The sequence below is a fragment of the Micromonospora sp. NPDC049114 genome, from assembly GCF_040648635.1.
Lineage (GTDB): Bacteria > Actinomycetota > Actinomycetes > Mycobacteriales > Micromonosporaceae > Micromonospora.
In genome coordinates this window covers 398,756-445,365 of sequence record NZ_JBEZEA010000003.1, presented here as the reverse complement: position 1 = coordinate 445,365, position 46,610 = coordinate 398,756, and the positions used below count along the sequence as shown (strand labels likewise).

The 46,610-nt window shown below is 70.5% G+C and carries 33 protein-coding genes (1 of these 33 cut by a window edge); 21 read left to right on the top strand and 12 right to left on the bottom strand.

Translation table 11 applies throughout. The features are described from left to right. Window positions 1-131 precede the first annotated feature (131 nt). Window positions 132-311, bottom strand: coding sequence for a DUF4236 domain-containing protein (locus tag AB0B39_RS14880; RefSeq protein WP_030333600.1), 180 nt, complete (start codon window positions 309-311; stop codon window positions 132-134). 249 nt (window positions 312-560) lie between these two features. Here AB0B39_RS14880 and AB0B39_RS14875 point away from each other — a divergent pair, with 249 nt between their 5' ends. From AB0B39_RS14875 to AB0B39_RS14865, 3 genes are read left to right on the top strand one after another with little or no spacing between them, the layout of a single operon-like run. Beyond that, window positions 561-944, top strand: coding sequence for a hypothetical protein (locus AB0B39_RS14875; RefSeq protein ID WP_357495575.1), 384 nt, complete (start codon window positions 561-563; stop codon window positions 942-944). Then, complete coding sequence (locus AB0B39_RS14870; protein ID WP_357574565.1) at window positions 941-1,501, top strand: flavin reductase family protein; 561 nt, start codon at window positions 941-943, stop codon at window positions 1,499-1,501. The genes AB0B39_RS14875 and AB0B39_RS14870 overlap by 4 nt, the downstream gene beginning before the upstream one ends. Next, window positions 1,498-2,115 (top strand): malonic semialdehyde reductase, encoded by a 618-nt coding sequence (locus AB0B39_RS14865; RefSeq protein ID WP_357574564.1) that lies wholly within the window; start codon window positions 1,498-1,500, stop codon window positions 2,113-2,115. Before AB0B39_RS14870 ends, AB0B39_RS14865 begins: the two co-directional genes overlap by 4 nt. Before the next feature lie 64 nt (window positions 2,116-2,179). Here AB0B39_RS14865 and AB0B39_RS14860 read toward each other — a convergent pair whose 3' ends face one another. Next, complete coding sequence (locus AB0B39_RS14860) at window positions 2,180-3,904, bottom strand: exo-alpha-sialidase (RefSeq protein WP_357495569.1); 1,725 nt, start codon at window positions 3,902-3,904, stop codon at window positions 2,180-2,182. Between the two features lie 337 nt (window positions 3,905-4,241). Between AB0B39_RS14860 and AB0B39_RS14855 the strand changes: the two genes are divergently transcribed. From AB0B39_RS14855 to AB0B39_RS14845, 3 genes are all read left to right on the top strand, one after another. Continuing rightward, the gene (locus tag AB0B39_RS14855; protein WP_357574563.1) at window positions 4,242-6,584 is read left to right on the top strand and encodes a beta-galactosidase; all 2,343 of its coding nucleotides are present in this window, start codon (window positions 4,242-4,244) and stop codon (window positions 6,582-6,584) included. 214 nt (window positions 6,585-6,798) lie between these two features. After that, window positions 6,799-7,578 (top strand): DeoR/GlpR family DNA-binding transcription regulator, encoded by a 780-nt coding sequence (locus AB0B39_RS14850; protein ID WP_234581657.1) that lies wholly within the window; start codon window positions 6,799-6,801, stop codon window positions 7,576-7,578. A 184-nt stretch (window positions 7,579-7,762) separates the two neighbouring features. Beyond that, on the top strand, window positions 7,763-10,543 hold the full coding sequence (locus tag AB0B39_RS14845) for a discoidin domain-containing protein (RefSeq protein WP_357574562.1): 2,781 nt from the start codon (window positions 7,763-7,765) through the stop codon (window positions 10,541-10,543). Window positions 10,544-10,611: 68 nt separating this feature from the next. Here AB0B39_RS14845 and AB0B39_RS14840 read toward each other — a convergent pair whose 3' ends face one another. From AB0B39_RS14840 to AB0B39_RS14830, 3 genes are all read right to left on the bottom strand, one after another. Beyond that, window positions 10,612-12,804 (bottom strand): RICIN domain-containing protein, encoded by a 2,193-nt coding sequence (locus AB0B39_RS14840; RefSeq protein WP_357574561.1) that lies wholly within the window; start codon window positions 12,802-12,804, stop codon window positions 10,612-10,614. Further along, entirely contained in the window at window positions 12,801-15,098 is a 2,298-nt protein-coding gene (locus AB0B39_RS14835) for a family 20 glycosylhydrolase (RefSeq protein WP_357574560.1), read from the bottom strand. Before AB0B39_RS14835 ends, AB0B39_RS14840 begins: the two co-directional genes overlap by 4 nt. Window positions 15,099-15,174: 76 nt before the next feature. After that, window positions 15,175-16,248 carry a right-handed parallel beta-helix repeat-containing protein gene (locus AB0B39_RS14830; RefSeq protein ID WP_357495558.1) on the bottom strand — a complete coding sequence of 358 codons (1,074 nt, stop codon included), beginning with the start codon at window positions 16,246-16,248 and terminating at the stop codon, window positions 15,175-15,177. Between the two features lie 384 nt (window positions 16,249-16,632). On the opposite strand from AB0B39_RS14830, the gene AB0B39_RS14825 reads away from it, so the two are divergent. The 3 genes from AB0B39_RS14825 to AB0B39_RS14815 are packed head-to-tail and all read left to right on the top strand — an operon-like array spanning window position 16,633 to window position 19,388. Then, complete coding sequence (locus AB0B39_RS14825; RefSeq protein ID WP_357495556.1) at window positions 16,633-17,661, top strand: 1-phosphofructokinase family hexose kinase; 1,029 nt, start codon at window positions 16,633-16,635, stop codon at window positions 17,659-17,661. After that, the gene (locus AB0B39_RS14820) at window positions 17,637-18,533 is read left to right on the top strand and encodes an SIS domain-containing protein (RefSeq protein ID WP_357574559.1); all 897 of its coding nucleotides are present in this window, start codon (window positions 17,637-17,639) and stop codon (window positions 18,531-18,533) included. The genes AB0B39_RS14825 and AB0B39_RS14820 overlap by 25 nt, the downstream gene beginning before the upstream one ends. 9 nt (window positions 18,534-18,542) lie before the next feature. Beyond that, window positions 18,543-19,388 (top strand): class II fructose-bisphosphate aldolase, encoded by an 846-nt coding sequence (locus tag AB0B39_RS14815; protein WP_357574558.1) that lies wholly within the window; start codon window positions 18,543-18,545, stop codon window positions 19,386-19,388. Here the strand turns inward: AB0B39_RS14815 and AB0B39_RS14810 are convergent. Continuing rightward, the gene (locus tag AB0B39_RS14810) at window positions 19,385-20,572 is read right to left on the bottom strand and encodes an ROK family transcriptional regulator (RefSeq protein WP_357574557.1); all 1,188 of its coding nucleotides are present in this window, start codon (window positions 20,570-20,572) and stop codon (window positions 19,385-19,387) included. The genes AB0B39_RS14815 and AB0B39_RS14810 overlap by 4 nt on opposite strands. A gap of 101 nt (window positions 20,573-20,673) precedes the next feature. Next, window positions 20,674-23,100: a family 20 glycosylhydrolase gene (locus AB0B39_RS14805; protein ID WP_357574556.1), complete on the bottom strand. Its 2,427-nt coding sequence runs from the start codon at window positions 23,098-23,100 to the stop codon at window positions 20,674-20,676. Window positions 23,101-23,414: 314 nt separating this feature from the next. Between AB0B39_RS14805 and AB0B39_RS14800 the strand changes: the two genes are divergently transcribed. From AB0B39_RS14800 to AB0B39_RS14775, 6 genes are read left to right on the top strand one after another with little or no spacing between them, the layout of a single operon-like run. Beyond that, window positions 23,415-24,227 (top strand): ABC transporter permease, encoded by an 813-nt coding sequence (locus AB0B39_RS14800; RefSeq protein WP_234581667.1) that lies wholly within the window; start codon window positions 23,415-23,417, stop codon window positions 24,225-24,227. After that, window positions 24,224-25,006: an ABC transporter ATP-binding protein gene (locus tag AB0B39_RS14795; protein ID WP_357495546.1), complete on the top strand. Its 783-nt coding sequence runs from the start codon at window positions 24,224-24,226 to the stop codon at window positions 25,004-25,006. Before AB0B39_RS14800 ends, AB0B39_RS14795 begins: the two co-directional genes overlap by 4 nt. Continuing rightward, window positions 25,003-26,004: an aliphatic sulfonate ABC transporter substrate-binding protein gene (locus AB0B39_RS14790; RefSeq protein ID WP_357574555.1), complete on the top strand. Its 1,002-nt coding sequence runs from the start codon at window positions 25,003-25,005 to the stop codon at window positions 26,002-26,004. The genes AB0B39_RS14795 and AB0B39_RS14790 overlap by 4 nt, the downstream gene beginning before the upstream one ends. 23 nt (window positions 26,005-26,027) lie before the next feature. Beyond that, window positions 26,028-27,440 carry a sulfatase gene (locus tag AB0B39_RS14785; RefSeq protein WP_357574554.1) on the top strand — a complete coding sequence of 471 codons (1,413 nt, stop codon included), beginning with the start codon at window positions 26,028-26,030 and terminating at the stop codon, window positions 27,438-27,440. Further along, on the top strand, window positions 27,437-27,805 hold the full coding sequence (locus AB0B39_RS14780) for a DUF202 domain-containing protein (protein WP_357574553.1): 369 nt from the start codon (window positions 27,437-27,439) through the stop codon (window positions 27,803-27,805). Before AB0B39_RS14785 ends, AB0B39_RS14780 begins: the two co-directional genes overlap by 4 nt. Window positions 27,806-27,820: 15 nt before the next feature. After that, window positions 27,821-28,144, top strand: coding sequence for a DUF202 domain-containing protein (locus AB0B39_RS14775; protein ID WP_357574552.1), 324 nt, complete (start codon window positions 27,821-27,823; stop codon window positions 28,142-28,144). Window positions 28,145-28,205: 61 nt separating this feature from the next. Here AB0B39_RS14775 and AB0B39_RS14770 read toward each other — a convergent pair whose 3' ends face one another. The 4 genes from AB0B39_RS14770 to AB0B39_RS14755 form a co-directional block, all read right to left on the bottom strand. After that, window positions 28,206-30,839, bottom strand: a complete 2,634-nt coding sequence (locus tag AB0B39_RS14770) for a discoidin domain-containing protein (protein ID WP_357574551.1) — start codon at window positions 30,837-30,839, stop codon at window positions 28,206-28,208. Between the two features lie 74 nt (window positions 30,840-30,913). Beyond that, a complete protein-coding gene (locus AB0B39_RS14765; protein WP_357574550.1) occupies window positions 30,914-33,184 on the bottom strand; it encodes a family 20 glycosylhydrolase in 2,271 nt (756 codons plus the stop codon). Between the two features lie 31 nt (window positions 33,185-33,215). Further along, on the bottom strand, window positions 33,216-36,002 hold the full coding sequence (locus AB0B39_RS14760) for an alpha-L-fucosidase (RefSeq protein ID WP_357574549.1): 2,787 nt from the start codon (window positions 36,000-36,002) through the stop codon (window positions 33,216-33,218). A 56-nt stretch (window positions 36,003-36,058) separates the two neighbouring features. Continuing rightward, window positions 36,059-38,848, bottom strand: a complete 2,790-nt coding sequence (locus AB0B39_RS14755) for a glycoside hydrolase N-terminal domain-containing protein (protein WP_357574548.1) — start codon at window positions 38,846-38,848, stop codon at window positions 36,059-36,061. A gap of 304 nt (window positions 38,849-39,152) precedes the next feature. Here AB0B39_RS14755 and AB0B39_RS14750 point away from each other — a divergent pair, with 304 nt between their 5' ends. Beyond that, entirely contained in the window at window positions 39,153-39,824 is a 672-nt protein-coding gene (locus AB0B39_RS14750; protein WP_357495528.1) for a FadR/GntR family transcriptional regulator, read from the top strand. A gap of 123 nt (window positions 39,825-39,947) precedes the next feature. Here AB0B39_RS14750 and AB0B39_RS14745 read toward each other — a convergent pair whose 3' ends face one another. Next, a complete protein-coding gene (locus tag AB0B39_RS14745; protein WP_357574547.1) occupies window positions 39,948-40,679 on the bottom strand; it encodes a FadR/GntR family transcriptional regulator in 732 nt (243 codons plus the stop codon). Window positions 40,680-40,816: 137 nt separating this feature from the next. On the opposite strand from AB0B39_RS14745, the gene AB0B39_RS14740 reads away from it, so the two are divergent. From AB0B39_RS14740 to AB0B39_RS14720, 5 genes are all read left to right on the top strand, one after another. Beyond that, on the top strand, window positions 40,817-42,445 hold the full coding sequence (locus AB0B39_RS14740) for an ABC transporter substrate-binding protein (protein ID WP_357574546.1): 1,629 nt from the start codon (window positions 40,817-40,819) through the stop codon (window positions 42,443-42,445). Window positions 42,446-42,550: 105 nt separating this feature from the next. After that, on the top strand, window positions 42,551-43,507 hold the full coding sequence (locus AB0B39_RS14735) for an ABC transporter permease (protein ID WP_234581680.1): 957 nt from the start codon (window positions 42,551-42,553) through the stop codon (window positions 43,505-43,507). Next, window positions 43,507-45,465, top strand: coding sequence for a dipeptide/oligopeptide/nickel ABC transporter permease/ATP-binding protein (locus AB0B39_RS14730; RefSeq protein WP_357574545.1), 1,959 nt, complete (start codon window positions 43,507-43,509; stop codon window positions 45,463-45,465). Before AB0B39_RS14735 ends, AB0B39_RS14730 begins: the two co-directional genes overlap by 1 nt. After that, complete coding sequence (locus tag AB0B39_RS14725; protein ID WP_357495520.1) at window positions 45,462-46,535, top strand: ABC transporter ATP-binding protein; 1,074 nt, start codon at window positions 45,462-45,464, stop codon at window positions 46,533-46,535. The genes AB0B39_RS14730 and AB0B39_RS14725 overlap by 4 nt, the downstream gene beginning before the upstream one ends. Continuing rightward, window positions 46,532-46,610 carry the start of a dihydrodipicolinate synthase family protein gene (locus tag AB0B39_RS14720; RefSeq protein WP_234581683.1) on the top strand. Its footprint extends 860 nt past the window's final position, so 79 of the gene's 939 nt are visible here — the first part of the coding sequence; it begins with the start codon at window positions 46,532-46,534; its stop codon lies beyond the right edge, outside the window. The genes AB0B39_RS14725 and AB0B39_RS14720 overlap by 4 nt, the downstream gene beginning before the upstream one ends.

The window sequence follows — 46,610 nt, the reverse complement described above, 5'->3', positions numbered from 1 at the left end:
ATGGGATCTGACGGCGCGACCGCAGCGGTGGCCACCCGGGGACGGGTAGTCATGCTGGTGGACAACGGGGTCATCGGCGCGCCGAGCGGGGTGCCGGTGAATCACCGGCACCCCGCTCGACTCCCGGGACGCTACGACCGGGACTTGTCCTGCTTCCAGGACAGCGGACCCGGCAGGTCGACGCGGTGCGCCCGGGCCTTCGAGTTCCAGGACCAGCGCCCGATCTTGATGCTCCACGAGGAGAAGCCGTTCTCGGTGAAGTTCAGGATGATCGGACCGTACTTCTTGCGCTTGCGAAACATGAGGCCCATCGGAGGTCTCCCCTCGTCACCGTTCCCTGCCGTGTCGAGATCGAACATGCCCGAACGGACGAAATCCGAAACCCCCTCGTCGTCCCCGGTGGACGGTGCTGCGGCACGAGGCGGCAATCTCTATTCATCAGATAGGTGTTGCGCCGCGGTAAACGCTGCTAGAGGCGCTTCGTAACATCGCTGGCGATGAAAGTCTCACCTTCTGGAAGACCGTTGACCGGTCGCTGCGACCGGCGGCAGCATGAGGTCATGTCGCAGCGGGATGAGCTCCTCCTCATCGCTTGCGTGCACGTCGACCGGCTCTGGGACGGCTGGGATGACGACGCGCTGGTCTTCGACACCTCCGGCGGGATCTTCGCCGACACCGACCGGGTGCACGAGGTGGCCCACGCCGAGCTGCGCCGCCAGGTCACCGCCGCCGGCCGGGACCCCGACCTGGTGAAGGTGCTGCCCGGCATCGCGCCCGTAATCGGTGGCACCGAGGCCGAGGCACGGACGCTCGCCGCGGAGTTGGAGGAGCTGATCGTCCCCGAGTACGCCCTCGCGCAGCTCTCCGGGATGCTCGGCATCGACCTCACCGGCCTGCCCCGGCCGGCCAGCTCGTACGCCGCGCCGACCCTGGTGCCGGCGTGACCACCGTGGAGCGTCCGACGACGGACGCGACCGAGCTGCGACCGGTGGACCGGGACCTGTTCCGCGCGCTGCTGCGCCGGCAGGCCACCAGCGTCACGGTGGTCACCGCCGTGGCCCGGACCACCGACCCGGCCTGCCTGGGTGGGATCGGCGCACCCGTGCGGGCCGGGTTCACCGCCACCTCGTTCACCTCGGTCTCGTTGGATCCGCCGCTCGTCTCGTTCTGCCTCGGCACGGCGTCGTCGAGTTGGCCGGTGCTGGCCCGCGCCGAGCACGTCGCGGTGCATCTGCTGGCCGCGCAGCAGCGGGAAGCCGCGACGGTCTTCGCCACCAGCGGCATCGACCGGTTCGCCGCCTACCCGGACTGGACACCCGGCCCGTTCGGGGTGCCGCTGCTGAGCGGGGTGCTGGCCCGGCTGCTCTGCCGGGTGGTGCACCGCGTCCCGGCCGGCGACCACATGCTGGTGATCGCCGAACCGCTCGCCCTGAGCGACGGCGGCGACGGTGCCCCGCTGGTGCACCACCGGGGTGGGTACACCACGGCAGCGCCGGCATGACCGCACCGACCACGTCCGACCTGCTCGCGCTGGACCGGGCCGCCCAGGACCTGCTGTTCCGGGCGGCCCGAACGGCCGAGGTGTTCACCGACGAACCGGTCACCGACGCGCAGATAGCGGCGATCCACGAGCTGATCCGGTACGGGCCGACCGCGTACAACGGCCAGCCGCTGCGGGTGCTGCTGCTGCGCTCGCCGGAGTCCCGGGCCCGGCTGCTGCCGTACCTGTCCAGCGCCAACCGGGCCAAGACGGCCAGCGCGCCGCTGACCGCGATCCTCACCGCCGACGTCGACTTTCACGAGCGGCTGCCCGAGCTGTATCCGCACCGTCCACAGGCCCGGGAGTGGCTGACGGACCGGGCCGCGCGCGTCGAGCAGGCCCGGTTCAGCGCGACCCTGCAGATCGGCTACCTGATCGTCGGTGTCCGCGCCGCCGGTCTCGCCGCCGGCCCGATGGCCGGTTTCGACGTCGCGGGCGTCCAGCGGGAGTTCCTCCCCGACGGTCGGCACGAGGTGCTGCTCCTGCTGAACCTCGGGCACCCGGCCCCGTACACCGGGCCGGCACGTCTGCCCCGGCTGGACACCGGGGACGTGATCCGCACCCTCGACTGCTGACCGGGAAGACGGGACCGTCCCCGGTGCCGGAGGAACGCCGGCACCGGGGACGGAAGGTCGCGGGTCAGGCCCCCTTGACCCAGTCCACCGTGAAGCGGGCGAAGAAGATCCCGCCGGTGTCGCCCACCTCGTACAGGTTGCCGACCGTCCCGTCGTTCAGCACGGCCATCGTCGAGTAGCCCGCGCCGCCCGGCTTGACCAGCGCACGGGCCGGCCAGCTGGCGCCGTCGTCGGTGGAGAGCCGGACCGTGAGGTCGTTGCGCGCGGCCGGGGCGGCGTTGTTGCTGAACAGGGCGGTGCGGGTGCGCACCGGAGCGCCGTTCGTGCCCACCTCGGACGGGCGCAGGTAGGAGATCTCGTCGGCGTTGCACAGCGGGTCGGTCAGCACGGCGCTGGCCGTGGCCGGGCCGAACGTCACGCCACCGTCGGTGGACGTGGAGTAGAACCGGCTGCGGGTGCTGTTGTGCCGCATGTTCTGCACGATCGCGCCGGTGCCGCGCTCGATCGCCTTGCTCTCGTTGATGTTCCCGCCCGCCGGTCCGCCGCGCCGCCACGTCACGCCGTGGTCGTCGCTGTAGATGTTGCCGGTCTGGGTGAGGCCCGCCGCGTCCCGGTAGACGAACGGCTGGATGAGGCGTCCGGTGCTGCTCTGGATGCCGTGCCCGGAGGAGAAGAACGCCTGCTGCCAGGTCGCCACCTTGATGGTCGGGTTCAGCTCCACCGGGGCGCTCCAGGTGGCGCCGTTGTCCCGGCTGGTGATGTATTGCAGGTGCAGGCTGTTCGGGTCGTCGGCGGTGTTGAGACCCGAGGAGCCGGACCAGAAGCTGATGCCCGGCTTGGGGGAGCGGGTGTAGAAGCAGTAGACGACACCTGTGGTGCGGTCCACCAGCAGGCTCGGGTCGCCCGATCCCTCACTGATGGTGGCCGGCGCGTGGATGACGCGCGGCTGGTCGAAGGTACGTCCACCGTCGGTGCTGCGGGTCATGGCGATCTGGATGTTGTTGGTGCCGCCACCCAGGTCGTACGAGCCGTTGACCCGGGCGTCCGCGACGGCGATGACGGTGCCGTTGTTGGTGACGGCCATGCCCGGGATCCGAACCGAGGCCACCGTTCCGTCGTACCGGCCGTTGGCGCCGTTGAGGTTGCGGATGACGCTCTGGGTGGTCAGCACCGCCGTGCTGTTCATCTGCGGGGTGCCGGCGGCCAGGCCGCACCCGGCGGTGCCGCGCACCGTGGTGTCGAACCCGGAAGCGGTGACCCGCAGGGTGTACGCGGTGCCGGCGCCGACGGTCCAGTAGTGCAGGTAGTTGCCGCCGGCCGCGATGCTGCGCGTCCACGGGGATCCGGTGCGCCCGGGCCACGTGACGGTGAAGTCGCGGGCGGTGGTGGTGCGGTTCTCCAGGGCGAGCTGGAGCCGGCCGGCCGTGCAGTCGTAACTGGCGAGCGCGGACATGCCGGTGCCGCAGTGGAAGATGCCGGCGGAGGTGTCGTCCAGCCCGGTCGGGGTGGTCGTCCGCAGGGTGTACGGGGTGCCCGCGGGGAGGGTCCAGTACAGCTCGTTGCTGCTGCTGCCGGCTGCGACAGTCCGGGTCCAGGGCGAGTTGGTGCGGCCCGGCCAGGTGACGGTGAAGGTCTGCGCGGTGGTGCTGCCGTTGGTGAGCCGCAGGTTGAGCCGGCCGGTCGTGCAGTCGGCGCTGGCGGTGGCGCTCACGCCGGCGGGGGCGGCGTGAGCTGGCGTGGCGGGCAGGATCGCGGCCACACCGAGGACGGCGGCCACGACAGCTGTCACTCGGCGCGACAGTGCTCGGACAGGAGACACAAGATTCCTTCCGGGGGACGGGGGTGCGAACGGGGGAAGTAGGGCGTAAGACGTCGGATATCTGATGTCGGGACGCTAACCGGACGTCGGCCGGTCGTCAATAGATCGACGCGGGACGGTGCGCGGGGGCGTGGGCGTCCAGGGTGGACGGCCGCTCTGATCGAAGATGCCGGATAGGGCGTACATATTTACATCATGTTGCGTCGTCTGGCAGGCTCGACCGCATCGACCACCTTCGTCATCCCGGCGATCGGGCCCGTCCACGGCCCGCGACCGCCGCCGGCGACGCCTGTCCGAAGGAGACCCCATGGAACGGCGCCAACTCCTCACCCTCGGCGTGCTCAGTCCGTTCGCGGCGATGCTGACCTCGGGCGGCCCGGCCAACGCCGCGGCGGCGGCGCAGACCTTCGGGTTCTCCGCCGACGGCAGCAACTTCCTGCTCGACGGCCAGCCGTTCCAGATCCGCAGCGGCGAGATGCACCCGGCCCGCATCCCGGTGCAGTACTGGCGGCACCGGATCCAGATGGCCAAGGCGATGGGCATGAACACGATCGCCATCTACGTGATGTGGAACCACATCGAGGAACGACCTGGCGTCTTCGACTTCACCACCGATCGGCGGGACATCGCCGGCTTCATCCGCCTGTGCCAGGCCGAGGGCATGTACGTGCTGCTGCGTCCCGGCCCGTACGTCTGCGGCGAGTGGGACCTGGGTGGTCTACCGCCGTACCTGCTGCGCAACCCGAGCATCAGGCTGCGCGTCCGCACCGCCGCCGACCCCAACTACATGGCCGCCGTCACGCGCTACATCACCGCGCTCGCCGCGGTGGTCAAGCCGCTCATGGTGGCCAACGGCGGGCCGATCCTGATGGTCCAGATCGAGAACGAGTACGGCTCGTACGGCAACGACGCCGTCTACCTGGAGGAGTTGCGACAGCTGTGGCTGCGGGCCGGGATCACCGGACCGTTCTACACCGAGGACGGCCTCGGCCAGGTGCAGGGCAACCGGACTGTCGTCACCGGTGGCGCGATCGCGCTCAGCGGTGGTGACGCCGCCGCCATCGCCGCCGCGCGGCAGTCCTTCCCGACCGTCCCGGCCATGTCCGGCGAGCTCTATCCGGGCTGGTTGACCCACTGGGGCGACGGTGGCTTCGCCGGCTCGAACACCGACATCTCCAGCCAGCTGCGGGGCCTGATGGCCGGCCGGCTGTCGTTCAACATCTACATGATCCACGGTGGAACGAACTTCGGTTACTCCGCGGGTGCGAACGCCGCCGACAATGGCTCCGGCTACCAGGCGGACATCACCACCTACGACTACGGTGCGCCGATCACCGAGCAGGGCGCCCCCTCACGGCTGTATCCGACCTACCGCGAGATCATCGGCACGGCCCTCGGGGTGACGCTGCCGGCCGTGCCGGCGCCGATCCCCACCATCGTGCGTACCGGCGGGCAGGCGGTGCTGCCCACGCCGTACGCCTCGCTGTGGGACAACCTGCCGGCGGCGCTGCCGACCCAGACGAATCCGCAACCGATGGAGATGTACGGCCAGAACTCCGGCTTCATGCTCTACCGCCGGGTCCTGCCCGGCTACACCCGGGCGACGCTGGACATCAGGTCGGTACGCGACTACGCGACGGTGTTCCTCGACGGCGTCTACCAGGGCGGAATGTCCCGGAGCAACCTCCCGGCGGCCTACACCACGCCGCTCGGCGTGACGGTGCAGGACGCGCCGCTGGCGTTGAAGACCTCGGCGAGCGGCAGCCCCACGCTCGACATCCTGGTCGAGGGCATGGGCCGCAACAACTACGGTCAGGCGCTCGTCGACCGCAAGGGCATCACCGAACGCGTGTCCCTCATCGACGCAGGCACCCTGACCGGCACGTTGACCAACTGGCAGACGCACCTGCTGCCGGTCGACGAGGCGTTCGTGGCCGGCCTCCGTCCGGTGCTCACCAACAGCTCGCGGCCCGGCATCTTCTTCAAGGCCACCGTGAACCTCACCCAGACCGGCGACACGTACCTCGACATGTCCCGCTGGACCAAGGGCGTGGTCTGGGTCAACGGTCGCAACCTGGGCCGCTACTGGAAGGTGGGGCCCCAGCAGCGGCTCTACTGCCCGGCGCCGTGGCTGCGCGTCGGCGCGAACGAGATCGTCGTCTTCGACCTGCACCAGGTGCAGGCCCAGCCGATCTCCTTCGAAGCCACCCTGAGCGGCCAGTCGGGCGCCGTCCGCCACACGGTGGTCAACCGGGCCAGCGGCAGGGCCCTCGACGTGCCGGACCTGTCCCGGGTCACCGGCGTGCAGCTGATCCAGTGGACCCCCAACGGCGGCGCCAACCAGGCGTGGCTGATGGCCGGCGCGGTGGGTGCCGTCACCACGATGACCAGCGTCAGCTCGGGTCTGCTCGCGGATGTCGAGGCGAGCTCCACGGCCGACGGGGCGCGGGTCATCCAGTGGACCGCTACCGGCGGCGGCAACCAGCAGTGGCGGGTCGTGACGGCGTCCGGCGAGTTCGTGAAGCTCGTCAACGTGCAGACCGGCAAGGTCCTGGCCGTGGCCGGCGGCGCGACCACCAACGGGGCCACGATCGTGCAGCAGACCGACACCGGCAGCGCCTCCCAGCACTGGCGGCTCACGCCGTCCTGACGCCGCCCGGGCGGCCGGACCCCGGCGGCGACCACCGGTCGGCCCGGGGTGGTGGGGGTCGGTGTGCGACCTGTTGCGGTGCGGCGGCCGCGCAGGTCGCCCACCGGCCCCGCGTCGTTCCCGGGAACTGCCCACGCAGTCGTTCCCGTGAACTGCCCACGCACCGGAGATGCGAAGATGGCCGCATGGGCAGGCGGAGCGACCGGAGTGGGACGTGAACCAGCGCGAGCGGTGGCACCGGCTCCTGGAGATGGTCGCGGTCGAGGGCCAGCTCGACATCGAGTCCACCGCCCGTGAGCTGGGCGTGAGCACGGCGACCATCCGTCGTGACTTCGACGAGCTGGCCACCCAGCAGTTGGTGACGCGCACCCGGGGCGGCGTGGTCGTCACCAACGTCTCCTACGACCTGCCGCTGCGTTACAAGGCGGTACGGCAGGCATCGGAGAAGCAGCGGATCGCCGCTGCCGCCCTCGCGTTGATCCCGCCGGGCAGCACGGTCGGGCTCAACGGCGGCACCACGACGACCGAGGTCGCCCGGGCGCTCGCGCTGCGCACCGACCCCGACGGGCAGTTGTCGGCGGCCACGGTGGTGACCAACGCGCTGAACATCGCCCACGAACTCATCGTGCGTCCGCACATCCGGGTGGTGCTCACCGGCGGGACGGCCCGAACCCAGTCGTACGAGCTGGTCGGCCGGATCGCGGAGACGATGCTCGCGTCCGTGGCGCTGGACGTCGTCGTGCTCGGGGTGGACGCGATCGACCACCAGCACGGCGCGAGCGCCCACAACGACGGCGAGGCGGCGGTCAACCACGTCATGGTGACCAGCGCGGCGCGGACGATAGTCGTCGCGGACGCCTCGAAGCTGGGCCGCCGGAGCTTCAACCGGATCTGCCCGTTGGGCGACATCGACACCCTGATCACCGACCGGTCGGCCGACCCGCGGCAGGTGAGCCTCGTCGAGCAGGCCGGGGTCACCGTCCTCCAGGTCTGACGGCCAGGTCGCCGGCCGGCGTCTCGATCTTCTACCGGTGCAGTCGTGTCGATGACGGGCACCCGGCAAAGATGTAACTCGATGCAAAATCGCGGGCTACTTATTGCATCTTGAGTCAAGCGGGTGCAGCATTCCATTTCATCGGTCCCTGTGAATGTCGTCCTCACCACACCGGGAGAAAACGATGATCTGGTCATCGCTGCCCGCGCCCACCCGCCGTACGTCCGCCCGGGCCGCCGTCGTGGTCCTCATCCTGCTCGCCGCGATGCTGCACGCCGTACCCGCACGGGCGAGCACACCGGGCAGCGCCACAGGCCTCACCCGGGCCGGGAACACGTACACCATCACCACCAGCACGGCCGCCCGCATCCGGCTCACCCTGGCCCGCGCGGACATCTTCCGCGTCTGGGTCGCGCCCAACGGCACCTTCACCGAACCGGCGGCGAACGAGATCACCGTACGGACCGACTTCGGTACGGTCGCCAGCACGGCGACCGACGAGGGCACCGCCTTCCGCATCGCCACCGCGGCGGTGGTCATCCGGATCACCAAGAGCCCCCTGACAATGCAGGTCCAGCGCCCGGACGGGAGGCTGATCTGGCGGGAGTCGCAGCCCCTCGACTGGGGCTCGGGCCGCACCACGCAGCGGCTGGCCCGCGCCGCGGACGAGCAGTTCTACGGCACCGGCCTGCGCCTGGGGGAGTGGGCGCTGCGCGACAAGACGGTGCCGATCGCCGTGGACAACCAGTGGCGGGAGAACACCAACGCCAGTCCGGCGCCCTTCTACCTGTCCACCAACGGCTACGGCGTCCTGCGCAACACGTGGGCGTCCGGCTCGTACGGCTTCACCGCGCCGGTGACCACCACCCACAACGAGGAACGGTTCGACGCGTACTACTTCGTGGGTGACTCGCTCAAGGGCGTGCTCGGCGCGTACACCGACGTGACCGGCAAACCGTTCCTGAGCCCGATGTGGGGCCTCGAACTCGGCAACGCCGACTGCTTCAACGCGTCCAACCCGGCCTACCAGGGCGACCACGACCGGGCCGGGCACCAGCGGACACCCGACGTGCTGTCGTACGCGCGGGACGCCCGTGCCAAGGACATGCCGTCGGGCTGGTTCCTGCCCAACGACGGGTACGGCTGCGGCTACACCGACCTGCCCGCGACCGTCGCCAGCGCCAAGGCGCTCGGTTTCCAGACCGGCCTGTGGACCTCCAGCGGCCTGTCGTCCATCGACTACGAGGTGGGCACCGCCGGTACGCGTGGCGTCAAGACCGACGTCGCGTGGGTGGGTGGCGGCTACCAGAACGCCTTCCGTGGCGTTCAGCAGGCGGTCGACGGCATCGAGCGCAACTCCGACGCGCGTCGCTACGTGTGGACCGTCGACGGGTGGGCCGGCACCCAGCGCAACGCCGTGGTCTGGACCGGTGACACGTACGGGCGGTGGGACGACATGCGGTGGACCGTGCCGGCCGTGGCCGGCGCCGGGCTGTCCGGCCTCAACTACGCCACCGGCGACGTCGACGGGATCTTCGGGGGCAGCCCGAACACCTACGTGCGGGACCTGCAGTGGAAGTCGTTCACGCCGGCGTTCATGACGATGTCCGGCTGGGGTGCTACCAACCCGGCGGCCGGCTACCAGGACAAGCAGCCCTGGCGGTACGCCGAGCCGTACCTGTCGATCAACCGCCGGTACCTCCAGCTCAAGATGCGGCTGATGCCGTACCACTACACGATGAGCCGCGTGGCCAGCGTGACAGGCGTGCCGGCGACCCGGGCCCTGGTGCTGGAGTATCCCAACGACCCGGTAGCCCGGGGCAACGCCACGTCGGGCGAGTTCATGGCGGGCGACGCGTTCCTGGTCGCGCCGGTGGTCTCCGACACCGAGCTGCGCGACGGCATCTACCTGCCGGCCGGCACCTGGACCGACTACTGGACCGGGCGGGTGTACCAGGGCCCGCTCACCCTGAACGGGTACGCGGCACCGCTCGACCGGCTGCCGCTGTTCGTCAAGGGCGGCTCGATCGTGCCGATGTGGCCGCAGATGAACCACACCGGCGAGAAGCCGGTCTCCACGCTCACCTACGACCTGTATCCGCGCGGCTCGTCGAGCTTCACGCTCTACGAGGACGACGGCGTCACCCGCGCCTACCAGGGCGGGGCGTACGCCACCCAGCAGGTCGGCATGACGGCACCGACGTCCGGCACCGGGACGGTCACCGTGGACGTGGGCGCCTCCACCGGCACGTACGCGGGCAAGCCGTCGTCACGCTCCTACGAGTTCACCGCGCACCTGGCGGCAGCTCCCCGCGCGGTGACGGTCGCCGGGCAGACCCTGCCGTCGCTCGCCACCCGGGCCGCCTACGACTCGGCGGGCATTGGTTGGTTCTACGCGGACGGCGTGCTGCGGATCAAGGCCGGGTCGCGGAGCGCCGCGTTCCAGACCCGGATCGACGGCGCGGTGCTGCCCGTTGCTGGCACCAGCACGACGCCGCCGCCGATCCCGCGCGACAACTGGCGACTCGTGTACGCCGACAGCGAGGAGACCAGCGCGGAGAACGGCGCGGCCACCAACGCCTTCGACGGGAGTACGGCCACCTTCTGGCACACCGCCTGGTCGTCCACCGCCGCGCCCCTGCCGCACGAGATCCAGCTCGATCTGGGTGCCACGTACCAGGTCGACGGGCTGCGGTACCTGCCCCGGCAGGACGGGGGAGTGAACGGCCGGATCGGCGGTTACGAGGTGTACGTCTCCGACAGCCCGAGCAACTGGGGCACGCCGGTGGCGTCGGGAACCTTCGCCGACACGTCGACGCAGAAGGTGGTGCCGTTCACCGCCGCCCGCAGCGGCCGGTACGTGCGCCTGCGGGCACTGAGCGAGGCCGGCGGCCGGGGGCCGTGGACCACGGTGGCCGACCTGACGGTCACCGGCAGAGCTGTGGCGTCAGCGTCGGGGAGCTGACTCCGTACCCCTGTGCAAGCGACGCCGCGGGCTGCTGGAGCAGCCCGCGGCGTCCTGCGACGACGGTCCTAGGAGAGTGACCACTGCTGGCGGGTCGCGCCGGTGGCGGTGCGCTGGACGACGTCCGCGCCGTTGTCGGTGATCGTCCCGTCGAGGTCGAGCACCCGGCCGCTGTTGCGGTTCGTGATGGTGACGTGGGTGCCGACGCGCGTGATCCGCCACTGCTGGTTGGCCGCACCCGAGTACGTCCACTGGATCACGTCCGCGCCGTCCGCCGTCGAGCTGCCGGCCACGTCGAGGGCGCGTCCGCTACGGCGGTTGACGATGCGGTGGTAGCCGTTGCCGAGGGGAACTACCGACCACTTCTGGTGCAGACCACCGTTGTCGGCCCACTGGACGGCGTCGCCGCCGTCAGCCGGTGCGGCGACCGCGACCTCCATGACCTTCCCGCTGGCCCGGTTCGTGAGCGTGTAGCTCGCGTTCGGGTCGAACGAGCCGTTCAGGGCGTCGAGTTCCTTGAGGCTGAACCGGACGGTCATGATGTACGGGTAGCTCGTGTCCGCCGGGTCGAAGTACCCGTACGACGTCAGCACGAACGTCCCGTCGGGGAGCACCACATTGCCGGCGTAGCCGGTGTCGCCGCTCTTGACCGAGGGCGTGAAGTCCTCCAGCAGCCGCACCCGGTACTGGCCCTCGCGGAAGTTGACCAGGTCGTCGTACGTGCCGACCCAGGCCACCCAGTCGCCGGCCACCCACGCGCCGGTGTTGCTCACGCTGTTGCGGATGATGTCGCGGAAGGTGATGACGAGTCGACCGGTGGCCGGGTCGTACGTGGCGGCGTGCCGCTCGCCCATCAGCGCGCCCTGCATCTCGCGCGGCTCGGTCCAGGTGTTGCCCTCGTCGTTGGAGAACGCGACCATGGCGTTCGTGCGCTTGTGCTGTGCGCGGGCGAGCAGCGCGAGCTGGCGACCGTCCGGCGACCGGATGATCTCGATCTCGCAGAGGCCGGCGTACTTCTCGATGGCGTTGTGCGCGGCGAGCAGCCGGGTGGGGGTGCTCCAGACGGCGTTGCCGGCGGCGTCGAAGCTCAGGTAGGTCTTCCAGTTGTTGTAGCCGCCGTCGTGGAAGACGCCCAGGTACCGGAAGTCCCAGGACCCGTCGGCCTTCTCGAGGCGCACCAGTGTGGCGTGGGCGACGAACCCGGCGAAGCCGGCATCGGCGAAGTGGTGGGTGAACTCCGACCAGAACCGGCCGCTGTCGTCGGAGTACGCGGTCTTGAAGCCGCCCGGGCTCGCCGGGAGGCCGCTGACCAGCAGCAGCCGGGTCGTCCCGTTCGGCTTCACCACCTTGTAGAGGGTCGGCGTCTCCTTGCTGGTGGCCCAGCTCGCCGGCGTGGGGAGCCGGCCGGTCCAGGTGCGGCCACCGTCGTCGCTGCGCTTCAGGATGATCTGGCCGGTGCCGTGGCCCATGGGGTAGACGGCGAACATCGTGCGCCCGTCGTCGAGCAGGACGGTGTCGGGGTGCCCGAGGTACTGGCCGGCCTGACGGTCGGTGAGCACCTGGCGGCGCGTGTCGTCCTTCAGGTCCAGGAACGGGATCGTGTAGTCGATGCGCATGCTGAGGTCGCTGATCTCACCCGCCGTCAACGGTGTGCCGTAGACGCGCACGTAGTCGAGGTCGCCGCTGTAGTGCCACTGCGGTCCCTGGGCATCGACGTTGCGGCCGACCCACATGCCGGTGAGGTCCCGGACGTTCGAAAAGAACCGGGTGGAGGGGTTGGTGGCGCGTACCGTCCCGTCGACGTAGAGGCGGGTGCCCTCGCTGCCGACGGTCAGGATCGCCGTGTGCCAGACCCCGTCGTTGTAGGGGCCGCCGGTGGACGTCACCTGCGTGGCGTACGCCCCGTTCTCCCGGTTCTCGAAGTACACCGCGCCGCCGTTGAGGGAGAACGACAGGTTGCTGGAGTCGTCGGCGGTGTGCGAGGCGCTGAAGAAGCTCTTCGCGACGGCGGTGCTCGTGGACCGGAACCGGACCGCGATCGCTCCCTGGGTCAGGTTCGCGACGGCGGGCAGGTCCGCCGACCTGTCGAGGAAGGTACTGCTGCCGTTGAAGGTCTGGTTGACCGCGTAGTTCAGCGTCGCCGTGGCCGCCTGAGCGGCGGACACCGGCATCAGCAGGCTCAGCAGGAGGGCGAGCGCGGCGGTGGCGGCGGTACCGGTCCGGGCCAGCGCGCCCCGTGGCGCCCTCGATCGGCAGTTCATCGGGTGATGGTCCATTGCTGTTCGGTACCTCCGCGGTAGGTCGACTGGACGACGGCCGCGCCGTCGGTGGTCGCGGCGTTGGCGACGGTGAGCGCCTTGCCGGAACCTCTGTTGATGATCTTGAAGTACGTGCCGACCGGGATGACGCTCCACAGTTGGTTCGCGCCGCCGTGGTAGGTCCACTGCACGACGCTCGCCCCGTCGGCGGTGGACGAGCCCGAGACGTCCAGCACCTTGCCGCTGCTGCGGTTGACGATGCGGTGGTAGCCGCCGCCGGCCTCGACGAGCGTCCAGCGTTGGTGCGCCCCGCCGTTGCCCGACCACTGGACGGCACCGCCGCCGTCCCCGCTGCCCGCCGGCACCTCGAGCACCTTGGCGCTGTTGCGGTTGACCACGCGGTACTCGGTCGACGGGTCGAAGGCGGCCACCGGGATCGCCGCCGTGGACACCTCGACCTTGTCCGCCGTGACCGCCGTACCGGATGAGTTCGCGTTCTTGCTGTTCAGCACCCGCACCTTCAGGACGTGCGAGCCCTGCGCGAGCGGTCCGCTGGTGAAGACCATCGACTGGTCCACCCGGGTGGGGGAGTACAGGTCGACGACAGTCTCCGGACCGCCGTCGATCGAGACGCCCGCCCGGCCGTGGTTCGGCGCCCGGGCCACGAAGAGCTTGATCTTGTTGCCGGTGAACCGCACCTGGTAGGCGCTGTCGAGCGTGCTGCTGTAGTGGTCGTCGCGCTGGAACTGCTGGGTGCCGCCGGCCCCGTAGGACCACGTGCCCGAGTAGCTGAACTGGTTGTCGCCGGTCCCCACGGTGTTGTCGTTGACCTGGACCACGCTCGGCACGCCCGGGGCGTCCCCGATCGTGTCCACGCGGGCGAAGAACGCCTCCACGGTGCTCGACCGTGGCCCGCCCCACAGGCGCTCGGCCAGGACCTCGGCCGGCCGCTTGGCGTACTGGTCGAACCACTCGTCGCTCTGGTACTCCACGGCGTCCGACCAGCGGGCCATCTGGTAGCCGTTGACCTTGGCGTTGGTGTCCGGCGTCCAGCTCTCGTAGACGTTCTTCGTGTTGACGTAGAGGTTCAGGCCGGGCGTCACGTACAGGGTGCTCTCCGGCACGCCGACCACCGTGTAGCCCAGGTTGTAGAAGTAGTTGAGCGACCCGGTGTACGGGGTGAGGACGATGCTGGTCGACGGCTTGATGCTGGTCTGCTGGCCGTTCGTCTCCCACCAGTTCCACAGCTGGGCCGTCTTGCCGTACGAGCGCACCTTGTCGTTCATCAGGTTCATGAACTCGGTGAAGACGTCACCGGGGTACGCGAAGCCCCGCGCCTGCGCGTAGCTGACCAGCTCGGGGCATGCGTTCTTGGCGCTGTCGGTCTGGTACTCGTCGCCGCCGATGTGGAAGTACGGACCGTCGAACAGCGGCACGAACTCCGACAGCAGGTTCATGACGAACGTGCGGGCGTTCTCCTTGGTCAGGTTCAGCGTCCAGCCGCCGTTCGACCCGCCCGGCCAGGGCGCGTAGTCCATCGACGCGCAGCTGAACCGCATCGTCGGGTCGTACCTCGTCATCGCGGTCGCGTGACCCGGCAGGTCGATCTCGGGAACGATGGTGATGTGGTAGCGCTTGGCGACGTCCTGCAACCGGCGCAGGTCGGCCTTGCTGTAGGACTGGGCCGACGCCAGACCCGGGTACCTGTCGCTGCGCAGCCGGAAGCCGTTCCACTCGGTGAGGTGCAGGCGCAACGTGTTCAGGCGTAGCCACGCCATCCGGCGGAGCAGGTTCTCCAGGTAGTCCATCTCGTAGAAGTGCCGGCCGACGTCGAGCATCACCCCCCGGTCCCGGTACTGCGGATAGTCCCGGATCGTTCCCGCCGGCACCGTCGTCCTCGTCGCGCTCTGTTTGATCATTTGCAGCAGGGTCTGGGTGCCGTAGTACACGCCGGCCGCCGCGTTCGCGCGGACCACGACTGTCGGGCCGGCGGTCAGCAGGTAGCCCTGGTCGCCGATGCCGGTGTCGGTGCTCGCCAGGGTGAGCAGGATGTCGCCGGTCCCGGGCGTCGCCGACGAGACGACAGGTACGTCCACGCCGCTGATCGCGCCGAGGTCGACGCGCAGCGACGTCGCGGCCGACGACAACTGGGCGGCGGACGCGGGGTCCACCAGGATCCGGGAAGACGGGGTCAACGTGTACGTGCCGGTGCCGCCGGTCCACTCCCGGACGCTCGGCGCGACCTGGGGTGCCGGGTTGGCTGCCGCCTGCGCCGGCGTCGGGACTCCGAGCCCCACGCCGGCCAGCACTGAGGCGAGTACGAGAGAAGGAAGCCGCTTGCGGGATGAGATCACTGTCGCGTACCCCGATCGGTCAGAGCGGTAGGAGGTCCTTGACGTTGCCCTGCAACAGGGGCGCGGTGCCGCTGTTGGACTGCGTGCCGACCAGGTGCACCGGCGCGGTGCCGGCGCAGGTGACGGCGAGGTTGGAGAGCGTGCACCCGGACAGCAGCCAGCGGGTGCCGAGCAGGTTCGTGGCACGGACGTCGCTGTACCAGAGGGTGTTGCCGGTGAAGGTCGGTGGCAGGACACCGTCGACGACCACACCGGTGCCCGGGTCGCGGACTGTCGCGCCGATCGGAAACGACAGGGCGGTGCTCCAGCGCACGGGGACGCCGCCGTTGCAGTGGTTGAAGGTGTTGCCGGTCAGGCTGCCGTGCCCCCAGTTGTCACCGGCGAGCGCACCGTACGGGCTGGTCTGGGCGAACGAGTAGTAGGCGCCGTAGCAGCCGACGGTGATGTTGCCGTTGATCGTCCAGTTCCCCGACGAGTTCCAGATGGCGAGTCGGCACGAGGTGAAGCTGTTCGCGGTCAACTGCGAGTACTCACTGCGGTCGGCCAGCGAGACGCCGAAGTAGCAGCGGTGAAAGGCGTTGCCGCTGACCTTGAGCCGGTAGCCGAAGTAGTCGTCGGCGGTCGAGCCGGTGATCGCCAGGCCGGCGCCGCGCCAGTTCGTGAAGTCGCAGTCCAGGATGCGTACGCCGGTGCTGCGGCTGATCCGGACGGCGACGTGCGCGAACTGTGGCGCGGTGCCGACCGGGCTGGCCTGGCGGCCGAGGAAGTGGACGCCGCTGATGGTGACACCGCTGCGGCCCATGATGGACAGTGCGCCGGTCTGGTCGTTGGCAACGGTCACCGTCGCGCCGTTGCCGACGATGAGACAGCGGTCGGGCAGGGCGACCGGCGCGGTGAGGGTGTACGTGGCGCCGGGTGCGAGCTGCACCTGAGGCGTACGGGCGAGGACGGCGTTCCAGTCGTCGGAGACGCCGAGCACCGGGAGGGACGTCGAGGCGATCGCGGCATCGGCGCGGCCGGGCGGAACGACTGCGGCGAGGGCACCGGCGGCGCCCGCCAGTGCGACCGCGCGGCGGGGGAGTCGTGTGGTCATGGGTGGTCCTTCGGACAGCGGGGGGATTGTCCTACGTCTGATGTCGGACGAACTTACGAGGGATATCGACGCCCGTCAAGGGAGGGGTTCCCGGCTCTCGGCCGCCGTTACCGGCGGCGCTCCGGCCGCCGGTCTCGCGGGGCCGTGCAAGTTGGTGCAACTTTTAACTGGGGTTCGAGCGTGGCACGCGGACCTGCCAGCACGCTGTGGCTTCCTGGATGTTGGTGCCAACGGAGGCCGTGAGCGCGTGTGAGCGCTCGGGACCGACCTTGACGCCGCCGATGCCAGATCCTAGTGTCTGCAACATCGTGAGTGATTCTGGCGCTTGGACGTCATGACAGATCATGCGCGCTCGTGTTGCCGGCATCGTCGGAAGAGGCGGACATGAAACGAGACCTGGACGGCGGTCCGCCGGAGTCCGGGATGCCCGGCGAGCTGATCATCTCGGTGGCGCTCAATCCGGCCCTGGACGTCACCTACACCGTGCCCGACCTGGTGCCGGACGCCTCCCACCGGGTGACGGACGTGGTCTCCCGCGCCGGCGGCAAGGGCCTGAACGTGGCCCGGGTGCTGCGGCAGTTGGGCGCCGAGACGATGGTCCTCGGCCTGGCCGGCGGCGCCGCCGGCGAGCAGATCGAGGCCGAGTTGGCGACCGCCGGCGTACCGGCTCAGTTCACCCGCCTCGACGCGGAGACCCGCCGCACGGTCACCGTCCTCGGGCGGGATACGGCGACAGTCCTCAACGAACCAGGTCCGTACGTCACCGCCGCCCAGTGGGTGGCGTTCCGGGACGTGTTCGCCCAGCGGGTCCGGGCGGCCCGGGTGGTGGTGCTGTCCGGCAGCCGGCCACCCGGCGTCCCCGAGACCGCGTACCGCGATCTCGTCACCATCGCGCGGGCCGGCGGTGCCGAGACCATCGTGGACACCGAGGGTGCCGCGCTCCGCCACGCGCTCACCGCCACCCCGACGCTGGTGAAACCCAACGCCCACGAGGCTGCGGATCTGCTCGGCCGCCCGGTGCGCACCCGCGACGACGCCGTCGAGGTGGCGCACCGGCTCGTCCGGCTCGGCGCCGACGCCGGCGTCGTGTCCCGTGGCGCGGACGGGTTCGTGGCGGTCAACGGCGGGACCGCCTACGACGCCCGCGCGCCCGAACGGGTGGCCGGCAACCCGACCGGCGCCGGCGACGCCCTCGCGGCAGTGCTCGCGCACGGGCTCCTCACCCGCGCGCCCTGGCGGGACGTCCTCGCCCGAGGCGCGGCCGTCTCGGCGGCCGCCGTCGCCTGCCCGTGGGCAGGCGAGTACGACGACGCCGTGGCTTCCCGGCTGCTGCCCGGAACCACTGTCGACGAACTGCACGAGCACCACACCGACAGAGAGCAGGAACCGTGTCGCACGTCGCCTCCGAGATAACCTCCCAGCCCGAGACGTGGCGTCGCGCCGTGGATCTGGTCGCCCGACCGGCCGTGGCGCGGGCCCTGCCCCAACCGGGCGAACGGGTCGCCGTCGTGGGCTGCGGCACGTCGTACTTCATGGCGCAGAGTTTCGCGGCGCTGCGGGAGTCGGCCGGCCAGGGTGAGACCGACGCCTTCGCCGCGTCGGAGTTCCCCACCGGGCGACGGTACGACCGCGTGGTTGCCATCACCCGTTCCGGCACCACCACCGAGGTGATCCGGCTCCTTGAGCAGGTGCCGCCCGGCAGCCGCTCGACAGTGCTCACCACCGACGCCGACCGGCCGGTGACCCGGCTCGTGAGCGACTGCGTCGTCCTCGACTTCGCCGACGAGCAGTCGGTGGTGCAGACCCGCTTCGCCACTACCGCGCTCGCCCTCTGGCGTGCCGGTCTCGGCGAGGACCTCACCCAGGCCATCGACCAGGCGCGCACCCAGCTGGCCACACCACTCGACCCGGCAGTGGTCGGTAGGGACCAGTTCACCTTCCTCGGCACCGGCTGGACGGTGGGCGTGGCGCACGAGGCGGCCCTCAAGCTGCGGGAAGCGGCACAGATGTGGGCCGAGTCGTACCCGGCGATGGAGTTCCGGCACGGTCCGATCAGCGTGGTGGACCACCGGTCGGTGGTCTGGATCTTCGGGCCGGTGGTGCCGGGCCTCCTCGACGACCTGGCCGCCACCGGGGCGATCGTGGTGCACGAGGACATCGACGCCATGGCGCACCTCACGACCGCGCAGCGCGTCGCCGTGGAACTCGCCGTGCGTCGCGGCCTGCATCCGGACCAGCCCCGGCTGCTCACCCGGTCCGTCGTCCTGACCGCGCCGGTCGCCTGAGGACCCGAGATGACCCTCGTTCCCACCGCCGACCTGGTAGCGGCGGCCCGGGCCGCCGGTACCGGCGTGCTCGCGTTCAACGTGATCACGATCGAGTACGCCCAGGCGATCGCCGCCGCGGCGGAGCGTGCCGGTCGTCCCGCGATCCTGCAGATCAGTCAGAACGCCGCGCGCTACCACTCCGGCGTGTCCGCCATCGCGGCGGCGACGGCCGAGGTCGCCTGGCGTTCCAGCGCCACCCTGTCGCTGCACCTGGACCACGTCGAGGACACCACCCTGCTGGAGCAGGCGGCCGACGCCGGATTCAGCTCCGTGATGGTCGACGCGTCCACGCTGCCGTACGCCGCGAACGTGGCCGCCACCCGCAAGGCGACCGAGTGGGCGCACGACCACCGGCTGTGGGTGGAGGCGGAACTCGGCTACGTCGGCGGTAAACCGGACGCCCCGGCGAGCGCCCACACCGCCGGGGTCCGCACCGACCCGGCCGAGGCCGCCCGCTACGTCGCCGAGACCGGCGTCGACGCCCTCGCGGTCGCGGTGGGCAGCTCCCACGCGATGGCCGACCGGACCGCCTCGCTGGATCTCGACCTGGTGGCCGCGATCCGCGACGCCGTACCGGTGCCCCTGGTCCTGCACGGCTCCTCCGGGGTGCCGCTGGAGCAGATCCGCGCCGCGGTCACCCGTGGCATGGTGAAGATCAACGTCGGTACGGCCCTCAACGTGGCGTTCACCGACGCGGTCCGCGCCGCCGTGCCGCACTCCCGCGACCCGCGCCGATACCTCGCGGCCGGCCGGGACGCGGTGACCGACAACGTCGAGCGGCTGCTCACGCTCCTTCCCAGGGCCCGCTTCTAGGCGGGGAAGGCGGGTGCCGGCTCGGACAGGTTGAGCCGCAGGGCGGCCGCGACGGCGCCGAGGGCACCGCCCTCGTCGCCGAACTGGGCCGGCACGACGTCCGGGTGGCGGGTGTGTCGGGGCATCGCCAGTTCGGCGATCGCCGCGCGGACCGGCCCGAGCACCACCTCGCCGGCGTGGGCCAGGGTGCCGCCGATGGCCACCGTGCCCGGATCCACCTGCACCACCATGCCCGCCAGCACGCGACCGAGCAGCGTCGCGGCGTGCCGCACCACGTCCTCGACTGTCCGCTCGCCGGCGCGGGCCCGCGCCACCAGGTTGGCCGGGTCGCTGACGGTCACGCCCCGGGCGGCGCAGCGCTCGATGAGCGCCGACGGACGGATCAGCAGTTCCAGGCACCCGCGGCCACCGCACGGACACGGGTCCCCGTCGGGATCCACGCTGACGTGGCCGATCTCGCCGGCCGCGCCGTTCGCCCCGCGGGCGAGCCGGCCATCGACGATGAGGCCGCCACCGACGCCGTCACTCCACCGGACGTAGATGGCGTCCCGCACGTCGCGGGCCGCTCCCCAGGTGCCCTCGGCGAGCGCGGCCAGCCGCGAGTTGTTGTCGGTGACGACGGCGACGCCGTACCGGTCCTGGATCCGCGTGCGGACCTGCTTGGCGGCCGCCGACGGGCTGGCGCCGCCCGCCGGACGAGCCGGGCCGGCCACCAGGCCGGGCAGGCCGAGGCCGATCGCCTCCAGCGCCCGCAGGTCGATGTCGTGCTCCTGCACGAGGTCGTCGATCAGCTTGATCGCGGCGTTGGCCCGCCGGGCCGGCCCCGCCGCCAGCGCGACGGGGCGGCTGCCCCGGGCCAGGATGTCGTGCCCCAGTGTGGCGACGATGACGGTGATCGTCGCCCGGCCGAGGTCGATGCCGACGATGCGGCCGGCGGACGGGTTGAGGCTGACTGTCGTGGACGGCCGTCCCCGGCCCCGGTGGCCGGACAGCGCGGGTTCCCGCTCGACGACCACACCGCGGGCGATGAGGTCGGCGATGATGTCGAAGAGGGTGGTGCGCGACAGCCCGGTCAGCCGGATGAGGTCGGCCCGACTGAGCGGGCCGGCGCTGCGGAGCTGGGCCAGCAGGGCCTCCGTGTGCGCCAGCCGCACGCGTTGCATGGCATCCGGGCGTTCGATCACGGCACCATCATGACCGACGCCTGCCTCCGGGTGTCGTCGCGGCAACGTACGGCGCGGTGGCCGGCGCCGCCACGTGGTGAGGTGGCGGCGCCGGCCGGCGGTCAGCTGGCGCGGACGGTGACGCTCAGGGCCGCCTGGACCGGGGCCAGCCCGGCCGACCGCACGGACAACGTCCCGGTGTACGTCCCCGCCGCGCCGAACGTGCGCCGGGACACCACGGCGAACGCGCTGTTGATCTGCATCGCCGGGATGCTCGGCTCGCGCGTCGCGGTGGGCGTCAACGCCTCCACCCGGCCGTCGCTCCAGGTGATCGTGGCGGCCAGGTCGGTGCTGCGGAGCCCGGGGGCGGTGATCGTCCAGGTGGCGCCGGCCGGTGCGCCGACGACGACGGCGGTGGGCCGGCCGATCGCCTGGTGGCGCCACGGCACGTCGGAGGTGGGGAAGAAGTTGACGCCCTCGACGGTCAACCGTCCCCCGGCCACGGACAGGCGGGTGGTGAAGTCGGCGTAGTCGCGCTGCGCCTGCGGCGTCCACCCCACCTCGGCGGTGGCGATGAGGCGCGGGAAGCTGTAGTACTGCGCCTGGCCGACGCGGCGGATGAACTCGCCCCACAGGGCCGATTCGACCCCGAGCACGCTGGTCTCGGCGATGTTCGGGATGAAGGTGCCCGGGTCCCAGTTGTAGTGGCGGTCCAGCCCGCACGGTCCACCGCACGCCCAGGTGCCGCCGAGCGGCTGGCGGGAATCCTGCTTCTGCGGCACGTACGTGTGGGCGGCGGGGGAGAGGACGACCCGGGCGCCGCGGCCGTTCACCGCGTTGGCCACCGCCGTGCGGTCGCCGTTCCAGTACTGCACCACCGCGTTGCCCTGCGGCAGCGCCGTGCCGGCGTACTCGTTCCAGCCGACCACGGTCTTGCCGAGCGACGCGACAGTCGCGGTGAAGGCGTCGACCATCGTGGTGTAGTTCGCGTGGCTGGTCACGTGCGCCTCGTCGCCGCCGATGTGCAGGTAGGGCCCCGGCGTCATGGCGGCGATCTGGGTCAGGACCTGCGTGGCGAACTCGTACGTCGTCGCGCTGGCGGAGTCGAGCGTCGAGTAGCCGACGTTGCCGGTGCCGTTGGCCGGCGCGGTCTGCTGGCCGGACGCCGGCTTGGGCTGGGCGCCGGCGGTGTTCAGCTGGGGGATGGCGTGCAGCGCCGCGTTGGTGTGCCCCGGCATGTCGATCTCCGGGATGACCGTCATGCCGTTCAAACCGGCGTAGCGCACGATCTCGGCGTAGTCGGCCCGGGTGTAGAAGCCGGTGACACCCAGCTCGGTGCCCATCAGTTGACCGCTGTCGTTGTAGGTCATGGCGGTGCGTCCGCTGACCGAGGTGAGCCGGCCGTAGTCGATGCCCGCCGGGTTGCTCGCCGGGTTGTCGATGGCGATCCGCCAGCCCTGGTCGTCGGTCAGGTGCAGGTGCAGACGATTGATCTTGTATTGCGCGGCGCTGTCGATGTACGCCTTGATCTCGTTCATCGGGTAGAAGCTGCGGGCGACGTCGAGCATCATCGCGCGGTGGGCGAAGCGCGGGTAGTCGGTGATGGTCACCGCCGGCACCGTCCACGCGGTGCTCACGACGGTGTCGGACTCCACCCACTGGGGCAGGAGTTGCCGCAGCGTCTGCACCCCGTTGAGCGCGCCGTTCGCCGTGTCGGCGCTGATCCGGACCGTGCCGCTGGTGACGACCAACCGGTACCCCTCGGCGGTGTGGCCGGCCGGACCCTTGCCGGCCCCCACCTCCACGACGATGGGCGCGGGCGCGGTGCTCTGGGTGACCACCGGCAGGGCGTACCCGGTGGCGGGGCGGAGCAGCCCGGCGAGGTAGGTGGCAGGTGCTGTCGCCGGCGATCCGACCGCGACGATCGGTGTGCTCGGGTTCAGGGTGTACGGCGTGCCGCCGTTCTCCGCGAGCGACACCGGCTTGGGCAGCAGGCCCAGCGAGGGTGCCGGTGCCGGCTCGGTGCCGTCCCAGATCTCGAACTCGGAGATCGAGTAGCCGTAACCGGCCCATCGCTGGTGGCCCTGCATCCGTACGTAGGACACCGGCTGGGACGAGTTGACCGCGATGACGTCGGTGCGGGGGCAGGTGTCGCGCTGGAGGCGGGTCACTGTGGTCCACGCGACGCCGTCGGTCGACGTCTGCAGGGAGAAGTCGCGGGCGCACGCGTTGGGCCAGGTCAGCGTCACGTGGTCGACCCGGGCGGCGCTGGCCAGCCGTACCTGGACCCAGCTGTCGTCCTGGTACTTCGACGACCACCTGGTGCCGCGGTCGCCGTCGTTGACGTGTGCGGCGACGAAGTCGGCGCGGTCGAGTTCGACGCTCGACGCGGTGGCGGTGCCGGTGCGGGCCAGGTTCACCGGCGCGGCCACGGCCGGCGTGCCGGCCGGAAGCGGCGCGAGCAGCGACGCGGTGACCAGCACGGCGAGCTTCGCCGCGCTCAGGCGGCGTCGGGATCCAGGGGTGTGGCGGGAGCGCGGAATCGACATGGGACTCCTTCGTCCGTCGCCCGGCTCGCCGGGAGACTGGTGGCTCGGGTAGCCGCAGTCTGGTCAAGCCGTTCAATTTAGTCAATGGGCCGGACAATAAACGGGTATGCCGGCCGGGCGTTGTCACGTGGCGCGGCCAGCCCTAGGCTGCGGGCTAGAGGTCTGACATCTTATGAACCGCCGCAGCGCTCCCAGCTCGGGCTTTTTAGTCCGAAGGGTTGACATGATTCGTCGAGTCACCAAAGATTCGCTTACCTTCAGCGCCGCCGACCGGAAAGGGGCCCCATGTCCGAGCTGGGCTACGGAGCACCACCGTGGCGATAGACGTTCAACCGTCCCCACCCCGAGGGTCGGAGACCACCGCGGCGTCGCCGCAGCGCCGCGCCGTACCGCTGCTGGTGTGGAACGTGATCGCCGTCGTGCTGGGCATCGGCATCTGGACCGTGCTGGCACAGATCGGGGTCTCGGGCCTCCCGGGACCGCAGGAGGTCGCCGTCCGCGCCGGTGAGCTGGCGATGGACGGCACCCTCCTCGACGACAGCCTCGCCAGCCTGCGTCGGGTGCTTATCGGTTTCGCGCTCGGCAGTGCCCTTGCGATCCCGGTCGGCTTCCTCATGGGCTGGTACGGGACGGCACGCGGGCTGATCGAGCCCTACGTGCAGTTCTTCCGCACGATCCCGCCCCTGGCCGTCATCCCGCTGGCCATCCTGCTCATGGGCATCGGGGAGACCCCGAAGATCTTCGTCATCTTCCTCGCCGCGTTCCTGTCCTGCGTCGTGTCGACGTTCCAGGGCGTGGTGAACGTCGACAAAACCATGATCAACGCTGCCCGGGTGCTCGGCGCCAACGACGCGGTGGTGTTCCGCCGGGTGGTGGTCCCCGCGTCCACCCCGTTCATCCTGGTCGGCATGCGCGTCGGCCTCGGCGCGGCCTGGGCGACACTCGTCGCCGCCGAGTTGATCGCCGCGCAGGAGGGCCTCGGCTACCGGATGCAGCAGGCGCAGATCTACTACGACCTGCCGAGCATCTTCGTCGGCCTGATCACCATCGGTGTGCTCGGCCTGGTCATGGATCGGCTCCTGCTCGCCGCCGAGAAGCGCCTCACCGGATGGCAGGAACGCCGATGACCGAGAAGATCTCCTTCCGCTCCACCAGCCGCACGTTCGAGGTGGGCGGCAAGCCGTTCCACGCGTTGCGCGACGTCGACCTGGACATCGCCGACCGGGAGTTCGTCACAGTGGTCGGGCCGTCCGGCTGCGGCAAGTCGACGCTGATGAACATCGCCGCCGGCCTCGTCGAACCCACCGGCGGCGAGGTGCTCGTCGACGCACGACAGGTGCGGGGGCCCGGCCCGGAACGCGGCGTCATCTTCCAGCAGTACGCGCTGTTCCCCTGGCTCACCGTGCGCGAGAACGTCGAGTTCGGTCTCCGGATCGCCAAGGTGGGGCGGGCCGAACGGCGCCGACGGGCGCAGCACTTCATCGACCTCGTGGGGCTGACCGACTTCGCCGACGCGCTGCCCCGCATGCTGTCCGGTGGGATGCGGCAGCGGTGCGCCATCGCCCGCGCGTACGCCGTCGACCCGGGCGTCCTGCTCATGGACGAACCCTTCGGCGCCCTCGACGCCCTCACCCGGGTGCAGATGCAGGATCAGCTGCTGGCCACCTGGGGCTCCGAGCGACGGACCGTCCTGTTCATCACCCACGACGTCGACGAGGCCGTCTACCTCGCCAACCGGGTCGTCGTCATGGCGGCCCGGCCGGGCCGGGTGCACGAGGTCATCGACGTCGACCTGCCCTACCCGCGGACCGAAGCGGTCCGCCTCTCCCCGGAATTCTCCCGGATCCGCAATCGGGTCTGGCGCGCTGTCTACCACCAGACCCCTCAGGAAGGTGCATCCCGATGAGCACTCTCTCCCGTCGCGCCCTGCTCGCCGGCATCGCCGGCCTCGGCGCCACCGCGGCCCTCGCCGCCTGCGGCGACGACGACAAGTCCGGTTCGGGCGGCTCGGCCACCGAACCGGTGAAGCTGGGCTACATCGCCGACTTCACCGGCGCGAGCCTGATGGCGATCGCCGAGGACAAGAAGCTCTGGGCGCAGCACGGCCTGAAGCCGGACCTCAAGGTCTTCACCAACGGGCCGCTCCAGGTGCAGGCCCTCGGAGCGGGCGACCTCGACTTCGGCTACCTCGGTCCGGGCGCGCTGTGGCTGCCGGCGTCCGGCAAGGCCCGGGTCATCGCCATCAACTCGCTCGGCTTCGCCGACCGGGTCATCGCCCAGCCGGGCATCACCTCCATGGCCGCGCTCAAGGGCAAGAAGGTGGGCGTACCCGAGGGCACCTCCGGCGACATGATGGTGCGGCTGGCCCTGCGACGCGCCGGACTCTCCATCGACGACGTCAGGAAGGTCACGATGGATCCCAGCACCGTCGTCACCGCGTTCGGGTCCGGCCAGATCGACGCCGCCGGCATCTGGTACCCGCTCATCGGCACGATCAAGAAGCGGGTCCCGAACCTCGCCGAGCTGGCCAAGAACGACGACTTCTACCCGGACATCAGCTTCCCGTCCGCCTATGTCGGGCGCAACGACGTGGTGACCGGCAAGCCGGAGCTGGTCAGGAAGGTGCTCGCGGTGCTGCGCGCCGCCAACGACGAGCGGGCGGCCAACGTGGACCGCGCCGTCGAGGTCACCGCGAAGTTCCTCAAGTCGGCGCCGGTCGAGCAACTCCGCGCCGAGGCCAGCAACGCCCGGTTCCTGCCGTCGGCCGAACTCGCCGCCAAGTCCACCGACGGTACCGTCGCGGGCTGGCTCACCGGCCTCAACGGCCTGTTCAAGGACCTCGGCAAGCTGCCGGACGTCGTGGACCCGAGCACCTACTACGACGCCGCCGCGTACGCGTCCTGAGTCCGGTGAGAAGGGATCAACCCGTGCGGCCCAACATCGTCTTCATCATGGCCGACGACCACGCCGCGCACGCGGTGGGCGCCTACGGAAGCAAGATTAACGAGACGCCGCACATCGACCGCATCGCGACCGGTGGCGCCCTGCTGGAAAACTGCTTCTGCACCAACTCCCTGTGCGCGCCCAGCCGGGCCACCATCCTCACCGGCACCTACAACCACGTCAACGGCGTGCAGACGTTGTCGACCGAGTTCGACAACCGGCAGCTCGTCTTCCCGGAGCTGCTGCGCCGGGCCGGCTACCAGACCGCGCTGGTCGGCAAGTGGCACCTCGGGCACGGCGCGGAGCACGACCCCCGCGGTTTCGACTACTGGGAGGTCGTGCCCGGTCAGGGCCGCTACCGCGACCCCGTGTTCATCGGCATGGACGGCACCGAACAGGTCCGCACCGGCTACTGCACGAACATCATCACCGACCTGGCCGTCGACTGGCTCGATCAGCGCGACCAGCAGCGGCCCTTCTGCCTGCTGGTGCACCACAAGGCGCCGCACCGCAACTGGGAGCCCGACGACAAACACCGCGACATGTACGTCGACGACGTGGCCGTACCGGGCTCGTTCGACGACGACCACTCCGGGCACGCCGCTGCCGCCCGGGCCGCCCGGATGCGGGTGGACCGGGACCTGACCGCCAACGACATCAAGGAGATGCTGCCGCCGCACCTCGACCCGGACGAGGCGGCGCTCTGGACCTACCAGCGGTACATCAAGGACTACCTGCGCTGCGTCGCCAGCGTCGACGACAACGTGGGCCGCCTGCTCGACTACCTCGACGAGCACGGGCTGACCGACGACACGATCGTCGTCTACACGTCCGACCAGGGCTTCTTCCTCGGCGACCACGGCTGGTACGACAAGCGGTTCATGTACGAGGAATCGCTGCGCATGCCGTTCCTCATCCGCTACCCAGCGGAGATCCCGGCCGGCTCCACCACCGGCGCGCTCGCCATGAACGTCGACTTCGCCCAGACGTTCCTCGACTACGCCGGCGTCCCGGCCGACAGCCGCATGCAGGGGCGCTCACTGCGCCCGCTGCTGCGCGGCGAGGACGTGGACGACTGGCGGCAGTCGGTGTACTACCGCTACTGGGAGCACGACGACGACGAGCACCACGTGTGGGCGCACTACGGTGTCCGCACCCACGACCACAAGCTCGTCTACTACTACGCCGACGGGCTGGGTCTGCCCGGCACCTCCGCCACGGCGCAGGAGCCGGAGTGGGAGATGTTCGACCTGCGGGCCGATCCGTGGGAGATGCGCAGCGTCTACGACGACCCGGCGTACGCGCCGATCCGGGCGGCCCTCACCGCCGAGCTCGCCCGCGTCCAGCAGGAGTGTGGTGACACGCCCTGGCAGCCGCCGGCAGCGGTCACCGGGTGACTGACGAGTCGGCGGGACGAGCCGACCGCCGCTGGCCACGCCGGGTCTACGGGGTGGGCACCGAGCCGGACCCGAGGTTCACCCTCGCCAACGAGCGCACGTTCCTCGCGTGGCTGCGGACCGCGCTGGGTCTCATGGTGGCCGCCGCGGCGGTCAAGGCCTTCGGTACGGACGGCTCGCAGTGGGCGGCGGTCGTGCTCGCGGTGCTCGCCGTCGGGGTGGCCGCCGAGGCGTTCCCCCGCTGGAGCCGCAACGAACGGGCGTTGCGGCTCCAGATGCCGCTGCCGTCCACACCTGTCGTGGCCGTGTCGGCGGTGGGGGTGGTCGCGGCCGGCGTGACGATCGCCGTCGTGGTGCTGCTCTGATGTCGTGGTGCTGAGGTGACGGAGCCACCGCGTCCCGCCGACCGGGGGGCGCAGGCCGAACGCACCCTGCTGGCGTGGCTACGCACGGCGCTGGCGACGGCCGCCGTGCTGGTGGCCGTCGGCCGGGAGCTGCTGCCGACTCGTCCGTTCGCCGCGGGGATCGTGCTGGCCTGCGCGCCGCTGGCCGTCGCGGTGGTCACGGTGGCCCGACGCCGGTACCGCACCGTGCGGCTGCCCACCGGGCTCGGGCGTCCCGACGGCGCGGCACCGTTGGCTGCTGCCGGAGCGTTGGTGGCGGTCGGCGGCATGGCGATCCTCGCCCACGTCCTCGCCCGCTGAGGGCGACAGGTGCTGCCGTCCCGGGGCGTCGACAGGGGGCGCCCCGGGACGGCGAATTCGGTCAGGCCGTCGATCCGTACAGGTTGATCTCGGCGGCCGAGGCGTACCCGGCCCCGTTCGCGGCGCGGGTGGTGCGCAGGCGCACGTACCGGGTCGTGGTGGGGGCGAAGACCGCTGTCTTCAGGGTGCTGCCGGCGCCGAAGGTGCCGGCGGTGACCTGCGTCCAGGTGGTGCCGTCGACGCTGGTCAGGATCTGGTAGTCGGCGATGGTGCCGTTGGTGCCTCCGTCCTGACGGGGCAGGTAGTCGAGTTTGTCGACGCGGAAACTGCGGCCGAGGTCGATGGTGAGCTGGTGCGGCATGGGTGCGACCCCCCCGACGTAGCGGGTGTGCCAGATGGTGCCCGGGTTGCCGTCGATGGCGTTGGCGGCGACGCCGTTCTCGCCGACGGTCTCGACGCTGTCCGCCGTCGCGGTCCACCCGCTGCGGGGCAGCTGCGGGCTGTCCCCGCCACCGATCGGCTCGTCGGTCGGTGCGGCCTCAAAGACGGCCACCTCGAACGGTGCGAGGGTGATGTTCACCGGTGCGGCCGGACCCGACACGAAGCCGGTACGCCGCCCGTCGCGCTCGGTGAACCGGTACCGCTGGTGGGTCCCGCCGGGCAGCTCGAAGACCGTCTGCGGGTTGACGGTGAAACTCTGCGCGGACGCCGACGGGTTACGCAGCATGAGCATCCCCTTCGACGCGCCGGCCGAGGAGTTCCAGGCGGCGGTGCCGTAGACCGCTCCGGCGGCCGGGTCACCGCCGACCCAGTGCACGTCGCTGAGCAACCCCTGGTTGGCCCGCGCCCACCGGGCGTTGGCCGCCACGGTGTCCCAGAACCAGGCCGCGCCCGGCCGGCTCGCGTCGACGAGCGTGTTGCGGACGTACAGCTCCTGAAGGCTCAGCCCGAGCGCGAAGTAGGCACGGATGTCCTGCGACACCTCGGCCTGGACACTGGGCTTGGTCAGGTCGTAGTCGGCGGTGAACTGCGGGGTGCGGTCGGAGAAGATGATCCCGTGGTTCATCAGGCTCGGGATCGGGAACAGCGGGTTCTGCGTGGCGTTGTTGCGGAACGTCTCCGAGTCGCGGTAGTTGACGTAGCGCTGCTGCGCGCTGCCCGCGCCGACCAGGCTGGCGTCGTGCCCGTCGCGCCAGATCGAGTCGGTGAACCACAACCAGTACGGTGAGCCCCAGGTGCCGACCGTGGCGTTGACGAACACGTCCTTCTGGTGCGCGCGCAGGTCGCCGGTCAGCCCGAGCAGGGCCTCGTAGTCGGCGATGTAGTTCGCGTTCGGGCCGGACTGGTAGAGCCCGCCGCCGATGCCGTCGAGCTTGAAGCCGCGTACCCCCTGGTTGTCCATCATGTCGAAGGCGACCGACCGGAACCGGTCGTGGTAGCGGGCGCCGCCGAGTTTGAACTGGCCGCCGCTGTGCGTCTCCAACCGCTGGTCGGCGGGTTTGCTCGCGTTGATGGCCTGGCGGGTGGCGGCGCTGGTGCCGTACCCGCCGAACGGTGACATCCACACCGACATCGAGGCCCCGTACTGCGCGGCGGCGGCCTTCTGTGGGGCGAAGCCGGTGGGGAACTGGGTCGGGTCGAACGACCAGACGTTCAGGTTCGTCTCGTCGACCTGGGGGGTGCGCAGATAGTCCCAGCCGTCGTCCACCCAGAAGCTGTCGATGGTGGCGCCCCGGTCGCGCAGCTGGGTGCCGAACAGGTTGATCGCCCGGGTCAGCTCGGCGCTGTTGATCACCTCGCCGGGTGGCTTGAGGTCCAGCCAGCTCTGGTAGTGCAGGAACGTCCGGCGGTCGTGGGCCCGTTCGCGTTGCAGGTAGTACTGGAACGAGCGGCGCAGCTGCCCGGCGGGGGAGACGCCGGTGGAGGCGGTGTAGACCCACGACGCGCCGGTGGTGAGGGCACCGGCGCGGGGCACCGTGATGTCGACGGCGGACCCGTTCACTGTCGCCTTCGCCATCGGGTTCTCGATGCCGACGAACACCGTCTCGCTGCCGGCCGCGCCGTGCACCACCGGGCTGCCGTCGTCGCTGCCGAGGACCCGCGCGTTGGTGAGGCCGAGTTCCACCAGGCGCAGGGAGGTCACGTCGAACGTGCCGGCCACCGAACGCACGGTGAAGCTGTGCTGTACGGAGTTGGCCCCACCGCGCAGCCGCACCTGCCACTGCACGTCGAGTGTCCGGGTGCCGCCGCCGTACCGGAAGGTGGTGGTGACCGCCTTGCCGGCGAAGCGTTCCGCGAGCCGTGCCGACCCGGCGTTCGCCGCCAGGTCGCTGACCACCGGACCGGCCGAGACGCTCGTGTTCGCCGTCGTGATGGTGCTGCCGTCGGCCAGGGTGAGGGTGAAGAGCCCGCGCAGGCTCATCGGCACTGTCGCGTTCGCCGCCCGGTTGTCGAACCGGGTCAGCGACACCGTGCTGCCCTGCACGCTCCAGGTGGACGAGAGCGCCGCGTTGGCCATGGTGAAGCTGCCGCCGGAGAGCGACGCCGTCGCCGCGCCCGGTTGAACGCCGGGGAAGACCAGGCCGGCGGCGTCGGTGTAGGTCGGGTCCGCCGGGACCGCCGCGCCGGCCGGGGCCGGATGGCCCCCGACCGTCGCGACGGCACCGGCGATCAGACCCAGGACGATGGTGTGCACGACGAACCGCCGTGGCCGTGTTGTCGATGAGGATGGCAGGGGCATGGCGTGCTGCATCGTGCCTCCATCGGTGGTCAGACGGTGGGGGTGCTCCAGCGCTGGTTGGCGCCGTTGGTGCAGGGCCAGAGGATGAGGCGGGTGCCGTTGGCGGTCGCGCCGCCGTTGGCGTCGAGGCACTTGCCGCCGGTGCGGTAGCTGCCCGAGGTGGCGTCGTAGGTCCAGCGCTGGGTCGTGGCGCTGGTGCAGGCGTTGATCACGATCGTGGTGCCGTCGGCGACGCTTCCGCTCGCCGGTTCCATGCACTTGCCGAGGGCGGTGAGGGTGCCGTCGTTGCGGTGGGTCCACGTCTGGTTGGGTCCGCTGTTGCAGTCCCAGAGGTTGACCGCGGTGCCGTTCGTGGTGTTGCTGCCGGGGATGTCGACGCAGCGGCTGCTGGCGGCGCCGGTGATGATGCCCTTCTTCGGCCCGTAGACCTCGAACTCCCAGAGGGAGTAGCCGAAGGTGGTGGCCCGTGCGGTGCCCTGCATGCGCACGTACCGGGCGGTGGTGTTGAGGGCGTGCTCGTCGAGGCCGCCGTCCCCGGCGGTGACGGTCACCGCGGTCGTCCAGGTGGTGCCGTCGGTCGAGGTCTGAATCTGGTACGCCCTCGCGTAGGCGGCCTCCCAGCGCAGTGCGACGCGGGAGAGTTCCTGGCTGCTGCCGAGGTCGACCTGGATCCAGCTCGGGTCGGTGTAGGCCGACGACCAGCGGGTGCTGAGGTCACCGTCCACCGCCGCCGAGGCCGGGAAGCTGGGAGTCTCGGTCGACGACGCGGTCACCGGTCGGTTGAGCGACAGGCTGCCGGTCGTCGCCGCCGGGCCGCCGGGAGCCCGACCGATGCGGTCCATGATGGCGCTGAAGGCGGTGTACGTGGCGGCCGGCTTCGGCGACCCCCAGGTCTGCTGGGCCACCACCCGCAGGATCGTCCGGATGCCCGCGGTGACCTGCTCCTCGGTCTCGGCGTTCGGGTTGTCGCACCAGACGTGCACGACGGTGCCGAGGTTGCGCGAGGGGGTGTTGATGGTGTTGTTGCCCTGGAACAGATCCGGGTTCCAGGTCTCGTAGCCCCACGTCACGTTTGGTTTGCCGACGCCGAGGATGTAGTAGGTGGGGTTCCACGCCTGGTTGGAGATCGTGTGCCCGCGGTCCAGCAGGGCCTGCGGGGAGATGCCGTAGTTGTACCAGACCTCGACGTGGATGTTCGACGCCGGACGGATGGTGCCGTCGGTGCCGATTCCGTCGTTCCACATCCGGGTCGTCTTGCCACCGGCACGGACGATGTCGTTGGCCCAGTTGATGAAGCCGTAGTAGGCGTCCTTGGCGGTGGCGTTCGGCCCGTACGTCGCGCGGGCGTACGTCAACAGCTGCGGGTAGGCGGCGTAGTTGCCGATGTATTCGTCCGCGCCGATGTGCCAGTACCGGCCGGGGAACAGCGGCAGGAACTCGGTGATGAGGTCGCGGGCCAGGGTGTACGCGCCCGGCTTGGACAGGTCGAGGTAGTAGGGGTTGCGGTTGCCCGCCGTGTCGGCGAGTTGCAGGTCCGGGTGGTCTTCCAGGATGGCGTTCATGTGGCCCGGCATGTCGATCTCGGGCACGACCTCGATGTGGTACTGGGTGGCCAGGGCGATGAGGTCGCGGATCTGCTGCTTGGTGTAGTACTGCTCCGACATCGCCTCCGGGTGGGTGGTGCTCTCCAGCCGGAACCCCTGCGAGTCGGACAGGTGCAGGTGCAACCGGTTCATCTTCAGGTAGGCGAGCTCCTTGACGTGCCGGCGGAGCCAGTCGACGGTGAAGTACTTGCGGCCCACGTCGACCATCAGACCGCGTTCGGACTTGGTCGGGGAGTCGGTTGTCGTTCCCGCCGGGACCGTTGTCGACTGTTTGAGCAGTTGCAGCACCGTGCGGGTGCCGTAGAAGGCGCCCGCGTCGGTCGAGCCCTGGATGGCGATGCTCGACCCGACAGTCATGGTGTAGCCCTCGGCGGGCTGGCTGCCGCCCAGGGTCAGCCGGATGTCGCCGGTGGCGGCGGCTCCGGTGGCGACCGGCACGGTGCGTCCGGTCAGGTCCCGCAGGTCGGCGGCGAACGTTGCCGCGTCGTCGTTGAGTTGGGCGGTGTAGGCGGGGTCCACCACGATCCGGGTCGCGGCGCCGAAGGTGTAGCTGCCGGTGCCCGCCGTCCACTGCTTCAGCGCCGGGATCACCTGTAGGTCACCCGGTACGGCCGAGGCCGGCGTCGCCGGCACGGTCAGCAGTGCGGTGGCGAGGACCCCCACTGCTCCGGTGACGCTGATACGTCGAAGACGCATGAACCGTTCCTCTCGGGATAGGGCGGGGAAATCAGCAGGACGCCGGGTTGGCGGTGCTGTCGGTCGCGTACGCGGTGAGCGTCGCGACCTGCGGTACGCCGCGCGCGGCGGTGACCCGCAGCCGCAGCCGGTCGCTGGTCACGGCGGTGGACAGCGGCACGATCCGCTTGTAGCCGACCGTCCCGGCGGCGGCGACCTGCTGCCAGCCGCCGTTGATCCAGGCGTCCACGGCGAACGCCTCGATGCGCTGGCCGCTGCCGACCGATTCCTGCACCAGGAGCCGGTCGAACGTGCGGGTCCGGCAGGCGGTCAGCTCGACCGCGCCGGTGGTGGCACCCCCCGAAGGCGACCAGTACGTGTTCAGTGCCGTGTCGGTGAGGGCGGCGGGGGTGCCGGTCGCGCCCGCCCTGGCGAACAGCTCCCGGCCGTACCGGGCGCGCTGGGCGGTGCCGAACCCGTCGAGGGCTGTGACGTCCGGCGCGTCGATCACACCGGCCCGGTTCGGCGGGACGTTGAGCAGCAGGTTGGCGTTGCGGCCCACCGCGTTCTCGTAGAGCTGCATCAGCGCGGCCGGCTGCTTCACCGAGCCGTTCTGCCCGGAGTGCCAGAACCAGCCGGGCCGGATCGACACGTCCGCCTCGGCCGGATACCACGACAGGTACGTGACCGTCCCCAGGTTCCGGCCGATCAGCGCACTGGAACCCAGGTCGCTCGACGAGGCGCCGGCGAGCAGGTCGTCGTCGCGGTTCAGCGCGCCGGGATCGGTGCCCCGGAACGGCAGCGCGCTCCACTCGTCGGCCCGGAACGCCCCGGACTCCGAGCCGACCCAGCGCACGTCCGGGCCGTTGATCGCGATCGTGGCGTTCGGTTGCAGCGCCCGGATCAGTCGGTACCAGTCGCCGACCTGGTACGGCTGCGGGTACGCGGTGTACGGGTTGGCGCCGTCGAACCACACCTCGGCCATCGGCCCGTACTCGGTGAGCAGTTCGTAGAGCTGGTTGAGGAAGTAGGCGTTGTAGTCGTCGGCCTGGTAGGCGTACGTCTGCGTCGGGGTGCGGGTGTCGCCGGCGACGAGCGTCGGGATGCTCACCGCCCGCTTGGCGCTGCCGTTGCCGAACCGGTCGCCACCGCGTCGGCCGGGGATCTCCGCGCCGTCGGCGGGGGAGAGGTAGAAGCCCACGGCCAGACCGGCCGAGCGGGCGGCGTCGACTGTGGCCCGCAGGATGTCGCTCTGGCCGGTGCGGCCCCACCAGGGGCTGCTGCGCACCGAGTGGGTGCTGTACCGCGACGGGTAGAGCAGAAAGCCGTCGTGGTGCTTGACGGTGAGGATGACCTGCTTGAACCCGTTGCGTTTGAGGACGTCCATCCACTGTGCCGGGTCGACCGCCGTCGGGTTGAACAGGGCCGGATCCTCGTTGCCGCTGCCCCACTCGACGTCGGTGAAGGTGTTCATGCCGTAGTGCAGGAACGCCGTCAGCTCCCGTTGTTGCCAGGCCAGCTGGGCGGCCGACGGGACGACCTGGGCGGCCTTCTGCCGGATCCGGTCGAGCGTGTCGCACCTGTCGACGGTGATGACGGTGGCCGGGGTGACCGGACCGCTGCTGCCGGGATTGCCGGCGCAACCGGGTGGCGGCGGGGTGCCGCCGCAGACCTGCGCGTCGAGCTGGAAGTCGACCGGGCCGGCGGCGCCGGTCATCGTCGCCAGCGCGATGGCGTCCACGGTGCCGTGCCAGCCACGGTTACGGGTTCCGGCGTCGTTGCCGAAGGTCAGCAGGCCCTGCGACGCGTTGGCCGCGGCGACCGGAGTGGTGACGGTGCTGCCCACCTGGCAGCCGTTGACGTACGCGACGAGCCGGGCCGAGGTGTCGCTCACGTACTCGTAGGCCAACGCCACGTGGGTGTCCTGGGTGTCGGACAGGTTGGGCCCGCTCTGCCGGGTGTCGTGGTACGGCGAGTCCGGGCCGTACATGCCGAACTCCGTGGTGGTCTGCGAGCCGCTGGCGTACCGGAAGTAGCCGCCACCGGCGAGGCTGAGCACCGTGTCGAAGGTCAGGGTGGCGCCGCTCTGGCGGCGTACCACCGCCTCGGCCAACAGGCTCCGGTTGACGTACTTGGTGCTGGTCACCGGGATCCGTGGGGAGAACCCGATGCCGGTGCCCCCGCCGGTGAGCGTGACCGACGTCCCGCTGATCGCCTCACTGCCGGCCAGCCGGGTGAGCTGCCCGTCGACCAGCTCCCCGGTCGAGGGGGTGTAGCCGGTGGCGGAGGTGAAGGTGCCGCTGAAGCCCACGTCGAGCAGCGGCTGGTAGTCCGCGGCGGCCACCCGCCACTGCTGGTTGGTGGCTGTGGTGCAGGTCCAGAGGATGACTGCGGTGTTGTTGGTGGTGCCGCCGCCGTTGGCGTCGAGGCAGGTGCCGGTGGCCTGGTTGCGCAGGGTTTTCGCTGTGGTGTCGTACGTCCATCGTTGGTTGGTGGCGGTGCCGCAGGTGGTGATGGTGGCTGCGGCGCCGTTGGTGGTGCTCGCGGCGGTGAGGCACTTGCCGCGGTTGCGGATGGTGTTGTCGGCCTGTCGGGCCCAGGTCTGGTTGGCGGCGCCGGAGCAGTCCCAGAGGATGACTGCGGTGCCGTCGGCGGTGGCGCCGCCGGGCACGTCGACGCAGCGACCGCTGGCCACGCCCGTGATCGTGCCGTCCCCCGGGGCCGCGGCGGCCGGCGCTGCCGGTGGGGTGAGCTGGATCAGGCAGGTGGCGAGCAGGACCACGGCGGCCAGGACGGCCCCGCTCGCGTGCGGACGATGACGGCGCAGGGTACGGGTCATGGGGGCGTCCTTCCCGGGAACGGGCAGGCAGGGGCGGTACGGGTGGGTGGCGGGTGCTACATCAGCCACTGCTGGTTGGTGGCTGTGGTGCAGGTCCAGAGGATGACCGCGGTGTTGTTGGTGGTGCCGCCGCCGTTGGCGTCGAGGCAGGTGCCGGTGGCCTGGTTGCGCAGGGTTTTCGCTGTGGTGTCGTACGTCCATCGTTGGTTGGTGGCGGTGCCGCAGGTGGTGATGGTCGCCGCGGCGCCGTTGGTGGTGCTCGCGGCGGTGAGGCACTTGCCGCGGTTGCGGATGGTGTTGTCGGCCTGTCGGGTCCAGGTCTGGTTGGCGGCGCCGGAGCAGTCCCAGAGGATGAGTGCGGTGCCGTCGGCGGTGGCCGCACCCGGCACGTCGACGCAACGGCCACTCGCCACACCGGCGATCGTGCCGGTCGCGGCCGTGGAGACGGCCTGGTAGCGGTGTCCGGCCACGGCCGTGAACGTCACCCGGTCACCGTTGCGGGTCACCGGCACGGTCTGGTTGGTGTTCAGGTCCACCAGCGAGGCGGTGGCCAGCATCGGGTTGCGGACGGTGAGGGCGCCGCCGCTGCCGGCGGTGAGCGTGATCCGGCTGGCCAGGCGGTTGCGCCACTCGGCGTCCACTGTCACGTTGCCGCGTGCCCTGAGGCCGTTGACCGAGCCGGTGGGCCACGCCGCCGGCACGGCGGGCAGCACGTCGACCACGCCGTTCTGGCTCTGCAGCAGCATCTCCGCGATGCCGGCGGTGGCCCCGAAGTTGCCGTCGATCTGGAACGGCGGGTGGGTGTCGAACAGGTTGGCGAGCGTACTGCTCTTGAGCTGTTCGGCGAGCATCTTGTGGGCGTGGTCGCCGTCGAGCAGCCGAGCCCAGAAATTGATCTTCCACGCCTTGCTCCAGCCGGTGCCACCGTCGCCGCGCGCCGTGAGGGACACCCGGGCGGCGTCGGCGAGCGCCGGGGTGGTCAGCGGCGAGATCTGCCGGCCCGGGTGCAGGGCGAACAGGTGCGAGACGTGCCGGTGGTCGTTGGTCGGGCTGTCCCAGTCGGCCTTCCACTCCTGCAACTGGCCCCAGGAGCCGACCCGCAGGCCGGGGTCGAGCTTGCTCAGCGTGGTCTGCCACTGCGCGCGCAGGGTGGCGTCGACGCCGAGCGTGGTGCTCGCCTCGATGGTGTTGGTGAGCAGGTCCCACACGATCTGCTCGCTCATCGACGCGCCGGCCGAGAAGTCACCCTGCTCCGGCGAGTAGCTGGGCGTCACGACCAGCCTGCCGTCACGCGGGTCGACGCGCAGGTTGGCCCGCCAGAACTCGGCGGCCTCCTTCATCGCCGGGTACGCCTGGTCGCGCAGGAACGCGGTGTCGCGGGTGAAGCGGTAGTGCTCGTAGAGGTGCTGGCACAGCCAGGCCGCGGCCTCCGGGAACCAGAATGCGGTGGCCCAGTCCTGGACACCGGTGAAGCCGTACGGGTTGGTGCTGAGGTGGGTGACCCAGCCGGTCGTGCCGTAGATGGTCTGCGCGGTGGTCCGGCCCGGCGCCCGCAGGGCGTCGATGAAGTCGAACAGCGGTGCGGCGGTCTCGGTGAGGTTCGTGGTCTCCGCCGGCCAGTAGTTCATCTGCACGTTGATGTTCGTGTGGTAGTCGGCCTGCCAGGGCGGGTTGTTGGAGTTGTTCCAGATGCCCTGGAGGTTGGCCGGCAGGGAGCCGCCGCGCGACGACGCGATGAGCAGGTACCTGCCGAAGGAGAAGTACAGCGACTCCAGCGCCCGGTCCTGGGCCCGTCCGGCGGCGCCGGTGTAGGCCGACCGCAGCTCGTCGGTGGGAACGTTGGGCATCTGCCCGCCCACGTTGAGCCGGACGCGGTCGAAGAGCCGCTGGTAGTCGGCGAGATGAGCCGCGCGCAGCGCCGCCCACGTCGAGGTCGCCGCGGCGTCGACCGCCTGGGTGACCCGGGTGTGCGGGTCCGCGCCGCGATAGGTGGGGTACGTGTCGGCGTACGACGTGCCGGCCGACAGCACGACGAACGCCGAGTCCGCGCCGGTGACGGTGACCCGGTCGCCGCCGTCGGTCCGGGTGCCGCCGGTGGTCACGACCCGGTACTGCGTCTCGTGGATCAACCCGTTGCCGGGCAGGGTGCCCCGCACGGTGATCCGGCCGTTCGCCACCGTGACGGTGCTGCCGGGCTGGGCCGGGACGGTCCGCAGGACGAAGGAGACCTTCCCGGCCTGGCTCGCCGACAGCCGGGCGACGATCACGTTGCCGGGGTAACTGGCGACGTACTCGCGCTGGTAGGTGACCCCGCCGTGGGAGTACGCGACGCGGGCGGTCGCCTCGGCGAGGTCCAGCTCGCGCCGGTAGCCGCTCACAGTCGTCGGGGTGCCGGTCATGTCGAGGTACATGTCGGCGAGGTTCTGGTACGAGCCGAACGCGGTGGCCGGTTGCCCGAGCGCGGTCGCCACCGGGCCGGGCGCCATCCGTCCGTCCCGGTCGATCTGGGCCTGTACGCCGGCCAGGGCACCGGGCCGTGGTGACGCCCAGTTGCCGTGGTTGTAGCCAGTGGCGCCCGGTCCGCCCGTCCAGAGGCTCTTCTCGTTGAGTTGGAGGTGTTCGGTCTGGACGCCGCCGAAGACCATGGCGCCGAGCGCGCCGTTGCCCAGCGGCAGCGCGTTGCTCTCCCAGGCGGCGGCGGGCTCGTCGTACCAGAGCGCCAGGCTCGGGTCGGCTGCGGCACGGGCGGGAGGCGTGCCGACGGACACGGAGGTCAGGCACGCGGCGACGAGAAGGGGCGCGGCTGACGCCCGCAGGATCCTCCGGAGACTGCTGTTCCCGAACATAGGACCTCCTCTATGTAGAGGAGAGTTAACGTGGGATGTTTATTATTGTCAATGGACCGGATCCTTAAGTTCTACTGTGGCCTTCGAGGAGGAAGATCGCGGGCTTGGTGGCCAATCATCAGCTCATCGGCCTGTCGCCGAAGGGGCAGTCTCCTGGTAGACGTCCGATGTCAGAGCTCCGGAGGCAAAAAACATCCGATGTATGGCTCCCAGACGCTCTTCGGGTGTCGCTGTCGGCATCCATCAGCTAGGAATGGAATCCTCGCGGTCACGGCAACGGGCTCGAACCGACGCGGAGGCAGCGATGGCGCTCACCGACGAGGCGATCGGCAAGATCAAGAGCATGATCACCTCGGGCGAACTCGGCCCCGGCGATCGACTGCCCAAGGAGGCGGACCTGGCCCGGCGGCTCGGCCTGTCCCGCAACTCCCTGCGGGAGGCGGTGAAGGCGCTGTCCATCATCCGCGTCCTGGACGTCCGCCAGGGCGACGGCACCTACGTCACGAGCCTTGCCCCGCACCTGCTGCTCGACACGCTCGGCTTCGTCGTGGACTTCCACCGCGACGACACCGTGCTGGAGTTCCTTGAGGTCCGGCGGATCCTCGAGCCCGCCGCCACGGCGTTGGCCGCGCAGCGGATGGTCGCCGAGGACATCGCCGGCCTCCAGGCCGTCCTCGACGACGTCGGCGACACCAGCGACGTCGAGGCGCTGGTCGCCAACGACCTGGAATTCCACCGCAGGATCGCCGTCGGCGCCGGGAACGCGGTGCTGTGCTCGCTGCTCGACGGGCTCTCCGGACCCACCACCCGGGCCCGCATCTGGCGCGGTGTCACCCAGGAGGGCGCCGTCACCCGGACCCGTGAGCAGCACCAGGCGATCGTCGACGCGATCACGGCCGGGCAGCCCGAGCTGGCGCGCTCCTGGGCCACCGTGCACGTCGCCGGTGTCGAGGAGTGGCTCCGCCGGACGCTGTGAACGGGGGCCCCGGAACCCGCGTCACGACGGGCCGTGGGGCGTCCGGCCCCTCTCATCCGGGCGCGATTCCGGCCCGGGGCGTATCGGTGCGGTCACGAATCCGGCGGCGTTGGCGGAGTCGCTTCAGGCCTGTACGACGCGCGCGATGCTGGCCCGGATGGGTGCGTAGTGATCGGCGATGGCGGCGCGTAGCTCCGACGCATCCCCGGCCGCGACCGCGTTCACGATTGCCCGATGCCGCTGGGCGGTGATCACCCGATCCTCCGGCTCGGTGCGCAGCGTGGGGGCGACGATGGCCTGCACCTGCCAGAACGCCTCGGTCAGTTGGAGGATCAGGTCGTTGCCGAGGGGCTCCAGCAGCTTCACGTGGAAGGCGCGGTCGACGTCGAGGAAGTCCGTCCCCTGGGCGGCGAGGGTCTCCATCTCGTCGACGAGGGTGGAGAGTTCCGCCAGGTGCCCGCTGTCGAGGACGGCGATGACCTGGGCTGCCAGCCCCTGTTCGAGGGTCTGCCGGACGTCGACGACCTGCCCCAGCACGTGGTGATCCTCCTCGCCGCTGAGCAGGCCGCGGAAGGTCAGGCTCTCCACGAGCGCGGCGAGGCTCATGCGGCCGACGAAGGTGCCGTGACCGTGCCGTACCTCGACGATGTCGAGGGCCGAGAGGATCTTGACGGCCTCACGGACGCTGGAGCGGCTCGCGCCCACCGCCTCGCACAGCTCCGCCTCGGTGGGCAGGATGTCTCCCGGCTTGAGGCGATTGCGCAGGATGTAATCCTTGACCTTGGTCGCCACCTCCTGCCGGCGGGGACCCGGGCGCTCCGCACCGCGCAGCGGGGACGCGTCAATGGTCGTCATCTGCCACTTGCCCTTCGTTCACGGATCTGACACGCTCACCCTATCGGCATCAGATGTCTGACGTCAGACCCCATTACCTTCGAATCCCTCAGCGCGAGCGGTACGCGAGCGCATGAAGAGCCTATGGAGGCAGCTACGTGAGCACCACCGTTGAGCCAAAGGAGAGTCGGCGCTTCCCCCCGCGCCGGTTCCGCTCGTTGGCCGTCGCATCCACCGCGGCAACCCTCGCACTCGGGCTGGTCGCGTGCAGTGGCGGCCCCGCCTCGACCAATGCCGTCGAAGGCGGTAACGGGGGTGCGACCTCGATCGAGACCACTCTGGCGTTCACCCTTTCCAGCGGGTTCGACCCCGGGAACGCCTCGTCGGCGGTGGCGACCGCGGTCAACCAGCACATCTTCGAGGGTCTGATCGATCTCGACCCGGTCACGCGGGAACCTTACCGTGCCCTGGCCAAGGAAGACCCGGTGGCCAGCCCGGACGGGCTCACCTACACGGTGGCCGTTCGTGACGGCGCGAAGTTCTCCGACGGCACGCCAGTCACCGCCGAGGACGTCGCCTGGTCCTTCCAGCGCGTGCTGAAGCCGGCGGACCCCAAGGCCCCGCCGCTGATGCAGGGGTTCGTGTCGTTCATCGACTCGGTCACCGCCAAGGACGCGACGACCGCCGAGTTCAAGCTGAAGTACCCGTTCGCCCTGTTCTCCGAGCGGATCTCCGTCATCAAGATCGTGCCGAAGGCGAAGACCGCGGACCCCGCCGCGTCGAAGTCCTTCGACACCGCGCCGATCGGCTCCGGCCCGTTCAAGCTGGACAGCGCGTCCAAGGAGTCGGGCGTCAAGCTCAGCAAGAGCCCGAACTACAACGGCCCGAAGCCGGCCAAGGTCGAGACGATGACGTGGAACACCACGTCGGAGGCCTCCGCCCGGGTGTCGGACCTGCAGGGTGGCCGTGTCCAGGCCATCGAGTCGGTGCCGTACCTGAACGTCGACTCGCTCAAGGGCAAGTACACGGTTGACGTGAAGCAGGCCTTCAACCAGGTCTTCCTCATGTTCAACTCGTCCGCGGCGCCGTTCAACGACAAGCGCGTACGCCAGGCTCTGCACTACGCGATCGACAAGGACGCGGTCATCAAGACCGCGCTCAACGGCTACGGCACCCCGGCGACGAGCTACCTGGACGAGGGCAACAAGGACTACCAGAAGGCCGCCACCGTCTACGACCACAACGTGGACAAGGCCAAGGCCCTGCTCGCCGAGGCCGGCGTGACCAACCTGTCGTTCCAGCTCGACACCACTGACAACTCCGCGGTGAAGGACGTCGCCCCGCTGGTCATCGAGCAGTGGAAGAAGATCGGCGTCAACGCCACCCTCAACACGGTGCCCTCGTCGGCCATCTACGGCGACATCGTTCCCAAGGACACCTTCCGGGTGCTGATGGCCACCGGCGACCCGAGCGTCTTCGGCGTCGACACCGACCTGCTGCTGCGCTGGTTCTACTACGGCCAGACCTGGCCGGGTCAGCGGTACCGGTGGGACGCCGCCGACCGCAAGGCCATGGCCGACCTGCTCGACAAGGCCGCGCAGACCTCCGACGAGGCGGCCCGCAAGGCCCTGTGGAAGCAGGCTCTGGACAAGGTGGCCGACGAGGTCCCCCTGTACCCGATCCTGCACACCAAGGTCGTCACCGCGTACGACCCCGCGAAGCTCAGCGACTTCTCGGGCGCGGCGACCACCGGCCTGTACTTCCTGGGCAGCAGCCGAAAGGGCTGAGCCCGCCCCCGGGGGCCCCGGATCCGGCCCCTCCGCGTCCCGCCCAGCCCTTCGCCCCTCGGGCTGGGCGGGACGCCCCGGCGCCCTCGACGAAAGAAAGACACCATGCTGAGCGTTCTGAGTCTTGTCGCGCGACGACTCCTGACCCTGATACCGCTGGTTCTGGGCATCACGATCTTCGTCTTCGTGATCATGCAGTTCTCGCCGATCGATCCCGCGCTGTCCGTCCTCGGCGACCAGGCGACGCCCGCGCAGGTGGCCGCGTTCAAGGCCGCCAACGGCCTGGACGACCCGCTGCCCCTGCGGTACCTGCACTTCCTGGGCGACCTGCTCCGGGGCGATCTCGGCGTGACCTTCCCGCCGTCCGTTCCGGTCGCCGACAAGATCGCCACCGCGCTGCCGCTGACGATCCAGCTCACGGCCCTGGGCATCGTCGGCGCGCTGGTCATCGCGTTGGCCCTCGGCATCACCGCGGCGCTGTACCGCGACCGCTGGCCCGACCAGGTCATCCGGTTCGTCTCGATGGCCGGTATCGCCATGCCGTCGTTCTGGCTGGCCCTCCTGCTCATCCAGGAGCTGTCGGTCCGCCGCCCGATCTTCCCCACCGGCGGGTACGTCAACCCCGGTGACTCGTTCTCGATGTGGCTCCAGTCCCTCGCCATGCCCGCGCTGGCTCTCGCCGTGCCGGTCGGCTGCTCACTGGCCCGGATCGTGCGGACGTCGATGGTCGAGGAACTCGACAAGGACTACGTCCGTACCGCCATTGGCGCCGGGCTGCCGCCGCGCGTGGTGGTCGGACGCAACGTGCTGCGCAACGCGCTCATCAACCCGCTCACCGTGCTGGGCCTGCGGATCGGCTACCTGCTGGGCGGCACTGTCGTCATCGAGGCCATCTTCTCGCTGCCGGGCATGGGCACCCAGATCATGAGCGCCGTGCAGCAGAACGACACAGCCCTCGCACAGGGGACCGTGCTGACGATCGCCATCTGCTTCGTCTTCGTGAACCTGGTGGTCGACATCCTCTACCTCTTCGCCAACCCTCGACTGCGCGGAGCCCACTGATGCGTCGAACACTCACCGCCCGGCTGTCGGTTCCCGGCATCGCCTTCAAACGGCTCAGCGTCACGTCCCGGATCGCCCTGAGCTTCATCCTGCTCATCCTCGTGGTGGGCGTCTTCGCGCCGCTGATCCTGCGGCACGACCCCGCGCAGGCCGGGCTCGGTCCCGCGCTGACCGGCCCGAACGGCGACTACTGGTTCGGCCTGGACAAGCTCGGCCGCGACGTGTTCTCGCGGCTGGTCGCCGGCACCCGACGCTCGTTGATCGTGGGCTTCGGCAGCGCCGGCATCGCCCTGGTGGTCGGCGCGATCCTCGGCGCGCTGGCGGGAACCAGCCGGCCCGCGGTCGACGAGGTGGTGATGCGGTGCCTCGACGTCGTCATGGCATTCCCCGCCATCGTGCTGTCCGCCCTGCTGATCATCTCCTTCGGCAAGAACAGCCTCCTGGTCCTGGTGATCGCGATCGGCTTCGTCTTCGTCCCCCAGGTCGCCCGCATCGTGCGCGCCAACGTGCTCTCGCAGTACCGGGAGGACTACGTCGCCGCCGAACGCATCATCGGCGCCCGCCGGCCGCACATCCTGTGGCGGCACATCCTGCGCAACTGCGCCGCACCGATCCTCGTCTTCGTCACCGTCATGGTGGCCGACTCGATCGTGTTCGAGGCGTCCCTCTCCTTCATCGGCGGCGGCCTCGCTCCCCAGGAGGCGGCGTCCTCGTGGGGTTCGGTGATCGCCTTCGGCAAGGAGATGGTCCAGATCGGTGGCTGGTGGGCCACGTTCTTCCCCGGCCTGCTGATCCTGCTGACCGTGCTCGCCCTGAACGTGCTCTCCGAGGGCATGTCGGACGCCTGGGCCGCCCCGGCGGCGCGGCGGGCCACCACGACGAAGACCGGCGACGCGCAGGAGGAGGCGCAGCCCGGCTCCGGTGAGATGGTGCAACTGCCCGGCCTGCCCGAGGCGGCGCAGCGGCTGCGCGAGCGGGCCCGCCCGCTTCCGCAGGGCGAGCCCGTCCTGGAGGTCCGGAACCTGTCCATCGGGTTCCAGGGGCGGCACCGGGGCGTCGACATCGTCGACAACCTGACCTTCGACGTGCGTCCCGGTGAGGTGCTGGGCCTGGTGGGGGAGTCCGGCTCGGGCAAGTCCCTCACGTCGCTCGCCGTGATGGGTCTGCTGCCGCAGGGCGCCCGGGTTCGCGGCGAGGTCCACTTCGGGGGCACCGACCTGCTGACGTTGAATGCGAAACGACGCCGCGCCCTGATGGGCCGCGAGATCGCGATGGTCTACCAGGACGCCCTCTCGGCCCTGAACCCCTCACTGCGCATCGGGCCTCAGCTCGCCCAGATGATCAGTCGGGGCGGCACCAGGTCGGCCGAGGAACTGATGGAACTGGTGGGTCTGGACGCGCAGCGCACCCTGTCCGCGTACCCGCACGAACTCTCCGGCGGCCAGCGGCAGCGTGTGGTGATCGCGATGGCGCTGTCCCGCGACCCACGCCTGATCATCGCCGACGAGCCGACCACCGCGCTCGACGTCACGGTCCAGGCGCAGGTCATGGAGCTGCTGATGCGGCTGCGCGGCCAGTTGGGCTTCGCGCTGATCCTGGTCAGCCACGACCTGGCACTGGTCAGCGACGTCGCCGACCGCGTCGTGGTGATGTACGGCGGTCAGATCGTCGAGAGCGGTGTCACCGCCGACGTGGTCGGAGCGCCCGCGCACCACTACGCCCGGGGCCTCCTCGGCTCCGTGCTCTCCCTCGAGGCAGGCGCGGAGCGGCTCACCCAGATCCGCGGTGTGGTGCCGTCGCCTGCCGACTTCCCGTCGGGTTGCCGGTTCGCCGACCGCTGCCCCATGGCGACGGAGATCTGCCGGGAGGAGACGCCCCACCTGGAGGGCGACGCCGGGCACCGGTACGCCTGTCACCACCCGGCCGTCACCGTCAGGGAAGAGGAGCTGGCCCGATGAGCGAGTCGGTCCCACACCAGTCGATCGTCGAGCTGCGCGACGTGCACGTGGTCCACCGCACCGGCGGGGGCGGCATGTTCGGCCGCGAGCGGGTGTACGCCCTCACCGGCGCCGACCTGACCGTTCGTGCCGGCGAGACCATCGGCGTCGTCGGCGAGTCCGGCTGCGGCAAGTCCACGATGGCCAAGGTGCTGGTGGGTCTGCAGCGGCCGACGAGCGGCACTGTCGCCTTCGCCGGCAAGGACGTCTGGTCGATGAACGCTGCGGAACGCCGGATGCACATCGGTGCCGGCGTCGGCATGATCTTCCAGGATCCGGCCACGTCGCTGAACCGGCGCATGCCGGTCCGGGACATCCTGCGCGACCCGCTCGACGTGCACCGTCGCGGCACGAAGGCGCAGCGCGAGGAGCGGGTGCGGGAACTGATGGCCCTGGTGGGGCTGCCCCGGTCGGTCGCCGACGTCCTGCCGAGCCAGCTCTCCGGCGGCCAACGCCAGCGGGTGTCCATCGCGCGGGCCCTGGCCCTGGAACCGGGGCTGGTCATCGCCGACGAACCCACCAGCGCCCTGGACGTGTCGGTACGGGCGCAGATCCTCAACCTGCTCCTGGACCTCAAGGAGCGCCTGAACCTGGCCATGGTCTTCGTGTCGCACGACATCCAGACCGTGAAGCGGATCAGTGACCGGGTGGTCACCATGTACCTCGGCCGGATCGTGGAGCAGACCCCCGCCGCCGGTCTGCCCGAGGTCGCGCAGCACCCGTACACCCGGGCGCTCTTCTCCGCGACGCCCGGTCTGCTCTCGCCGCTGGATCCGATCCCGCTCGTCGGCCCCGTACCGCTCGCGACCCGGCCGCCCACCGGCTGCCCGTTCCGCACCCGCTGCTGGAAGGCCACCGACGGCTGCGCCATCGAGATGCCACCACCCACGACGGGCGACGGCGGTGCCGGCCTCCACGAGTTCCGGTGCTACCACCCCGTTCCCGCCGGATCGAGCAACACGGAGCTGGTCGAGCTCGCCAGAGCAGCGACCGGCCGCAACACCCCCCTACATGTCGAGGAGACAGCGTGACCACCCCTGCCCCGCGGTTCGCCGGAGTCGTGCCGCCGGTCGTCACCCCCCTGACCGAGGAGGGTGCTGTCGATG

What these genes read in the sequence shown, in the direction of transcription:
- AB0B39_RS14880 (WP_030333600.1), bottom strand. Translation starts at nt 311, where the DNA reads ATGGGCCTCATGTTTCGCAAGCGCAAGAAGTACGGTCCGATCATCCTG.
- AB0B39_RS14875 (WP_357495575.1), top strand. Translation starts at nt 561, where the DNA reads ATGTCGCAGCGGGATGAGCTCCTCCTCATCGCTTGCGTGCACGTCGAC.
- AB0B39_RS14865 (WP_357574564.1), top strand. Translation starts at nt 1,498, where the DNA reads ATGACCGCACCGACCACGTCCGACCTGCTCGCGCTGGACCGGGCCGCC.
- AB0B39_RS14855 (WP_357574563.1), top strand. Translation starts at nt 4,242, where the DNA reads ATGGAACGGCGCCAACTCCTCACCCTCGGCGTGCTCAGTCCGTTCGCG.
- AB0B39_RS14845 (WP_357574562.1), top strand. Translation starts at nt 7,763, where the DNA reads ATGATCTGGTCATCGCTGCCCGCGCCCACCCGCCGTACGTCCGCCCGG.
- AB0B39_RS14840 (WP_357574561.1), bottom strand. Translation starts at nt 12,804, where the DNA reads ATGAACTGCCGATCGAGGGCGCCACGGGGCGCGCTGGCCCGGACCGGT.
- AB0B39_RS14830 (WP_357495558.1), bottom strand. Translation starts at nt 16,248, where the DNA reads ATGACCACACGACTCCCCCGCCGCGCGGTCGCACTGGCGGGCGCCGCC.
- AB0B39_RS14825 (WP_357495556.1), top strand. Translation starts at nt 16,633, where the DNA reads ATGAAACGAGACCTGGACGGCGGTCCGCCGGAGTCCGGGATGCCCGGC.
- AB0B39_RS14815 (WP_357574558.1), top strand. Translation starts at nt 18,543, where the DNA reads ATGACCCTCGTTCCCACCGCCGACCTGGTAGCGGCGGCCCGGGCCGCC.
- AB0B39_RS14805 (WP_357574556.1), bottom strand. Translation starts at nt 23,100, where the DNA reads ATGTCGATTCCGCGCTCCCGCCACACCCCTGGATCCCGACGCCGCCTG.
- AB0B39_RS14795 (WP_357495546.1), top strand. Translation starts at nt 24,224, where the DNA reads ATGACCGAGAAGATCTCCTTCCGCTCCACCAGCCGCACGTTCGAGGTG.
- AB0B39_RS14790 (WP_357574555.1), top strand. Translation starts at nt 25,003, where the DNA reads ATGAGCACTCTCTCCCGTCGCGCCCTGCTCGCCGGCATCGCCGGCCTC.
- AB0B39_RS14765 (WP_357574550.1), bottom strand. Translation starts at nt 33,184, where the DNA reads ATGCGTCTTCGACGTATCAGCGTCACCGGAGCAGTGGGGGTCCTCGCC.
- AB0B39_RS14760 (WP_357574549.1), bottom strand. Translation starts at nt 36,002, where the DNA reads ATGACCCGTACCCTGCGCCGTCATCGTCCGCACGCGAGCGGGGCCGTC.
- AB0B39_RS14755 (WP_357574548.1), bottom strand. Translation starts at nt 38,848, where the DNA reads ATGTTCGGGAACAGCAGTCTCCGGAGGATCCTGCGGGCGTCAGCCGCG.
- AB0B39_RS14750 (WP_357495528.1), top strand. Translation starts at nt 39,153, where the DNA reads ATGGCGCTCACCGACGAGGCGATCGGCAAGATCAAGAGCATGATCACC.
- AB0B39_RS14745 (WP_357574547.1), bottom strand. Translation starts at nt 40,679, where the DNA reads ATGACGACCATTGACGCGTCCCCGCTGCGCGGTGCGGAGCGCCCGGGT.
- AB0B39_RS14735 (WP_234581680.1), top strand. Translation starts at nt 42,551, where the DNA reads ATGCTGAGCGTTCTGAGTCTTGTCGCGCGACGACTCCTGACCCTGATA.
- AB0B39_RS14730 (WP_357574545.1), top strand. Translation starts at nt 43,507, where the DNA reads ATGCGTCGAACACTCACCGCCCGGCTGTCGGTTCCCGGCATCGCCTTC.
- AB0B39_RS14725 (WP_357495520.1), top strand. Translation starts at nt 45,462, where the DNA reads ATGAGCGAGTCGGTCCCACACCAGTCGATCGTCGAGCTGCGCGACGTG.